At 72.8% G+C, this 50696-nt stretch carries 52 protein-coding genes and 1 pseudogene; 22 read left to right on the top strand and 31 right to left on the bottom strand.

Annotated elements, in window-relative coordinates; all coding sequences use genetic code 11:
- Nucleotides 1-226 (top strand): annotated as a pseudogene (locus tag BI06_RS22305) (TetR/AcrR family transcriptional regulator); the annotation flags it as partial.
- A gap of 251 nt (nt 227-477) precedes the next feature.
- On the opposite strand, the gene BI06_RS22310 reads toward BI06_RS22305, so the two are convergent.
- The 6 genes from BI06_RS22310 to BI06_RS22335 form a co-directional block, all read right to left on the bottom strand.
- Nucleotides 478-1422: a beta-ketoacyl-ACP synthase III gene (locus tag BI06_RS22310; protein WP_030393841.1), complete on the bottom strand. Its 945-nt coding sequence runs from the start codon at nt 1420-1422 to the stop codon at nt 478-480.
- Nucleotides 1423-1584: 162 nt separating this feature from the next.
- Entirely contained in the window at nt 1585-2820 is a 1236-nt protein-coding gene (locus tag BI06_RS22315) for a L,D-transpeptidase family protein (protein ID WP_369826190.1), read from the bottom strand.
- A gap of 154 nt (nt 2821-2974) precedes the next feature.
- Complete coding sequence (mqnE, locus tag BI06_RS22320) at nt 2975-4138, bottom strand: aminofutalosine synthase MqnE (protein ID WP_030393839.1); 1164 nt, start codon at nt 4136-4138, stop codon at nt 2975-2977.
- Nucleotides 4139-4229: 91 nt separating this feature from the next.
- Complete coding sequence (locus BI06_RS22325; RefSeq protein ID WP_043471393.1) at nt 4230-5192, bottom strand: threonine/serine dehydratase; 963 nt, start codon at nt 5190-5192, stop codon at nt 4230-4232.
- Between the two features lie 98 nt (nt 5193-5290).
- A complete protein-coding gene (locus tag BI06_RS22330) occupies nt 5291-5752 on the bottom strand; it encodes an Lrp/AsnC family transcriptional regulator (protein WP_030393837.1) in 462 nt (153 codons plus the stop codon).
- Nucleotides 5753-5881: 129 nt separating this feature from the next.
- Nucleotides 5882-6547, bottom strand: a complete 666-nt coding sequence (locus BI06_RS22335) for a UbiX family flavin prenyltransferase (protein ID WP_030393836.1) — start codon at nt 6545-6547, stop codon at nt 5882-5884.
- A gap of 54 nt (nt 6548-6601) precedes the next feature.
- Between BI06_RS22335 and BI06_RS22340 the strand changes: the two genes are divergently transcribed.
- The 5 genes from BI06_RS22340 (at nt 6602) to BI06_RS22360 (ending at nt 10537) form a co-directional block, all read left to right on the top strand.
- Nucleotides 6602-7345: a cyclase family protein gene (locus BI06_RS22340; protein ID WP_030393835.1), complete on the top strand. Its 744-nt coding sequence runs from the start codon at nt 6602-6604 to the stop codon at nt 7343-7345.
- Between the two features lie 66 nt (nt 7346-7411).
- The gene (locus tag BI06_RS22345) at nt 7412-8128 is read left to right on the top strand and encodes an MOSC domain-containing protein (protein WP_030393834.1); all 717 of its coding nucleotides are present in this window, start codon (nt 7412-7414) and stop codon (nt 8126-8128) included.
- Nucleotides 8129-8232: 104 nt separating this feature from the next.
- Nucleotides 8233-8643 (top strand): GntR family transcriptional regulator, encoded by a 411-nt coding sequence (locus tag BI06_RS22350; RefSeq protein WP_030393833.1) that lies wholly within the window; start codon nt 8233-8235, stop codon nt 8641-8643.
- A gap of 23 nt (nt 8644-8666) precedes the next feature.
- Nucleotides 8667-9557, top strand: coding sequence for an ABC transporter ATP-binding protein (locus BI06_RS22355; protein WP_043470846.1), 891 nt, complete (start codon nt 8667-8669; stop codon nt 9555-9557).
- The gene (locus BI06_RS22360) at nt 9554-10537 is read left to right on the top strand and encodes an ABC transporter permease (RefSeq protein ID WP_030393831.1); all 984 of its coding nucleotides are present in this window, start codon (nt 9554-9556) and stop codon (nt 10535-10537) included. Before BI06_RS22355 ends, BI06_RS22360 begins: the two co-directional genes overlap by 4 nt.
- A gap of 75 nt (nt 10538-10612) precedes the next feature.
- Here the strand turns inward: BI06_RS22360 and BI06_RS22365 are convergent, their stop codons facing one another.
- Nucleotides 10613-10987, bottom strand: a complete 375-nt coding sequence (locus BI06_RS22365; protein WP_030393830.1) for a VOC family protein — start codon at nt 10985-10987, stop codon at nt 10613-10615.
- Between the two features lie 90 nt (nt 10988-11077).
- On the opposite strand from BI06_RS22365, the gene BI06_RS55550 reads away from it, so the two are divergent.
- Complete coding sequence (locus tag BI06_RS55550) at nt 11078-12205, top strand: GNAT family N-acetyltransferase (protein WP_369826191.1); 1128 nt, start codon at nt 11078-11080, stop codon at nt 12203-12205.
- Between the two features lie 41 nt (nt 12206-12246).
- Nucleotides 12247-13002: an alpha/beta fold hydrolase gene (locus BI06_RS22375; protein ID WP_043470850.1), complete on the top strand. Its 756-nt coding sequence runs from the start codon at nt 12247-12249 to the stop codon at nt 13000-13002.
- 19 nt (nt 13003-13021) lie between these two features.
- Here BI06_RS22375 and BI06_RS22380 read toward each other — a convergent pair whose 3' ends face one another.
- The 3 genes from BI06_RS22380 to BI06_RS22390 all read right to left on the bottom strand — a co-directional run bounded on the left by BI06_RS22380 (nt 13022) and on the right by BI06_RS22390 (nt 16847).
- Nucleotides 13022-13645 carry a DJ-1/PfpI family protein gene (locus tag BI06_RS22380; RefSeq protein WP_043470853.1) on the bottom strand — a complete coding sequence of 208 codons (624 nt, stop codon included), beginning with the start codon at nt 13643-13645 and terminating at the stop codon, nt 13022-13024.
- 85 nt (nt 13646-13730) lie between these two features.
- Complete coding sequence (locus BI06_RS22385) at nt 13731-14210, bottom strand: HIT family protein (RefSeq protein WP_043470855.1); 480 nt, start codon at nt 14208-14210, stop codon at nt 13731-13733.
- 102 nt (nt 14211-14312) lie between these two features.
- Complete coding sequence (locus tag BI06_RS22390) at nt 14313-16847, bottom strand: collagenase (RefSeq protein ID WP_043470858.1); 2535 nt, start codon at nt 16845-16847, stop codon at nt 14313-14315.
- 369 nt (nt 16848-17216) lie between these two features.
- Between BI06_RS22390 and BI06_RS22395 the strand changes: the two genes are divergently transcribed.
- Together BI06_RS22395 and BI06_RS22400 are read left to right on the top strand one after the other, a co-directional pair.
- Nucleotides 17217-17837, top strand: a complete 621-nt coding sequence (locus tag BI06_RS22395; protein WP_043470860.1) for a DUF998 domain-containing protein — start codon at nt 17217-17219, stop codon at nt 17835-17837.
- 46 nt (nt 17838-17883) lie between these two features.
- On the top strand, nt 17884-18090 hold the full coding sequence (locus BI06_RS22400; protein WP_030393824.1) for a DUF4287 domain-containing protein: 207 nt from the start codon (nt 17884-17886) through the stop codon (nt 18088-18090).
- A gap of 16 nt (nt 18091-18106) precedes the next feature.
- Here BI06_RS22400 and mqnP read toward each other — a convergent pair whose 3' ends face one another.
- The gene (mqnP, locus tag BI06_RS22405; protein WP_030393823.1) at nt 18107-19012 is read right to left on the bottom strand and encodes a menaquinone biosynthesis prenyltransferase MqnP; all 906 of its coding nucleotides are present in this window, start codon (nt 19010-19012) and stop codon (nt 18107-18109) included.
- Nucleotides 19009-20466, bottom strand: a complete 1458-nt coding sequence (locus tag BI06_RS22410; protein ID WP_043470862.1) for a menaquinone biosynthesis decarboxylase — start codon at nt 20464-20466, stop codon at nt 19009-19011. The genes mqnP and BI06_RS22410 overlap by 4 nt, the downstream gene beginning before the upstream one ends.
- A 131-nt stretch (nt 20467-20597) precedes the next feature.
- Between BI06_RS22410 and BI06_RS22415 the strand changes: the two genes are divergently transcribed.
- The 4 genes from BI06_RS22415 (at nt 20598) to BI06_RS22430 (ending at nt 24234) form a co-directional block, all read left to right on the top strand.
- Nucleotides 20598-21002 (top strand): PLD nuclease N-terminal domain-containing protein, encoded by a 405-nt coding sequence (locus BI06_RS22415; protein WP_030393821.1) that lies wholly within the window; start codon nt 20598-20600, stop codon nt 21000-21002.
- A gap of 440 nt (nt 21003-21442) precedes the next feature.
- A complete protein-coding gene (locus tag BI06_RS22420; RefSeq protein ID WP_030393820.1) occupies nt 21443-23044 on the top strand; it encodes an acyl-CoA carboxylase subunit beta in 1602 nt (533 codons plus the stop codon).
- 76 nt (nt 23045-23120) lie between these two features.
- Nucleotides 23121-23330: an acyl-CoA carboxylase subunit epsilon gene (locus BI06_RS22425; RefSeq protein ID WP_030393819.1), complete on the top strand. Its 210-nt coding sequence runs from the start codon at nt 23121-23123 to the stop codon at nt 23328-23330.
- 271 nt (nt 23331-23601) lie between these two features.
- Nucleotides 23602-24234, top strand: a complete 633-nt coding sequence (locus tag BI06_RS22430) for a ScbR family autoregulator-binding transcription factor (protein ID WP_037779812.1) — start codon at nt 23602-23604, stop codon at nt 24232-24234.
- Here BI06_RS22430 and BI06_RS22435 read toward each other — a convergent pair.
- Entirely contained in the window at nt 24222-24872 is a 651-nt protein-coding gene (locus tag BI06_RS22435) for a ScbR family autoregulator-binding transcription factor (RefSeq protein ID WP_051741588.1), read from the bottom strand. The genes BI06_RS22430 and BI06_RS22435 overlap by 13 nt on opposite strands.
- A 362-nt stretch (nt 24873-25234) precedes the next feature.
- Here BI06_RS22435 and BI06_RS22440 point away from each other — a divergent pair, with 362 nt between their 5' ends.
- The gene (locus BI06_RS22440; RefSeq protein ID WP_078879961.1) at nt 25235-26314 is read left to right on the top strand and encodes a ScbA/BarX family gamma-butyrolactone biosynthesis protein; all 1080 of its coding nucleotides are present in this window, start codon (nt 25235-25237) and stop codon (nt 26312-26314) included.
- 71 nt (nt 26315-26385) lie between these two features.
- On the opposite strand, the gene BI06_RS22445 is transcribed toward BI06_RS22440, so the two are convergent.
- The 7 genes from BI06_RS22445 to hemL form a co-directional block, all read right to left on the bottom strand.
- Nucleotides 26386-26793 carry a hypothetical protein gene (locus BI06_RS22445; RefSeq protein WP_030393815.1) on the bottom strand — a complete coding sequence of 136 codons (408 nt, stop codon included), beginning with the start codon at nt 26791-26793 and terminating at the stop codon, nt 26386-26388.
- A 125-nt stretch (nt 26794-26918) separates the two neighbouring features.
- Nucleotides 26919-28052: a c-type cytochrome biogenesis protein CcsB gene (ccsB, locus tag BI06_RS22450; RefSeq protein WP_030393814.1), complete on the bottom strand. Its 1134-nt coding sequence runs from the start codon at nt 28050-28052 to the stop codon at nt 26919-26921.
- Between the two features lie 3 nt (nt 28053-28055).
- Nucleotides 28056-29822, bottom strand: a complete 1767-nt coding sequence (locus BI06_RS22455; RefSeq protein WP_043470864.1) for a cytochrome c biogenesis protein ResB — start codon at nt 29820-29822, stop codon at nt 28056-28058.
- Nucleotides 29823-29825: 3 nt separating this feature from the next.
- Nucleotides 29826-30599, bottom strand: a complete 774-nt coding sequence (locus tag BI06_RS22460; RefSeq protein WP_043470867.1) for a cytochrome c biogenesis CcdA family protein — start codon at nt 30597-30599, stop codon at nt 29826-29828.
- Entirely contained in the window at nt 30596-31201 is a 606-nt protein-coding gene (locus BI06_RS22465; RefSeq protein WP_341845487.1) for a TlpA disulfide reductase family protein, read from the bottom strand. The genes BI06_RS22460 and BI06_RS22465 overlap by 4 nt, the downstream gene beginning before the upstream one ends.
- 250 nt (nt 31202-31451) lie before the next feature.
- Nucleotides 31452-32099 (bottom strand): histidine phosphatase family protein, encoded by a 648-nt coding sequence (locus tag BI06_RS22470; protein WP_051741728.1) that lies wholly within the window; start codon nt 32097-32099, stop codon nt 31452-31454.
- A gap of 95 nt (nt 32100-32194) precedes the next feature.
- Nucleotides 32195-33523 (bottom strand): glutamate-1-semialdehyde 2,1-aminomutase, encoded by a 1329-nt coding sequence (gene hemL, locus BI06_RS22475; protein ID WP_030393809.1) that lies wholly within the window; start codon nt 33521-33523, stop codon nt 32195-32197.
- Nucleotides 33524-33990: 467 nt separating this feature from the next.
- Here hemL and BI06_RS22480 point away from each other — a divergent pair, with 467 nt between their 5' ends.
- The gene (locus BI06_RS22480; protein ID WP_078879960.1) at nt 33991-34473 is read left to right on the top strand and encodes a hypothetical protein; all 483 of its coding nucleotides are present in this window, start codon (nt 33991-33993) and stop codon (nt 34471-34473) included.
- Nucleotides 34474-34564: 91 nt separating this feature from the next.
- On the opposite strand, the gene BI06_RS22485 is transcribed toward BI06_RS22480, so the two are convergent.
- The 5 genes from BI06_RS22485 to BI06_RS22505 form a co-directional block, all read right to left on the bottom strand.
- Nucleotides 34565-36349 (bottom strand): LCP family protein, encoded by a 1785-nt coding sequence (locus tag BI06_RS22485; RefSeq protein ID WP_233290257.1) that lies wholly within the window; start codon nt 36347-36349, stop codon nt 34565-34567.
- A 175-nt stretch (nt 36350-36524) separates the two neighbouring features.
- Nucleotides 36525-37973, bottom strand: a complete 1449-nt coding sequence (locus BI06_RS22490; RefSeq protein ID WP_043470870.1) for an MFS transporter — start codon at nt 37971-37973, stop codon at nt 36525-36527.
- Nucleotides 37974-38080: 107 nt separating this feature from the next.
- The gene (locus BI06_RS22495) at nt 38081-38569 is read right to left on the bottom strand and encodes a MarR family winged helix-turn-helix transcriptional regulator (RefSeq protein ID WP_030393805.1); all 489 of its coding nucleotides are present in this window, start codon (nt 38567-38569) and stop codon (nt 38081-38083) included.
- 81 nt (nt 38570-38650) lie between these two features.
- Nucleotides 38651-39976: a hypothetical protein gene (locus tag BI06_RS22500; RefSeq protein WP_107113381.1), complete on the bottom strand. Its 1326-nt coding sequence runs from the start codon at nt 39974-39976 to the stop codon at nt 38651-38653.
- 301 nt (nt 39977-40277) lie between these two features.
- Nucleotides 40278-40517, bottom strand: a complete 240-nt coding sequence (locus BI06_RS22505; RefSeq protein ID WP_030393803.1) for a chaplin — start codon at nt 40515-40517, stop codon at nt 40278-40280.
- 476 nt (nt 40518-40993) lie between these two features.
- Between BI06_RS22505 and BI06_RS22510 the strand changes: the two genes are divergently transcribed.
- From BI06_RS22510 to BI06_RS22520, 3 genes are all read left to right on the top strand, one after another.
- Nucleotides 40994-41236 (top strand): chaplin, encoded by a 243-nt coding sequence (locus BI06_RS22510; RefSeq protein ID WP_030393802.1) that lies wholly within the window; start codon nt 40994-40996, stop codon nt 41234-41236.
- A gap of 109 nt (nt 41237-41345) precedes the next feature.
- Nucleotides 41346-41618 carry a chaplin gene (locus tag BI06_RS22515; RefSeq protein ID WP_030393801.1) on the top strand — a complete coding sequence of 91 codons (273 nt, stop codon included), beginning with the start codon at nt 41346-41348 and terminating at the stop codon, nt 41616-41618.
- A gap of 119 nt (nt 41619-41737) precedes the next feature.
- Nucleotides 41738-42112 (top strand): hypothetical protein, encoded by a 375-nt coding sequence (locus BI06_RS22520; protein WP_043470875.1) that lies wholly within the window; start codon nt 41738-41740, stop codon nt 42110-42112.
- Between the two features lie 78 nt (nt 42113-42190).
- Here BI06_RS22520 and BI06_RS22525 read toward each other — a convergent pair whose 3' ends face one another.
- Nucleotides 42191-42847, bottom strand: coding sequence for a hypothetical protein (locus tag BI06_RS22525; RefSeq protein ID WP_043470878.1), 657 nt, complete (start codon nt 42845-42847; stop codon nt 42191-42193).
- A gap of 300 nt (nt 42848-43147) precedes the next feature.
- On the opposite strand from BI06_RS22525, the gene BI06_RS22530 reads away from it, so the two are divergent.
- The 3 genes from BI06_RS22530 (at nt 43148) to BI06_RS22540 (ending at nt 44436) form a co-directional block, all read left to right on the top strand.
- Nucleotides 43148-43492: a hypothetical protein gene (locus tag BI06_RS22530; RefSeq protein WP_030304790.1), complete on the top strand. Its 345-nt coding sequence runs from the start codon at nt 43148-43150 to the stop codon at nt 43490-43492.
- 80 nt (nt 43493-43572) lie between these two features.
- Complete coding sequence (locus BI06_RS22535) at nt 43573-43917, top strand: hypothetical protein (RefSeq protein ID WP_037779809.1); 345 nt, start codon at nt 43573-43575, stop codon at nt 43915-43917.
- Between the two features lie 252 nt (nt 43918-44169).
- Nucleotides 44170-44436: a hypothetical protein gene (locus tag BI06_RS22540; RefSeq protein WP_030393798.1), complete on the top strand. Its 267-nt coding sequence runs from the start codon at nt 44170-44172 to the stop codon at nt 44434-44436.
- A 107-nt stretch (nt 44437-44543) separates the two neighbouring features.
- Here BI06_RS22540 and hemB read toward each other — a convergent pair whose 3' ends face one another.
- From hemB to BI06_RS22565, 5 genes are all read right to left on the bottom strand, one after another.
- The gene (gene hemB, locus BI06_RS22545; protein ID WP_030393797.1) at nt 44544-45524 is read right to left on the bottom strand and encodes a porphobilinogen synthase; all 981 of its coding nucleotides are present in this window, start codon (nt 45522-45524) and stop codon (nt 44544-44546) included.
- Nucleotides 45525-45589: 65 nt separating this feature from the next.
- On the bottom strand, nt 45590-47260 hold the full coding sequence (locus BI06_RS22550; RefSeq protein ID WP_030393796.1) for a uroporphyrinogen-III synthase: 1671 nt from the start codon (nt 47258-47260) through the stop codon (nt 45590-45592).
- Nucleotides 47257-48285 (bottom strand): hydroxymethylbilane synthase, encoded by a 1029-nt coding sequence (gene hemC, locus BI06_RS22555; protein WP_030393795.1) that lies wholly within the window; start codon nt 48283-48285, stop codon nt 47257-47259. The genes BI06_RS22550 and hemC overlap by 4 nt, the downstream gene beginning before the upstream one ends.
- A gap of 41 nt (nt 48286-48326) precedes the next feature.
- The gene (locus tag BI06_RS22560; RefSeq protein ID WP_043470884.1) at nt 48327-49661 is read right to left on the bottom strand and encodes a glutamyl-tRNA reductase; all 1335 of its coding nucleotides are present in this window, start codon (nt 49659-49661) and stop codon (nt 48327-48329) included.
- Between the two features lie 34 nt (nt 49662-49695).
- Nucleotides 49696-50601, bottom strand: coding sequence for a redox-sensing transcriptional repressor Rex (locus tag BI06_RS22565; protein ID WP_199523336.1), 906 nt, complete (start codon nt 50599-50601; stop codon nt 49696-49698).
- Nucleotides 50602-50696 lie beyond the last annotated feature (95 nt).

Raw genomic sequence — 50696 nt, forward strand, 5'->3', positions numbered from 1 at the left:
GGTCGCCAAGCCACTCGCGGAAGCCGTCAAGGAACTCCAGGCGAAGGGACAGGCCGACAAGTCACTGGATCCGGCCGCCGTGGCCGGGTCACTGGTCTCGCTGCTCGCCTCCGCGGCCGAGCACCAGAAGGCCTTCACCTCCTGGGGCGTCAAGGTCAAGGACCTCAAGCCCAACCTCGCTCCCCTGGTGTACCTGGGCGTCACCGGCAAGAAGGCGCCCAAGTAGACCGATCCGCATCGACCCACCCTTCCGCTTCGCACGCGCCCCGGCCTCCTGTCCGGGGTACGACGGACGGCGGCCGTGTCCTCGGGGGAGGTCCGCCGGCGGTCCGCTGCGTGCCACGACATGCCTGTGGGCGGTCACCCCGTGCAAGGGGGTGACCGCCCACAGGCATGTCGTGCCGTTCCGGGGCCCCGGCGGGGCCTACAGCGGCCTACGGGGCCTCCGAGGGCCCCGGGCAGGGACGGGCGGGGGTGTCACGGGCAGCGGACGACCTGGCCCGCGTAGGCGAGGCCGCCGCCGAAGCCGAACAGGAGCACCGGGTCGCCGGGCGACAGCTCGCCCCGCTCGACCAGCTTGGAGAAGGCCAGCGGCACCGAGGCCGCCGAGGTGTTGCCGGAGTCCACGACGTCCCGGGCGACCACCGCGTCGGTGATCCCCAGCCGGGACGCGATCGCGTCGATGATCCGCAGATTGGCCTGGTGCGGCACGAAGCCCTTGAGCTCGGACGGGTCGATCCCGGCCCGCTCGCAGGCCTGCCGGGCCAGCGGGGCGATCTGCGTGGTCGCCCAGCGGAACACCGACTGGCCCTGCTGGCTGATCACCGGGTCCCAGCCGGTGATCACCACGGCGTCGCCCCGCTCGGGCTCCGAGCCCCAGACCACCGGGCCGATGCCGGGCTCGGCGCCGTCCTCCTGGGCCTCGACCAGCGCCGCGCCGGCGCCGTCGCCGAAGATCACACAGGTGGACCGGTCGGTCCAGTCGAGGGTGTCCGACATCCGCTCCGCGCCGATCACCAGGGCCCTGCCGGCCGCCCCGGCCCGGATCGCGTGGTCCGCGGTGGCCAGCGCGTAGGAGAAGCCCGAGCAGACCGTGTTGATGTCGTAGGCGGCCGGGGCGCGGATCCCGAGCCGGGCGGCGACGGCGGCGGCCGTGTTGGGGCTGCGCTCCACCGCGGTGCAGGTGGCCACCACGACCAGGTCCACCTCGGCGGCCGAGCGGCCGCTGTTCGCCAGCGCCTTCTGGGCCGCCTCCGTGGCGAGGTCGACGACGGTCTCGTCCTCCGCGATGTGCCGCGTCCGGATGCCGACGCGGCTGCGGATCCACTCGTCGTCGGTGTCGACCAGCTTCGACAGGTCGTCGTTGGTGAGGACCTTGGGGGGCTGGTAGTGGCCGAGTGCCACGATGCGCGAACCGGTCATACTGCCCACTCAACCCGGTTACCCGCTGGTCAGTCGGGCGCGACCGGCTACAGGATCCGCGCCGGGATGCTGTAGGAGGCCGACAAGGACCGTTGCGGCAGGCGGGTCCCGATCGGACGCGCAAAGACAGTCGTGGACGAACGACCGCCCGCTCCGGGCCGCTCAGGCCGCCAGCGAGCCGGCGTCCCCCATCACGATCACCGGGTGGGCCGCCGGGTCGAGAGTGCGGATCAACTCCGCCATTTTGTCCTCCGGCACCGAGACGCAGCCGTGGGTCGGCCCGCCGTGGTCGACGTGGATCCAGATCCCGCCGCCCTTGGTCGAGCCGTTGGGGCGGCGCGGGTCCAGCGGGGAGTTGCCGGGCACCCGGTTGTAGTCGATCGCGACCACGTAGTCGAAGGATCCGGCCAGCTGCTCGCCGGCGAAGCCCCGGCCGGAGACCACGAAGTTCGAGTCCCGGTCGTACGGGAGCTTGCTGCCCGGGTCGGCCTTGCGGCCGCCGGCGTCGGTGAGCGAGAAGACGCCGATCGGGCTGCGCAGGTCGCCCTCGTTGTGGTCGGTGGTCCAGCCCTTGAAGGCGTTGTGGCCCTGCCAGGTCTCGCCGGCCAGCCAGCGGCCCTCACCGGTGCGGGTCCACAGTGTGACGGCGCTCCGGTTGGTGTCCTTGCCCTCGCCGGAGGCCAGCACCACCTGGGTGGTGTCGGCGGGTATCCGGCCGGCGAAGGAGGCACCGAGGCCCGGGATGGCGGCCACCGAGCCGTCGCTGCGCTCGCTGCGGTCGGCGGCGGGGGTCTCGGTCTGCCGGGCGTCGGCGGCCCGGGCGGCCGGGGCGGCGGTCGGCGAGGGCCGGTCCGCCGTCGGCTGTCCGGCGACACCCTCGGCGCCGGGACCGTCGGCGCTGGTCACACCGGGCTTCGCGGCGTCCTCGCCGACGGTGTACCAGCCGGCGGCGGCCGCCAGCAGCAGGGCGGTGCCGGCGGTGACGGCGCGGCCGGTGCGCTTCTTCCGGGGCTTGCGGCGGTGGCCCCGGGCGGCCGCCCGCGGTCCGGGGACGGCGGCGGCGCTCCGCTGCTGCGGCAGCGGCACCGCCGGCGGAACCGCCGGGTCCTGCGGCTCGGGCCGGTACACGTCCGCGTAGCCGTCCTGGTAGGTGTCCTGGTGGACGCCCTGGTGGATGTCCTGGTAGCCGTACCCGTCCTGCGGGGCGGTCCGGTACACCGGCTGCTGGTCGGCCGGGAAGTCGTGGAGGGCCGGCTCGGCGGCGTACGCCTGGAAGGGCCGGTCGTAGACATCGTGGTCGGCGAGGCTCCGGTAGCCGTACCCGGGGTCCTGGGCCTCGTGGACGGTGCCGTATTCCTGCGGGTGCTCACCGTACGACGGCTGCGGCGCCTCGTGCACCGGCTCGTACGACGGCTACGGGGAGGTGCGACGGTGACCGGACATGTGGCCGATCCTGCCAAAAGGAGGCCGCGTTGGGAAACCCGGGGGCTGTGCGGGCCCGGTGAAGAAGGCACGCCGCCCGGGCCGCGGGGCCCGGGCGGCGGAGCGTGCGTCAGAGGCGCATCGCCTGCGGGGTCTCCCGGCGGCCCAGGTCGGGGCCGTCGTACTCGCGGATGATCTCGTAGCGGGTGTTGCGCTCGACCGGGCGGAAGCCGGCGTCCCGGATCAGGCCGAGCAGGTCGTCGCGGCCCAGCTTGTTCGGGGTGCCGAAGTTGTCCGCGTCGTGGGTGATCTTGTACTCGACCACCGAGCCGTCCATGTCGTCCGCGCCGTGGCTGAGCGCCAGCTGGGCGGTGGTGACGCCGTGCATCACCCAGAAGACCTTGACGTGCGGCACGTTGTCGAAGAGCAGCCGGGAGACCGCGAAGGTCTTCAGCGCCTCGGCGCCGGTGGCCATCTCGGTGCGCGCCATCAGCTTGTTGCGCACGACGCCGTCCTTGGAGTCGTGGAAGTCGTGCTGGTAGCGCAGCGGGATGAAGACCTGGAAGCCGCCGGTCTCGTCCTGGAGCTCGCGCAGCCGCAGCACGTGGTCCACCCGGTGGCGGGGCTCCTCGATGTGGCCGTACAGCATGGTGGCCGGGGTCTTGAGGCCCTTGCTGTGGGCGAGCCGGTGGATCCGCGACCAGTCCTCCCAGTGGGTGTCGTGGTCGACGATGTGCTGGCGGACCTCCCAGTCGAAGATCTCCGCGCCGCCGCCGGTCAGCGACTCCAGGCCGGCGTCGATCAGCTCGTCCAGGATCTCGTCGGCGGGCAGGCCGCTGATCCGCTCGAACCAGTGGATCTCGGTGGCGGTGAAGGCCTTGAGCGACACGTTCGGCAGCGCGGCCTTGAGCTCCCGCAGCGAGCGCGGGTAGTAGCGCCACGGCAGGGTGGGGTGGAGGCCGTTGACGATGTGCAGCTCGGTGAGGGAGTCGACCTCCATCGCCTTGGCGAGGCGGACGGCCTCCTCGATGCGCATCGTGTACGCGTCCTTCTCGCCCGGCTTGCGCTGGAACGAGCAGTACGCGCAGGAGGCGCTGCACACATTGGTCATGTTGAGGTGGCGGTTGACGTTGAAGTGGACGACGTCGCCGTTCTTCACCGTCCGCACGTGGTGGGCGAGCCCGCCCAGCCAGGCCAGGTCGTCGCTCTCGTAGAGCGCGATCCCGTCCTCCCGGGTCAGCCGCTCCCCCGCGTAGACCTTCGCCTCCAGCTCGCGCTTGAGCCCTGCGTCCATGCGGTGCCCCGCCTCCTCCGACTTCGAATCGTTGCCGGAACGAGCGTACGCCCCCACCCGCGTCGACTCGCGGGCAGCCGCCCCGCGCGGGTCAGCCGGCCAGGAGTTCCGCGAGCAGCGCGGGCTCGATGTTGCCGCCGCTCACGACCGCCGCGACGACCCGCCCGCCGGTCTCGGCGGCCCGGTGGAAGTACGCGGCCGGGGCGACCGCGCCGGACGGCTCGGCGACGATCCGCCCGCGCCGGGCCAGCAGCGCCACGGTGGCGCGGATCTCGTCCTCGGTGACGGTGACGATGTCGTCCACGTAGGCGGTGATGTGCTCGTACGGCAGTACGCCCACCGAGGGGGTGCGCAGACCGTCGGCGATGGTCCGGTAGGTGTCGGCGACCGGCCAGGTGATCCGCTCACCGGCCCGCAGGCTGGCCTGGGCGTCGGCGGCCAGCTCGGGCTCGACACCGATCACCCGCACCCCGGGGCGGGTCAGCTTGAGCGCGGCGGCCGTGCCGCCGATCAGCCCGCCGCCGCTGACCGGGACGAGCACGGTGTCCAGCTCCGCCGGGGCGTCGTCGGCGATCTCCAGGCCGACCGTGCCCTGACCGGCGATGATGAACGGATCGTCGTACGGGGGCACCCAGACGTAGCCGTGCCGCTCGGCCAGTTCGCCGGGCACCACGTCGCGCTGCTCCGGCGACACCAGCAGCACCTCGGCGCCGAAGGACCGGGTGGCCTCGACCTTGACCGCCGGCGAGGTGTCCGGCATCACGATCACGGCCTTGATCCCGAGCAGCTGGGCGGCGTACGCCACCGCCTGCGCGTGGTTGCCGCTGGACTGGGCGACCACGCCGCGGGCGCGCTCGTCCTCGCTCAGCGCGGCGAGCCGGTTGTACGCGCCCCGGGTCTTGAACGCCCCGGTCGGCTGGAGGTTCTCCGGCTTCAGCCAGAGCCGGCGCTCCCCGTCCGCCGCCCAGGGCTCGGGGACCAGCGGGGTGCGCACCGCGACCCCCTCGATCCGCCGCCGGGCCGCGCGCAGCTCCTCCAGACCGACCAGTGCCATGTCCGCCACTCCCCCGTGTGCTCTCGTTCGTCCGGGCCGCCCCGCGGCGGTCACTCGCCGCGACGGTTGTCCGTCGCGGCGGTCGCTCCCCGCGGCGGTTACTCGCCGTCGGCGAAGGGCAGCTCGCTGACCCGGCTCTCCCACTTGGTGGAGAGTACGACGGTGGTCCGGGTCCGGGCCACACCCTTCGTACCCGAAATCCGCTTCACCACCGACTCCAGGCCCTCGACGTCCGGCACCCGGACCTTGAGCATGTACGAGTCGTCACCGGCGATGAACCAGCAGTCCTCCACCTCGCCCAGGTCCTTCAGCCGGAACGCGACGTCCTCGTGGTCCGCCGCGTCGGTCAGCTGGAGGCCGATCAGGGCCGTCACGCCGAAGCCGAGCGAGGCCGGGTTGACCGTCGCCCGGTAGCCGGTGATCACACCGGCCTGCTCCAGCCGGTTGATCCGGTCCGTGACGCTCGGGCCGGAGAGGCCGACCAGCCGGCCCAGCTCGGCGTAGGACGCGCGGCCGTTCTCCCGGAGCGCCTGGATGAGCTGTCTGTCCACCGTGTCCATATACCGTCCGCGTCCTTCCGAACCTCACCAGACCCACAGATCATTATCCGGATTCAAAGGCGCCATGCTCGCACCAACCCGGATATCGCAGAGAACATACTCTCCCGTCCTGCGGCTCCTCACTCCCCCTCAGGCCGGGCGCTCCGCCGCGCGCGCCGCGCCGCCCAACTCACCCTCCCAGCGCCGGTACAGCGTGTGGGGCACGCCGACGGCGTCCAGGACCCGTCCGGCGACGAAGTCGACCAGCTCGCGGACTGTGGAGCCGCCGGCGTAGAACCCGGGCGAGGCGGGCAGCACCACCGCGCCCTGCGCGTCCAGCTCCACCAAGTGCTTCAACGTCACCCCGTTGAGTGGTGCCTCCCGGACGCAGACGACCAGCGGACGCCGCTCCTTGAGGGTGACGCTGGCCACGCGCTGGAGCAGGTCCTTGCTGAGGCCCAGCGCGATCCCGGCCACCGCGCCGGTGGTCGCGGGCACCACCAGCATCCCCTTCGCCGGGTACGAGCCGCTGGACGGTCCGGCCGCGAAGTCCCCGGCCGGCCAGTACCGGACGTCCTCCAGGTCGTCCTCCGCCGTCCCCAGCCACAACGCCAGGTCCGCGCGCCAGTGCGCGTCCCGGAAGGCGATACCGGTCTCGTCGAGGATGGTCAGCCGGGCCGCGCGGCTGACCACCAGGTCGACGGACTCGCCGGCGGCGAGGAGGGCGCGGATCACGGACGCGGCGTACGGGGTGCCGGACGCGCCGGAGACCCCGACGATCCAGGGGCGGCGCACGGGCTGCTCAGGCTTTTCCATAGTGCTTCCTTTCTATCCCCACCCCGCCCCGGCCCGCCCTGGGAGGATGGCCGCATGGCCCCGACCCTCGTCGACCTGACCCACCAGGTGACCACCGCGATGCCGGTCTACCCCGGCGATCCGGCCGTCCTCCTGGAGCCCGCCCTCACCACCGCCACCGCCGGGGTGAACGTGCTCGCCGTGCACCTCGGCTCGCAGTCCGGCACGCACGTCGACGCGCCGTACCACGTCGACGTCACCTGGCCGACGCTGGACGGCCTGCCGCTGGAGCGGTTCACCGGCCCGGCCGTGGTGGCCGACCTGCGCGGCCTGGAGCCGCGCGCCGAGGTCACCGCCGAGCAGCTGGCGCCCGCCCTGGAGCTGGCCGGCGAGGGCACCGTCCTGCTGCTCGCCACCGGCTGGGCGCGGCACTGGGGCACCGACACCTATCTGGCCCACCCGTCCCTGACCGCCCGGGCCGCCGAGGCGATCGTGGCGGCCGGGGTCCGCACGGTCGGGGTGGACGCGCTGAGCGTCGACCCCACCCCCGATCCCGGCCCGGGCGACCCGGCGGTGGCGGCGCTGCTCGCCGACCTCACCGACGAGCACGACCAACCGGCCGCCGAGGAACCGACCCTGGCGGCCCACCGGGTGCTGCTCGGCGCGCCGGGCGGCGGGGTGATCGCGGAGAACCTGACCGATCTGCGGCCGCTGCTGGCGGCGCAGGAGGCCGGGCGGGCGGTCGAGGTGTCGCTCTTCCCGCTCCGGCTGGTCGCGGCGGACGGGGCTCCGGTCCGGGCGGTGGCCCGCCTGGGGTGAACCCCTGGCCGCACTCGGGCACTTGGTCTAGACCATCATCGGCGGGCGGCGGTACGCTGTCCGGCCATGGCAGAGATCATCGGAGTCGTCGAGCAGCTCTGGCGCTACCCCGTGAAATCCACCGGCGGCGAGCGGCTCGACGCCGTCGAGGTGGACGACCGCGGGCTCGCGGGCGACCGGCTCTACGCCGTGCGCGACAGCCAGGGCAAGCTCGGCTCCGGCAAGAACACCCGCCGCTTCCGGCGGATGGACGGTCTGCTGCGCCTCTCCTCGCGGCTCGGCCACCGGCTCGACGGCCCCGAGCTGTTCGACCCGCTCGGGCAGCCGGTCGCCGACCCCACCGCCTTCCTGCGCGCCTACCTCCAGCGCGAGGACGTCGAACTCGCCCGCGAGGACGCCGTCTCGCACTTCGACCAGCTCCCGGTCAGCGTGCTCACCACCGCCACCCTGGACTGGGTCGCCCGGGCCGTGCCGACCGCCGCGGTCGACGTCCGCCGCTTCCGCCCGAACATCCTGCTGCGCACCCCGCCCGGCACCCCGCCGTTCAGCGAGGACACCTGGTTCGGCCGGGAGGCCCGGGGCAGCGCCCGCTCCGGCGCCCGGCTCGCCTTCGTCCGCGCCAGCGAACGGTGCGCGATGGTCACCGTCGCGCAGCCCGGCCTGCCGCACGCCCCCGAGATCCTCAGGGCCATCGCCCAGGCGCACGACACCCGGCTCGACGCCCTCGCCGAGGTCGCCGCCCCGGGGCGCCTCGGCGTCGGGGACACGCTGACGATCGGCTGACCGCCCGGCCGTCACCCCACCGTCCGTCAATTCACTCCTCCGCTCCACCACTTGACTGACGTACGCCTATCCTGTCTTACTGTCGTAGGACAGGAGAACAACTGGTGATCGAGTTCGTGCTCGACGGCCGCTCACGGGTGGCCACGTACATGCAGCTGGTGCTGCAGGTGAAGCAGGCGCTGCGGGTCGGACTCGCGCAACCGGGGGACCGGCTCCCCAAGGTGCGCGACGTCGCCCAGGCCCTGGCGATCAACCCCAACACCGTGCTCAAGGCCTACCGGGAGCTGGAGTTGGAAGGGCTCGCCGAGGGCCGGCCCGGCGTCGGGACGTTCCTGGTCCGCACCCTGGCCGGACCCGCCCTGGCCCACCAGGCCGAACTGCGGGCGGAGTTGACGGCCTGGCTGCACCGCGCCCAGGCCGCCGGACTCACCCGCGAGGACATCACCGCACTCGTCGACACCACCCTGCGAGCCACCCCGGAACGGCCGCCCACCGACGGCGCCGCACCGGCCTGAACGTCATCATGGGGGAGAACAACATGACGGAATCAGCTCTGCGCACCGAGGCGTTGGGCAAGCGCTACGGGCAGACCTGGGCACTCCGGGACTGCTCGCTGGAGCTCCCGGCCGGGCGGATCGCCGCCCTGGTCGGGCCCAACGGCGCCGGCAAGTCCACCCTGCTCCACCTCGCCGTCGGCCTGCTCCGGCCCGACACCGGGCAGGTCCGGGTCTTCGGACGCGACCCGCGCGAGGACCCCGACGCCCGGGCCGACCTCGGCTTCGTCGCCCAGGACACCCCGCTCTACCCGGACTTCACCGCCGCCGAGCTGATCACCATGGGCCGGCGGCTCAACCCCCGCGGCTGGGACGACTCGATCGCCCGCGACCGGCTCGCCCGGCTCGGCCTCCCGCTGGACAAGCGCGTCGGCCGGCTCTCCGGCGGCCAGCGCGCCCAGGTCGCGCTGGCGCTGGCCCTGGCCAAACGGCCCCGACTGCTCCTGCTCGACGAGCCGGTGGCGGCGCTGGACCCGCTCGCCCGGCACGAGTTCATGCAGGCCCTGATGGGCGCCGTGGGCGAGTACGGCACCACCGTCCTGCTCTCCTCCCATCTGCTGAACGACCTGGAACGGGTCTGCGACCACCTGGTGCTGCTGCACACCTCGCAGGTCCGGCTCTCCGCCCCGGTGGACGATCTGCTCGCCTCGCACTGCCGGCTGGTCGGCCCCAGGACCCCGGACGGCGCCGCCGTCCCCGGGGTGGCCGAGGTGGTCCGGGCCAGTCACACCGAACGGCAGTCCACCCTGCTCGTCCGCACCGACGGCCCGGTCGACGAGAGCCGCTGGACCGTGCACCAGGTCACCCTGGAGGACCTCGTCCTCGCCCACCTCGGCACCTCCACCCGCCCGACCGCCTCGGAGGTGGCCGCATGATCTGGCTGACCTGGCGCCAGCACCGCAAGCAGGCCCTGTGGACGGCCGCGGCGCTCCTCGCGCTCGCCGCCGTCCTGGTCCCCACCGGCCTGGCCATGCGCTCCACCTTCCAGGACTCCGGCCTCGGCGCCTGCCTGCGCGCACTGGGCCACGCCGAACTCGTCGACAACGGCGGCTGCGAGGCGCTGAGCCAGCGATTCGGGAACAAGTACGACTCGACCGCCTTCCTGGCCGTACTCCTGGTCCTGCTGCCGGTCCTCGCCGGCGTCTTCCTCGGTGCCCCGCTGGTCGCCCGGGAGGTCGAGAACGGCACCCACCGGCTGGTCTGGACCCAGGGCATCAGCCGCCGGCGCTGGATCCTCACCAAGTTCGGCCTGGTCGGCGCGGTCACCCTGGTCCTGTCCGTCGGCTACGCGCTCGGCGCCGCCTGGTGGCTGGAGCCGCTCGCCGACAACGGCCTCGGCCGTCTCCGCTACCTGGTCTTCGACGTCCAGGGCATCGCGCCGATCGGGTACACGCTGTTCGCGGTCGCGCTCGGCATCCTCGCCGGCACGGTCGCCCGCCGGGTGCTGCCCGCGATGGGCATCTCGCTGACCGCGTTCATCGCCGTCCGCGCCCTGGTCGAACTGTTCGCCCGCCCGTACTTCCTGCCGGCGAAGACGCTCACCTACGCGATCGACAGCCCGCTGATGGCCAACCGCTTCGCCGGCTCCTGGATCTACCAGGAGGGCGTCCGCAACGGCACCGGCGCCCTCGTCCTCCCGGACGGCCGGATCGGCTGCGGCCCCGAGGGCGGCGACAGCGCCGGGTGCCTGGCCCGCATCGCCCAGGACTACGGCCCCGCTCCGCTCACCAACTGGCAGGAGTACCAGCCGGCCGACCGCTTCTGGACCTTCCAGGCGATCGAGACCGGGATCTTCCTCGCCCTGACCGTCCTGCTGGTCACCGTCGCCGTCCGCCGGGTCCGCCGGATCTCCTGAGACCGGGGCGGGCCGGGCACGGGGCCGGCCCGCCCCTTCCCACTGCCCTCTTCCCGACCCGCCGCACCAGTGGGATCAGCGGCGCGCCGGCAGCAGGCACACCGGGTGGCCGGCCGGGTCGGCGTAGACCAGCCAGCCACCGGCGTCCTGGAGCAGGGTCGCCCCGAGGGCCCGGACGGCGGGGTCGGCGGTGGCGAGGTCGGGCACGTCGACGTCCAGATGGACCTGCTGCGGGTGCTCCGGGTCCGGCCAGCGGGGCGGGCGGTACCCGGCGACCCGCTGGAAGCAGAGCACCCGGCCGTCGGGGGTGTGCAGGGTCGACCAGTCCTCTCCCAGCGACCAGCGCGGATCCGGGCGGTCCACCTCGCCGCCGAGCAGCCCGGCGTAGAACCGGGCCAGCGCGGCCGGGTCCGGACAGTCGAGCACGACGCACTGCAACCGGCCGATCATCGGGGCTCCTTGGGGAGGGTCCGGGGTCGGCGGCCGCAGGCTCCGGTGGCCGTGCTGGACAAGCCGACCGAAGATCGTAAACATGCTCGGATGACCACTCCGGACGAATCCGTGCACGCGCGCCTCGACCGACTGCGCCGCGACCGCGGGCTGCTCACCCCCGCCGAACTGCTCGACCTCGCCGAGCACGGGGTCGCGGTGCTCGACCCGTTCTCGGTGATCGTCTCCCGGCGGGTGGAGATCGGACCGGACAACGTGCTCCACCCGGGCGTGGTGATCGAGTGCGACAAGCGGAGCCACTGCTCGATCGGCCCCGGCAACGTCCTGTACGGCGGCACCAGGATCGCCGCCACCGACGGCGGCCGGGTCACCGTCGGCGCCCGCTCCCTGATCGGCGACGGCGGCACCCGGATCCTCGCCGGGGCCCACGAGAGCATCACCATCGGCGACGGGGTCCGGCTGATGGACGGCGCCGAGGTGCTCGGCGACAGCCTGCTCGGCCACGGCGCCCAGATCCTCGGCCGGATCTCGGCCCGCTCGGTCGAACTCGGCGCCGGCCTGCCGTACACCCACCCGGACCCGGACGGCCGCGGCGGCGTCCTCAAGGGACTCGGCCGGGCCTCGGGCGTCCTGGTCGGCACCGGGGAGGTGCTGGGCGAGAGCGACGACCTGAGCCACTACGAACCCGGACGCCAGCGGCTGTACCACCCGGAGGCCCCGCGGCTCGGCCCCGGCCCCAGCCTGGAGCGGCTGACGGCCGAACACGCGGGCCGCGTCCTCGCGTTCGAGCAGGACAACCGGGGCTTCTTCGCCGACTCGGTGCCCGACCGGGGGGACGAGTACTTCACCCCCGACGGCTTCGCCGACCGGCACCGCGCGCTGCTCGCCGAACAGGCCGAGGGCCGCTGCCACTTCCACGTCGTCCTGAACAGCTACGGCCAGATCGTCGGCCGGGTCAACCTGGTGGACGTGGCCGACGGCAGTGCCGAACTCGGTTACCGGGTGGCGGAGGCCGACACCGGCCAGGGCGTGGGCCGGGCCGCCGTCGAGCAGGTCCTCCGACTGGCCGCCGGGGACTACGGGTTGAGCTCGCTCACCGCCGTGAGCTCGCCGGACAACCAGGCCTCCCGCGCCCTGCTCGCCCGGACCGGGTTCACCGAGGCGGGCGAGCGAAGCGTCGACGGCAAGAAGGTCATCGCCTACCACCGGGCCCTCTGAACGGCGGTTCGGCCGCCCGGCCGGTGGGCAGCAATCCGGGCATGACGATCCCTCACCGCCTGGTCGGCTCCGGCGCCCACAAGGTCCTGGTCCTGCACGACTGGTTCGGTACCAGCGCCGGCTGGGGCCCGTTCCCCGACTACCTGGACGGCTCCGCCTTCAGCTACGCCTTCCTCGACTACCGGGGCTACGGCGACCGCAAGGACGTGACCGGCGCCTACACCCTGGCCGAGATCGCGGACGACGCGCTCGCGCTGGCCGACCAGCTCGGCTGGCCGGAGTTCTCGCTGGTCGGGCACTCGATGGGCGGCAAGGCCGTCCAGCAGGTGCTCGCCCAGGCGCCCGGCCGGGTGAAGAAGTTGGCCGGGCTGGCGCCCGTTCCGGCCGGCCCGTACCCGATGGACGCGGACGGCGAGGCGCTGTTCTACGGCGCCGCCGAGGACCGCGCCAAGCGGTACCGGATCCTGGACCTGGTGACCGGGCGGCGGGCCGGCCGGGTCTGGCTCGACCTGATGGTGGACCGCTCGCTGGAGCTGTCCACCCGGGAGGCCTTCGGCGGCTACGTCCGCGACTGGACCACCGCCGACCTGGTGGACCGGGTCGCCGGGAACCCGGTGCCGGTACGGGTGTTCGTGGGCGAGCACGACCTGCTGCTGACCGCCGAGGCGATGCGCGGCACCTTCCTCGCCCACTACCCCAACGCGGAGGTGGCGGAGCTGCCCGGCAGCGGCCACTACCCGATGCACGAGACCCCGGTCGCCCTGGCGTCCGCCCTGGAGGACTTCCTCCGCGACTGAGCCACGATGGGTCCGACGGCTATCCGAGCTGCCGGATCCGCTCCCGCACGGCGGGCGAGGCCTTGGCCCAGGAGCCGCTGTCGAAGGGCGGCATCGGGTCGTACTCGGCGTGCAGCTGGATCGCCCGGGCGGTGGTTTCGTCGGTGAGCAGCGCGGCGAGGTGCAGCGCCATGTCGATACCGGCGGAGATCCCGGCGGCGGTGAGGATCCGCCCCTGCCGCACCACCCGCTCGGGCAGGTAGGTGGCGCCGTGGGGGGCGAGTTCACCGGCGGCCGCCCAGTGGGTGGTGGCGTCCAGGCCGTCGAGCAGGCCGGCGGCGCCGAGCAGCAGCGCGCCGGTGCACACCGAGGCGGTGAACCGGGTGGTCGCGTGCGTCCGGCGCAGCCAGTCGAGGAGCGCGGCGTCCGTCATCAGCGGCCGGGTGCCGTGCCCGCCGGGGACGAGCAGGACGTCACAGGACTCGACGTCCGCCCGGCCGGTGGGCACCTCCAGCCGCATCCCACCGATGCTGTCGGCCACGACCCCCTTCTCCCCCGCCGAGACGAACCGCACGGTGGCGCCCGGGAGATGGCCGAGCACCTGGTACGGGCCGATCGCGTCCAGCGGCTCGAAGTCGTCGAAGAGCAGGATGACGATGTCCATGTGCCGCAGCGTAGACGCGAGTCGGCTCCGCGTACCGCCCCTGGGCAGCGGATTCACGAGAACGAGTGGTCTGCACCACTGGCCTTTACCGGAGCGCATCCAACTCCGCGCCGAGGGCCGCGCGGATCGGGTCGTGGGCGGGGGTGAGGGCGTGCGCCGGGTCGGTCCAGCGGTCGCGCGGGTAGAGCCAGACCGGCAGCCGGACGAGGTCGGCGGGCTCCCAGTCGTAGCGGGGCCAGACATGGGCGTGCAGCATCGGGTCGGTGTTGCCGAGGATCTCCAGGTTGACCCGCCGGAACGCGGGATCGGCCGCGCGGCAGGCCCGTTCGACGGCCTCGCCGAGGCGGTCGAGGTCCTCCAGGTAGGCGAGGCGGCGCGGCCGGGGCAGGTCGGAGAGCCGCTGCACGCCCGGCTGGTCGGTCAGCAGGATCGCGTAGCCGGGCAGGAACTGCACGTCCCCGATCACCGCGAACCCGGACTCCAGCCGCCGGACGACGGTGGGGTTCTCCCCGCGCAGCGCGCTGCCGACACGGTCGGACTTCCAGTCGTTCTCGTTGTCGATCATGGATCGATGCTAACGACCCCCGGCGGCGGGCGATCGGGGTCATGGGGACGCGGAAACGCCCGGCCGGGAGGTCCCGGCCGGGCGCGCGGTTCCGAGGAAGTGTCAGAACTGGGTGCTGACGGTGACGCCGCTGAAGTCGGTGACGGCGTACAGGCTGAGGTAGCGGTATCCGGCCGTCGGGTTGGTGACGGTGACGGACTGGGTGGTGCCGGTCGCCGTCGAGGAGGCGGTGAAGGCGGTCGGCGAGGCCCAGGTGTCGGCGTTGTAGTACAGGTGCGCGGTGCCGGTGCCGCTGGTGGCGGTGATCTTCAGCGTGGTGGTGCCGGCCGGCAGGTAGATGTACATGTAGTCGGAGTTGCCGGCGGTCGCGGCCCGGCCGGCCCGGGAGCAGTTCTGGCCCATCGCGTCGTTCCGCGCGTCGGTGCAGGCCGGCAGCGCGACCGGCGGCGCGCTCACGGTGACGGTGGTCGGCGTGGTACCGCTCCGGCCGTTGCTGTCGGTGGTGGTCAGAGCGACGGTGTAGGAGCCGGCCGCCGCGTAGGTGTGGCTGGGGTTGCGCTCGTCCGAGGAGCTGCCGTCACCGAAGTTCCAGTGCCAGGCGGTGATCCGGCCGGGGCCGGTCTGCACGGACCGCTCGCTCACGCTGACGGTGGCGCCGTTCACCGCGGTGTCGAACAGCGCGGTCGGGCCGGCCGCGTAGCAGGCGCCGCCGGCGCAGGCGTCGAGCCAGGCGTCGAAGTCGGCGTCGTACGAGGTGCCGACACCGTTGTAGACCGCGTAGCCGCCCGGGTAGTCACCGACCCGGAAACGCTCCAGCATGGCCTGGACGTCGGCCGGGTGCTTCTCCACCATGTACCGGACGGCCAGGTAGCCCCACGGGTAGGTGCGGGTCGAGTCCGAGTTGCCGTAGGTGCTCTGGAAGAGGGTGCTGAGCGGGTAGGTGTGCTTGGCCGCCTGGGCCATCGCGTCGGTGTCGGTGGCACCGCGGTAGGTGTACGAGACGTACTCGGCGAGGCCCTCGATCCACCAGAGGTCCGGGACGGACGTCTGGGTCGCGAACTTGCCCTTCATGTCGTAGATGCCGTCGAGGTAGTGGGTGTACTCGTGGTTGAGGTTCCACACCCGGGCGGGGTCGCTGACGTTCCAGGCCTTCTGGTACATCACGGTCACGGCCTGCTTGTTCGGGTCGGTCGTGTCCATGACGGTCTGGCCGCCGTTGTCGGTGCTGTTGCCGAAGATCGCCCACGAGTAGGTGGTGTAGTCGGTCTTGTTGGCGAAGATCCCGAAGGTGACGGTCTTGGCGTACTGGCCCGGGATCGGCCCGTTGTCCTTGGCCACGCCGTGGAAGAACGCGTCCTCCTTGCGCAGGCTCTCGCAGACGGTGGCCAGTTCGGCGGCCGAGAGGGCCTGGGACTGGAGGGTGCGGTTGTCGCAGACCAGCTGCTTCGGCAGCACCACCGAGGTGAGCTTGGCGGGCAGGTTGCAGATGCCGTAGTACGAGCACTGGCCGTTGTTGTAGTACACGGCCTGGACGGCCGTGTACACGTACAGCGACCCGTACGGCGTGAGCAGCGGCGCGGAGTCCAGCACCTTCTTGACCAGTGGCTTGGCCACGGCCTCGCCTGCGGCACTGGTGCCGGCGAACCGGGCCAGGTCGTTGCCCGCGTTGGTGTCCAGGACGGCATTGGGCCCGCCGAGCAGGTCCCGGTGGTTGACCGCGAAGTCGGCGAGCGAGTTGACGAGGCTCGGGTCGGCCGCGAGCGCCCGGGTGAAGTCGGCGTTCCGGTAGCCCGACCAGAGCGGGTAGAACAGCACGGAGTTGACGGCGCTGATCATCTGCGGGGACGCGCTGTAGCTGTTGTCGAAGCCGTCCAGGATCCGCTTGTAGACGCCCGCGTAGCGCGCCTGGAGGTTGGCGCTGTCGGTGAGCCACACCACCTCCTTGAGGATGCGGCCGTTGTCCTCGGTGACGTCGCGCCAGTGGGTGCCGGCGAAGAACGTGTCCAGGGCGGACGAGACGGCGGTGGCGAGCTCACCGGTGTACGGGCCCGCCCCGGCCGGGTAGTTGAACTGGATGTAGTAGCCGACCTGGAGGTACTTCACCAGTTGCGCGATGCCGGTCGAGTTGTCACCGGCGTAGTTCGCCGCCAGGTCCTTGAGGGCGGCCGCGACGGACAGCATCCGGGCCTGGTTGAAGCTGCTGGGGTCGGCACCGCCGCTGCTGTACAGCGACTTGATGCAGTCCGTGGTCGAGTTCTTGACGAACGCGACCAGGTCGGCCCCGGTGCGGGCGGCGAAGTCGGCCGAGGTGCAGCTCTGCGCGACGAGGGACTTGAACTCGGCGGGGGCGCTCGCGGCGGCGTCGGCCGGCTCGACCAGGCGCGTGGCACCGATCAGCGCCGGGGGCAGCGGGGCGGCGGGCTCGGCGAGGTCCTCGGACCCCGTCGTCAGGGTCGGGGAGGTGAGGCCGACCGGGCCGGCCGAGGTCGGGGCCGGAGCCGGGACGGCGGTGGCGGCGGTGGCGGTGGCGGTGGCGGGGGGTGCCGCGAAGGCCTGGGTCGGCAGCACGGCGGTCGCCGTGGCGCAACAGGCGACGACGCCGGCTGCGAGCATGGAGAGTCTGGTGCGCAGGAGCACGCCTGAATCCTTCGTGAGTGGGGGCAGCCCAAGTTGGGGTCGGGCTGAAGGAAGGAGATCGGCGTGGATCCTGTCATCCACGGATGATCAGAACAATGTCACAGGTTATATTGCATGAGATTTTCAGCCACCCGCCCATTCGCACGGGCCTCCGCGCGGCCGACCTGCGACGGTTCCGGCCGGAACGAACCGGCAGGCAGGTGACGACGGGGCGTCGGACCACGAGCCGGGCGGCCGCACCGGCCGACGGGCCGTCCGGTCTGGCCGATCTGCGCCCCTGAACACCCGGCGGACCCGCCCCGCCACCCGGTGACGCAGATCACATCCGGTGCTCCGATGAGTTTCCGCTCCGGCACCGGTCCTACGAGCATGACGAACACGATGACCGCGCAGGCCGCCACCGCTACGGCCGCCGCCCGCCCGCTGCTGACCGCCGGCGCGGTCGCCGGTCCCCTCTTCCTCGCCGTCGGCCTGGTCGGCGGGCTGACCCGGGAGGGCTTCGACTTCACCCGCAACGCGCTCAGCCAGTTGAGCCTCGGCGACCTCGGCCGGGTCCAGCAGACCGCGTTCCTGCTCACCGGCGCGCTGCTGCTCGCGGGCGCCGTCGGACTGCGCCGGGCCCTGCCGGGGAGCACCTGGGCACCCCGGCTGGTCGGGGTGTTCGGGGCGAGCTTCGTCCTCGACGGCTTCTTCGCCGCCGACCCCGGGGCCGGGTTCCCGGTCGGGGCGCCCGAGGGCCGGGTGACCGAACTGAGCGGGCACGGCCTGGTGCACCTGGCCGGCGGGACGATCGGCTTCCTCGCCCTGTGCGCGGCCTTCCTCGTCCTCGCCCGGCACCTGGGCGGGCGCTGGGCCCTCGCCTCGCGCGTGGTCGCGGCCGCCGTCCTGGTCGGCTTCGCCGCCTCGGGCGCCACCGTGCTGGCGTTCACCCTCGCCGCCGCACTCGGACTGGCCTGGCTGACCGCTGTCGCGATCAGGCTCCATGCGTAATGATCATCAATCAGTGGACGACCGGACGGACTTCGAGGAGCACCGCATGACCACCCCCAACGGCCCCGCCAGCTACTTCCCCGCCATCGAGAAGAAGTACGGGCAGCCGATCGCCCACTGGCAGGAGCTGATCCGCTCCTCCCCGCTGACCAAGCACATGGAGCTGGTCGCCTGGCTGAAGCAGGACCACGGCCTCGGCCACGGGCACGCGAACGCCCTCGTCAAGCACACGCTCGACGAGGGCGGGAAGTAGGCCGCGGGGCGCGGCCTCAGATGCCGAGGCCGCGCACCACCAGGTCAACCAGTGCGAAGAAGAACAGCGAGATGCCGACGAAGCCGTTGGTCTGGAAGAACGCCCGGTTCAACCGGGACAGGTCGTTCGGCTTCACGATGGTGTGCTCGTAGACGAAGGCGCCGGCCACCACCAGCAGGCCGATCCAGAACGCGACCCCCGCGTCGGTGAGCACCGCGTACCAGCCGAGCAGCAGCGTGGTGAGCACATGGCAGCCGCGCGCGCCGCGGATCGCGGCCGGGATGCCGAACCGGGCCGGCACCGAGCGCACCCCGCCCGCCCGGTCGGAGGCGACGTCCTGGCAGGCGTAGATCAGGTCGAAGCCGCCGATCCAGATGCCGACGGCCGCGCCGAGCACGACCGCGTCCCAGGACCAGGTGCCGGTGACGGCCAGCCAGGCGCCCACCGGGCCCATCGCCTGGGCCAGGCCCAGGATCGCCTGCGGGAAGTCGGTGAACCGCTTGCCGTACGGGTAGACCACCATCGGCACCACGGCGACCGGGGCCAGCGCGAGGCAGAGCGGGTTCAGCAGCGCGGCCGCGCCCAGGAAGACCACCAGGGCGACCGCCGAGCCGACGTACGCGGTCTTCAGGGACACCGCGCCGGTGACGAGCTCGCGCCCGGCCGTGCGCGGGTTGCGGGCGTCGATCTCCCGGTCGATGATCCGGTTCGCGGCCATGGCGAAGGTCCGGAGCCCGACCATGCAGACCGTGACGACGAACAGCTCGCCCCAGTGCACCCGGCCGTCGGCCCGGAACATCGCCGTCAGCGCCGCGATGTAGGCGAACGGCAGGGCGAAGACCGAGTGCTCGATCATCACCAGCCGCAGGAAGGACTTGACCTTGCCGGGCGGGACCTCGGGGAGTGCGGCGGCGGTGCTCACAGGCCGTACTCCTTCCAGCGACGGCTCACCAGGGCGGCGGTCTCCGGGTCGGAGGAGACCATCTCGGGCCAGCCGCCGTCGCGGGTGTAGCCCTCCTCGGGCAGCTTGCGGGTCGCGTCGATACCCGCCTTGCCGCCCCAGAACTGCTGGTAGGAGGCGTGGTCGAGGTGGTCGACCGGGCCTTCCACCACGGTGAGGTCGCGGCTGTAGTCGACGTTGCCGAAGGCCCGCCAGGCGACCTCCTGGTAGTCGTGGACGTCGCAGTCGGAGTCCACCACGATGATCAGCTTGGTCAGCGACATCATGTGCGCGCCCCAGATGGCGTGCATGGTCTTCTGGGCGTGCTTCGGGTACTTCTTGTCGATCGAGACGATCACGCAGTTGTGGAAGCCGCCGGCCTCGGGCAGGTCGTAGTCGACGATGTCCGGGATGATGATCTTCAGCAGCGGCAGGAAGAAGCGCTCGGTGAACTTGCCCAGCGGGCCGTCCTCCGTCGGCGGCCGGCCGACCACGATGGACTGCAGGATCGGGCGGCGGCGCATCGTCACGCAGTCGATCGTCAGCGCCGGGAACGGCTCCTGCGGCGTGTAGAAGCCGGTGTGGTCGCCGAACGGCCCCTCGGGCAGCATCTCGCCCGGCTCCAGCCAGCCCTCCAGGACCACCTCGGCGTCCGCGGGGACCTGCAGCGGGACGGTCTTGCAGTCCACCATCCGCACCCGCTCGCCCGCGACGAAGCCGGCGAACAGGTACTCGTCGATGTCGCCCGGCAGCGGCGCCGTGGCCGCGTAGGTGACGGCCGGCGGGCAGCCGAAGGCGATCGCGACCGGCAGCCGCTCGCCGCGCCTGGCGGCCACCGCGGCGTGGTTGCGGCTGTCCTTGTGGATCTGCCAGTGCATGCCGATGGTGCGGCGGTCGTGCCGCTGGAGCCGGTACAGGCCGAGGTTGCGGATGCCGCTGTCCGGGTCCTTGGTGTGGGTCAGGCCCAGATTGAAGAAGGAACCGCCGTCCAGCGGCCAGGTGAACAGCGCCGGCAGCTCGTCCAGGTCGACGTCCTCGCCGGTCAGCACCACCTCCTGCACGGGCGCGTCGCCGGACTTCACGTTCTTCGGCGGCACGTGGGCCATCGAGGCCAGCTTGCCGAAGGCGTCCCGGAACCCGGTGAAGCCCTGCGGCAGCTCCGGCTTCAGCAGGCCGGCGATCCGGTCGGCGATCTCCTCGGGGCCCTTGAGGCCGAGCGCCTTGGAGAGCCGGCGCTCGGTGCCGAAGACGTTCATCGCCAGCGGCATCGACGAGCCCTTGACGTTCTCGAACAGCAGGGCCGGGCCCTTGGCCTTCTGCACCCGGTCGACGATCTCGCCGATCTCCAGATAGGGGTCCACCTCCGCCTTGATCCGCTTGAGGTCGCCTTCGCGGTCGAGGGCCCGCAGGAACGAGCGGAGATCGTCGTATGCCATGCCTGCCAGTATCCGCCACCCGCTAGCCTGGCCTGTGTCAAGGGCCCCCTCGAAGCGGCACCGGTCGACGGGCCGGCCCGCCGCCACGAGAACGCGCCCGTCACCGACGTCACCCGGGGGAGACCGCCGCCGTGCTGAGGATCCTGACCTTCGTACTCCCGCTCGCCCTGTGGGTGTGGGCCTTCATCGACTGCCTGACCACCCCCGAGGACGAGGTGAAGCACCTGCCCAAGGTGGTCTGGGTGATCATCGTGCTGCTCTTCCCGCTCGTCGGCTCGATCGCCTGGCTGGTGGCCGGCAAGCAGCGCGGCGCGCTGCGGACCGCGCCGGCGGGCGGCGGTGCCGACGGACCGGCCCACGCCCCCCGGCGCGACGGCCGGCCGTTGGCACCGGACGACAACCCGGAGTTCCTCGCCTCGTTGAAGAAGCACAACAACGAGCACGAGGACATGCTCAAGCAGTGGGAGGCGGATTTGCGCCGCCGCGAGAACGAGCTGCGCGGCAAGGACGACCCGGACGAAGGCCGTCGCGGCTGAGCCCGCGTCGCTCGGACAGCCCACCCGGCATCCACCGGGTGGGCTGCGGTCTTTTTGGTGCATCCCTACGACTGGTCGGACACCACCGGCCCGCCGGCACGGCCTTCACCGCCGCACCAGGCGTCCCGCGGACACCCCCTGGGGAGACCCGGCCCTCCTTGACAGGTACAGCTGTGACCTGCATGTTTCCTCAGGTTGCGCTCACCCGACCGCCATCTGGACGACAGCTCGGGGTAATCGAACAGCTACCGGCCGGACGGGCTGAAACGCTTCGCTTTCTGTGCAGCCCTGACATCTAAACGGACGCGACCTTGTACGGAATCGACGCCGAAACCAGCGCGCGGCCCCTCGTACAGTCATAAGTGAAGAAGTGATTCGCAGCCGGGGGCATCGCAGACGTTGGCTGTCGGACAGTTCCCTCACCTTTGGAGTGGTTCGAGATGACGGTTGTGCACCAGGCACCGGTCGACGACGACGTCCCGGAGATCCCCACGGACGTCCGGGGAAGAGTCGCGGAACTGCACGAACTCCGCGAGCAGGTCCGCCGGGGCCCCAGTGAGAAGGCCACCGAGGCCCAGCACGCCAAGGGCAAGCTGACCGCCCGCGAGCGGATCGACCTCCTGCTCGACGAGGGCTCGTTCCGCGAGGTCGAGCCGCTGCGCCGGCACCGCGCCACCGGCTTCGGCCTGGAGGCGAAGAAGCCGCACACCGACGGCGTGATCGTCGGCTGGGGCACCGTGCACGGCCGGACGGTCTTCACCTACGCCCACGACTTCCGGATCTTCGGCGGCGCGCTCGGCGAGGCCCATGCGCAGAAGATCCACAAGATCATGGACATGGCCATCGCGGCCGGTGCCCCGCTGGTCTCGCTCAACGACGGCGCCGGCGCCCGCATCCAGGAGGGCGTCACCGCGCTCGCCGGCTACGGCGGCATCTTCCAGCGCAACACCAAGGCCTCCGGCGTCATCCCGCAGATCTCGGTGATGCTCGGCCCGTGCGCCGGCGGCGCGGCCTACTCCCCGGCCCTGACCGACTTCGTCTTCATGGTCCGCGAGACCTCGCAGATGTTCATCACCGGCCCGGACGTCGTCCAGGCCGTCACCGGCGAGAAGATCAGCCAGAACGGCCTCGGCGGCGCCGACGTCCACGCCGGCGTCTCCGGCGTCTCGCACTTCGCCTACGACGACGAGCAGTCCTGCATCGAGGAGGTCCGCTACCTCCTCTCGCTGCTGCCGCAGAACAACCGCGAGATGCCCCCGCCCGTCGTCAACGACGACCCGGTGGACCGCCGCAACGAGACCCTGCTCGACCTGGTGCCGGCCGACGGCAACCGGCCGTACGACATGCGCAAGGTCATCGAGGAGATCGTCGACCACGGCGAGTACCTGGAGGTCCACGAGCGCTGGGCCACCAACGTGCTCTGCGTGCTCGCCCGGATCGACGGCCACGTCACCGGCATCATCGCCAACCAGCCGCAGTCGCTGGCCGGCGTCCTGGACATCAACGCCAGCGAGAAGGCCGCGCGCTTCGTCCAGATGTGCGACGCCTTCAACATCCCCCTGGTCACCATGCTCGACGTCCCCGGCTTCCTGCCCGGCGTCGACCAGGAGCACGACGGGATCATCCGGCACGGCGCGAAGCTCCTCTACGCCTACTGCAACGCGACCGTGCCGCGGATCCAGCTGATCCTGCGCAAGGCCTACGGCGGTGCCTACATCGTCATGGACTCCCGCTCGATCGGCGCCGACCTCTCCTTCGCGTGGCCGACCAACGAGATCGCCGTCATGGGTGCCGAGGGCGCCGCGAACGTCATCTTCCGCCGGGACATCAACGCCGCCGACGACCCGGACGCGATGCGCACCCAGAAGATCAAGGAATACAAGAGCGAGCTGATGCACCCGTACTACGCGGCCGAGCGCGGCCTCGTGGACGACGTCATCGACCCCGCCGAGACCCGCCAGGTCCTGGCGTCCTCGCTGGCGATGCTGCGCACCAAGCACGCGGACCTGCCGAGCCGCAAGCACGGCAACCCCCCGATGTAGCAGCGCCGCCCGGCCGAGCAGTACGGCCGGCCCCGCCGACGCCCACTCACCACTGACGCCGGGAGAAATCCGGACCATGACCGCTTCCGCCGAACCACTCGTCCGAATCGTCCGCGGCTCGCTCTCCGACGAGGAGCTCGCCGCCCTGACCGCCGTGCTGATGGCCCGCGCCGCGGCCGCCCAGCAGGCGGCCGCCTCCTCGCCGGTCGAGCCGATCGCCAACTGGCAGCGCCTGGAGCGCCGTCCGGCGTACTTCTCGCCGGTCAGCTGGCAGTGGGCCGCCTGACGCCTCGCCCGAGGGCCCGCACGGAGACCGCTCGGCCGTCGGCCGGCCACCCGCAGTACCGGGGTGGCCGGCCGACGGCGTTCCCCGGGACGGGGGCCGGGGAACGCGGACCAGGGACCGGGGCGGCCAGCGGGGGCCGGCGGGGGCCGGAACTCAGCACTGCCGCCCGAAACGGCTCGAAAGGGTCCCTACCGGACGGTATGCGGGCCGCCGCCCGGCCCGCCGCCGTAGGATCCAGCAGCTGACGACCGGAACCACCAGGGAGACTGCGATGGCCAGGCAGGCCCGCGCGCTGGCGACCCGCCAGACGGTGCTGCGCGCCGCGGCCGAGGTGTTCGACGAGCGCGGCTACGCGGGCGCCACCATGGCCGAGATCCTGGACCGGGCCGGGGTCACCAAGGGCGCGCTCTACTTCCACTTCCCGTCCAAGGAGGAGCTGGCGCTCGCCGTGATCGAGGGCCAGGGCGCCTGGCTGGCCACCTGGCAGCCGGCTTCCGACAGCCCGATGCAGACCGTGATCGACCTCGGGCACGCCTTCGCCCACTCGCTGCTGGACGACCCGCTGCTGCGCGGCTCGATCCGGCTGACCATCGAGCACGGCACCTTCACCCAGCCGCAGATCGGCGCCTACCAGGGCTGGACGGACGCGGCGCGGGAGCTGCTGGAGCGGGCCCGGGACGCCGGCGAGCTCCGGCCGGGGGTGCGGCCCGCGGCCGCCGCGGGCGTGATCACCGGCGCGGTGACCGGCATCCAGCTCAGCTCGCAGGTCCTGACCGACCGCAAGGACCTGCTGCAGCGGATGGCCGATCTCTGGGCGCTGCTGCTGCCCGGACTCGTCGAGCCGCGGACCCTCGCCCGGCTGAACACCTCCGACCGGGGCCGGGTCACGGCTCAGATCCGGTAGTCCGCCACCCGGTCGGCCGGGACGAGCGACGGCAGGGCCACCGTCCAGAGGCCGCCGACCGCCTCGGCGGCCAGCCGGCCGGTGGACTCGGCGGCGAACAGCACCAGCCCGGCCGCCAGGGTGGTCAGCAGCCCGGCCGCCTGCTCCCGGTCCAGCCCGGGCCGCAGCTCGCCGGCCGCGGCGGCACGGTCGAGCAGGGCGCGGAAGACGGCGGTCAGGCTCCACCACGCGTCCGCCGAGGGCTCCGGCGGCGAACCGGCCGGCGACACCACCGCCCCCACCCCGCAGCCGGCCGGACGGCCGCCGAGGCCGAGCAGCACACCGGCCCGGACGACCACGTCCTCGCGCAGCAGCCGGGCCAGTTCGTGGGTGAGGTCGAGGAGTTCCTGGACGGCCGGCCCCCGGCCGCGCAGCGCGCGCAGCACGGCCAGGCCGATGCTGTCGGCCGCCGCGGTCCGGACCCCGTCCGCGAGCGCCTGCTTGGAGACGAAGTGGAAGTAGAGCGCGCCCTTGCTGACGCCCGCCCGGCGGCTGATGTCGACCAGGCTCGCCGACTCGAAGCCCGCGTCGGCGAAGGTGTCCGCCGCCGCCAGCAGCACGGCCTGCCTGGTCCGTCCCGCCCGTTCCTGCTTGGCCACTCGGTCCCTCCGGCCCCCGGCCGTGGCGAGCTCCGGCTCGCCCGGTTGCTGTCACGGCGCCGTCGTCGATGGTGCGGCGCCTCTGCGGACCGCCGGTGGCGCGCCGCGCCCACCCGAAACCGCATGGTTGGTATCTAATCTAGCCCCTGCCCGGCCCCCGCCGTCCAGAGGGGACCGACCCCCGCCCAAGGTCCGGGGCGGGCCGCCCAGGCCGTTACCGCAGGCCGGAACGCGGGTACGGTGAACCCGCCGGGTGCGCGCCGGCGACTACCCCGCGGGGGGAGCAGAAACCGGGTGGCCTGTATGTTTTGCGCAGGCCGCCAGTACGGCCGGCCGACCGACACCCGGGAGTGGGGCCAGTCATGCCAGTGTTCACCGCGATGGACGGCGACGCTCCGTATCCCCACCCCGGCCCCGGCCAACCGGGCCCGCGCCGCTACGACTTCCACGAACGGACCGTCTCCCGCCAGCTGGTCCACCGCTCCTCCGTCGCCGAAGTACTCATCACCGGCTGGCAGTCCACCGGTCCGTACGACTTCCTGCTGGGCGCCCAGTGGCCCCGGCTGCACGGCTTCTACCGGCTGCCCGGCGACCGGCACCACGACCCGGTGCTGATGGCCGAAACCGTCAGGCAGGCCGCCCTGTTGGTCGGGCACGCCGGTTTCGGTGTGCCCCACGACCACCACGCCGTACTCGACGAACTCGGCTACACCCTCGGCCCGGCCGGCCTCGACGGCCTCGCGGTCGGCGCCGCCCCCACCGAGCTGATGCTCAGGATCAGCTGCCACGACGTCCGGATGCGGCACGGGCGGCTGGTCGCGCTGCGGGTGCACGCGGAGATCGAACGGGACGGCCGTCCGGTCGGCCGCGGTGTCGGGGGCCTGCGGATCCTCTCCCCGGCCGCCTACGACCGGCTGCGCGGCCCCCGCCGCCCGGCCGCCCCGCCGCGGATCCCGGAACAGGTCGTCGCGCCGGAACTGGTGGGCCGCCAGCAGGCCGCCGACGTGGTGCTCGGCCCCGCGCTGCTGCCCGGCAGCTGGCTGCTGCGCGCCGACGCCGCCCACCCGGTGCTGTTCGACCCGATGGACCCGGCCCCCGGGCACCTGCCCGGGATGCTGGTCCTGGAGGCCGCCCGGCAGGCCGCGCAGCGTCTGCACCACCCGGACCGGGTGGTGCCGGTGGACCTGGTGACGGCCTTCCACGACCCGATCGCGCCGGACCGCCCCTGTGTGGTGCGGGCCGTCCAGGAGGTCGGACCGGAGTCCGCCCAGGACGGCTGCGGCGGGCGCCGGGCGCCCGTCCGGGTCGTCCTGGTCCAGGACGGCCGCACGGTGGCCGAGGTCCGGCTGACCGGCGCCCCGGCCGACGGCACCCCCGCCGGTGGCGGCAAGTCCGCGGCGGCCCCGGCCCCCGCCCGCCGCGGCCTGCCGCTCGCCAGCTGAAGCGGCACCCTCCGGCTCCCCGCTCCCCCGTACCTCCCGCGCCCCGCCCCGCGTCCGCTACTGCCGCCGGGTCAGGCCGCCACCAGCGCCGACGACGGCCGCCCCGCGTGCATCACGCTGAGGTTCTCCGCCAGCCGCCCCGGGTCCTGCGCCAGCCAGAGCCGCAGCGCGGCACCCAGCATCGCGCTGGCCGAACCGATCCGGACCTGCGTCACCTGGGCGATCCGGGCCGCGCCCGGCACCAGCAGATCGGCCAGCGGCGTCGGCAGCCAGACGGTCAGCGCGCACGGCGCGGGGGCCGCGAGGGCACCCAGCAGCCGGTGGGCGTCGGCCGGCGAGACGAACGTCGGGATGATGTCCAGCAGCCCGTCCGCCACCACCTCGGACACGTCGCTGCGGTGCCCCTGGGCGAGCCGACGGAGCAGCAGCTGCTCGGCGGCGGTGATTCGGACGGTCAGCATGACCTCGTCGCACTCCATTGCGCGATTTCCTCCTCAGTTCCTCCCCGTGCCGGACCGGGTGGCCCGGCACGCACTACCCCCGTCGCACCTCGGCCCGGCTTCCTGGTCTGGAGCGCCGGGCCGGTGTGTGGTTCCCGTTCCGGTCAGAGCCCCGCGTAGGAGTGCTTGCCGGTCACGAAGATGTTCACGCCGTAGTAGTTGAACAGCCAGCAGGCGAAGGCGCCGAGGGCCAGGTAGGCGGCCTTGCGTCCCTTCCAGCCGGCCGTGGCGCGGGCGTGCAGGTAGCACGCGTAGGCGACCCAGGTGATGAACGACCAGGTCTCCTTCGGGTCCCACTCCCAGTACTTGCCCCAGGCGGCCTCGGCCCAGATCGCGCCCGCGATGATGGTGAAGGTCCAGAGCGGGAAGACCAGCGCGTTGATCCGGTAGGACAGCTTGTCCAGGGTCGAGGCGGCGGGCAGCCGGCGCCAGATCGACGGCGAGGTGCCGAGCGGGCCCTTGGCCAGGCCGGCCGCCATCCGCTTGTCGAAGGAGTCCTTGCCCAGGTAGAGCAGGGTCGTGATGAACGCCGCGTAGAAGGCGCCGCCGCAGATGATCGCGGTGGAGACGTGGATCGCCAGCCAGTAGGAGTGCAGGGCCGGCACGAGCTGCTCGGACTCGGTGTAGAGCACGGAGACGGCGACGCCCAGGGTGAGCAGCACCGCCAGGGTGACCGGCAGACCGAGCCAGCGGACCGGCTTCTTCGCGATCATCAGGCCGAGGAAGGCCAGCGTCATGGCGAGCGCGAAGGCGCAGGAGAACTCGTACATGTTGCCCCACGGCCAGCGGGACACCGAGAGGCCGCGGGTGAGCACGCCGCCCGCGTGCAGCAGGGCGGCGAGCACGGTGAGCGAGACCGCGATCCGGCCGGACAGGTCGGCCTTCTCGCTGCTGCCGGCCGCGCCGGGGCCGTCGAGGTCCTCGTCGCCGCGCCCGCTGGTCACCACCGTCGCGCCCTCGCCGGCCAGCGCCGTGCGGGTGAGCGTGGTGGTGCCGCCGCCCGCCGAGGCGACGGTGACGGTGACCTTCTTGGCGCCCTTGGCCCTGGCCTCCGCCGCGGCGACGGCCCCGGCCAGGCCCGCCTGCTCGGTGGAGCGGACGGCGACGGCGCCCTTGGCACCGAAGGTCCACTCGAACATGTAGGCGAACATGGCGATCAGGTAGACCGCCATCGCCGAATAGATCAGCTTGTTGGACAGGTCGGCCAGCTGCGGGTCGACCGACGAGGCGAGGTGCACCGTCTACTCCTTGGAGTTCTGATCGGCGGGAACTGCGGATTCTGCGGGTGCCGAGGCCTCGTCGGCCTCCGCGGAGCCGTCCTCGGACTCGTCGTCGGACTCGTCGTCGGACTCGTCGTCGAGCGCCGGGGCGTCGTCCTGGAGGTCCACCGCGAGCGCGGCCAGCTCCTCGGCGATCTTCGCCGACTCGCTCCGGCCCAGCCCGGCCAGTTCGACCTGAGTCCCGCCGCCCGGCAGGGCCACCGCCCGCACCCAGATCCGGCGCCGCTGGATGAACAGCGAGCCGATCAGGCCGGCGATCGCCAGCACCGCGCCGGTCAGCGCGATCGCGTTCCCCGGACGGTGCGAGACGTTGAAGCTGGCCCACTGCTTGTAGCCCTCGAAGGTGACCGAGCCGTAGCCGTCCGGCAGGGCCCAGGCCTCGCCCGGCTTCAGCCGGACCTTGGCCGGCTGGCCGTCCTGCTGGAGCTGGGTCAGGTTCTTCGTGTTGAGCTGGTAGATGTTCTGCGGCAGGCCGGAGTCGGTGCCCAGGTCGCCCGCGTAGGCGTTGAGCACGAGCACCGGGTCCGCGTCACCGGGGAACAGCGAGCGCGGGCCGGTGTTCCGGTCGAAGGCCACCGGGGCGGTCGGCAGGAAGAAGCCGGACAGGCCCAGCTGGGTCCGCTTCCCGTCCTTGTCGCCGTAGTCGGACACCTTGATGACGCCGGTGGAGGTCAGGTTGCCGTCCTGCGGCAGGAACGGGGTGGCGCCGGTGTAGACGACGTCGCCGGCGGCGTTGCGCACGGTGATCTTCGGCGCGTAGCCGTGCCCGATCAGGAAGAACTTGCTGCCGCCGATCTCCAGCGGGTGGTTGACCTCGATCTTCCCCTGCTTGAGCTTCGCCGGGTCGCTGCCCTCGTAGTAGTCGACGTTCGCGGTGAACTCCCGCGCGCTGCCGATCTGCGAGCCGTTGTTCTGGAACTTCGAGGTGAACCTGTTCAGCTTCACGTAGAACGGGTCGAGGTCCTCGGTCCCGTAGAACCGGGTGCCGGTGAAGTCGTCGAGCTGGGTGATCGTGTTGGAGTAGCCCTCGCCCTCGACCAGCAGCTTGCCGCCGGTGCCGCTGGCCAGGCTCGCCCAGGCGAAGCCGCCGAGCAGCGCGAACAGCGACAGGTGGAAGACCAGGTTGCCGACCTCGCGCAGGTAGCCCTTCTCGGCCGCCACCGCGCCGCCGTCCAGGTGCGCCCGGAAGCGCCGCGCCCGCAGCAGCCGGTGGGCGGCGGCGTTGACGGTCGCGGCGTCCGCGTCCGTCCGCCAGGCCGCGTACACCGGCATCCGGGTCAGGTTGCGCGGCGCCGCCGGCGGCCGGGAGCGCAGCACCCCGACGAACTGCCAGGTGCGCGGCACGATGCAGCCGGCCAGCGAGACGAACAGCAGGATGTAGATCGCGGAGAACCAGACCGAGCTGTAGACGTCGAACAGCTGGAGCTTCTCGTAGATCGGCGCGACCGTGGTGTGCTGCGCCTTCCAGGTCTCGACCTTGAACTGGTTCTGGCCGTTCTGCGGGATCAGCGAGCCCGGGATGGCCGCCAGCGAGAGCAGGAAGAGCAGGATCAGCGCGACCCGCATCGAGGTCAGCTGGCGCCACATCCAGCGCAGCCAGCCGACCACGCCGATGCCGGTCGGACCGTCGGACTCGGCCGGGGCGGTGGTGAGCCGCTCGGCCGCTTCCTCGGTGGCGCCCTGCGCCGTGTCACCGACCCGATCACGGTCGGTCGTCGTGTTGGTCACGGGTCAGATTCCGATCTGGAAGCCGGCGAACCGGTTCTGCAGGTCACTCACCATGGCGTCCCAGACTCCGGTGACCAGCAGCAGACCGACCACGACGAGCATGCCGCCGCCGATCCGCATGACGAGCGGGTAGTGCCGCTTCACCCAGCCGAAGGCGCCCAGCGCCCGGCGGAAGGCCAGCGCGGCCACGATGAACGGTACGCCGAGACCGAGGCAGTAGAAGACCATCAGCAGCGCACCGCGCTGGGCGTCGGCCTGGTTGAGCGCGAGGTTGGTGACGGTGGCCAGGGTCGGCCCCATGCACGGGGTCCAGCCGACCCCGAAGACCACCCCGAGCAGCGGCGCGCCGAGCAGCCCGGCCACCGGGCGGCGGTGGGTGCGCACCTCGCGCATGCTCAGACCGGGCACCAGCCCCATGAAGGCCAGGCCCATCACGATGGTGAGCGCCCCGAGCACCTTGCTGATGACCGCCTGGTGCTCCTTGAGCGTGTCGCCGAACTGGCCGAACAGCGCGCCGCTGGAGACGAAGACGGCGGTGAAGCCGAGGATGAACAGCCCCGCGCCGGCCAGCATCCGGCCGCGCCGGGCCCCGCGCGCGTCGGCGAGGTCGGCGGCCGAGAAGCCGGTCACGTAGGAGAGGTAGCCGGGGACGAGCGGCAGCACGCAGGGCGAGAAGAACGACACCAGGCCCGCCGCCAGCGCGATCGGCGCCGCGACCAGCAGCGCCCCGCTCTGGATGGTCCCGATGTTGTCGGCGAGCTGCAGCGTCCCGCTCACCGCTGCTGCTCCGCCAGCACCGGCTGGAGCATCGTCTCGAGGGCGTCGTCGGTCTGGCCGCCGACGGCGCGGGCGGCGAGCCGGCCGTCCCGGTCGACCACCAGGGTGGTCGGGATGGACTGCGGGTTGAGGCTGCCCTTGGGGAACTTGAGCAGCTGGGCGCCGGCCGGGTCGTAGATGCTGGGGAAGGTGACGCCCTTCTCCTGCTCGAAGCGGACGGCGTTCTTGATCTCGGTGTCCCGGGTGTTGATCCCGAGGAACTGCACGCCCTGGTCCTTGTACTTGTCCCAGATCCGCTGGAGGTCGTCGGCCTCCGAGCGGCACGGGCCGCACCAGGAGCCCCAGACGTTCAGCACGACGACCTTGCCCCGGTAGTCCGAGAGCTTGGCCGGGGCGCCCTCCAGGGTGTCGCCGCCGATGTCCGGCGCTTCCTGGCGGTGGCCGACGGCGGCGGTGGAGATGTTGCTGCCCTTGGCGGTGACGAATCCGATCTGCCCGTCACCACTGGCCGAGGAGCCGGAGGAGCTGCAGGCGGTGAGGACCAGCGCGGCAGCGGCGGCGGTGACCGCGGCGGCGGCGAGGCGGGGACGGGGGCGCGTCATGCCAGACATGTGAAAAGTTTCGCATGGAGTCACGGGCAGGTACCGGGGGGTCCGGCATTGTCTGCCGGACCCCCTCTGACCTGCGGCGGGATCGATCCACGGGGTGTCGCGGGAGTGTGACCCAGGTCTTACTCACACGGCCCTTACACCGAATCGGGAACCATGAACACCGTTCCGCTCGTCCGGTCCTCCTCGGCGTACCCGGAACCGGACGCCCCGGATCGGCCGCCGTCCGGCCCCGGAGCCGGCGTCAGGCGCCGAAGCTCTTGCCCACCGGCTTGCTCTTGCCGCCCTTGCCGACCAGATGGGCCGGCAGCAGGTCGCGGGCCGGCTCGCGGTAGCCCACCGAGACGATCCGGTCGCCCTCGTAGGTGAAGCTGGTCAGCGAGGCCAGTGAGCACTGCCGGTTGCGCGGGTCGTGCCAGAGCCGGCGGCGCTCCACGAAGGAGCGGACGATCCAGATCGGCAGCTGGTGGCTCACGCAGACCGCCTCGTGCCCCCGCGCGGCGTCCCGGGCAGCGGCCAGCGCGCCCATCATCCGCACCGCCTGCTCCAGGTACGGCTCGCCCCAGGAGGGCTTGAACGGGTTGGTGAGGTACTTCCAGTAGGACGGGTTGCGCAGCGAGCCGTCGCCCACTCCGAAGGTCTTGCCCTCGAAGATGTTCTCCGCCTCGATCAGCCGCCCGTCCGACGCGAGGTCCAGCCCGTGGGACCGGGCGATCGGCGCGGCGGTCTCCTGGGCGCGCTCCAGCGGGGACGCCACCACGTGGGTGATGTCCCGCCCGGCCAGGTCCTCGGCGACCCGCTCGGCCATCTCCCGGCCCAGTTCGGACAGCCGGTAGCCCGGGAGGCGGCCGTAGAGGACGCCCTCCGGGTTGTGCACCTCACCGTGCCGCATCAGATGGACGACGGTGATGTCCTTGGCGCTCACTTCTCAGTACTCCTGGGACTCGTAAGGGCTGGGCGCCGGGGCCTGGTGGCCCGGGCGGTGGCTCAGGCGGTCGCTTCGGCGGCGGCCCGGGCGGCGGCGGGCAGGGCGGCGGCGATGCGCTCGATCGCCCGCTCGTCGTGCGCCGAGGAGACGAACCAGGACTCGAAGGCGGACGGCGGCAGGTAGACGCCCTGGGAGAGCATGGAGTGGAAGAACGCGGTGAAGCGGAAGGACTCCTGGGTCTTCGCCTCGTCGTAGTTCGTCACGGCGTCCTCGGTGAAGAACACCGAGAACATGTTCCCGGCGGTCTGCAGCCGGTGCGTCACGCCCTCCTTGGCGAGCGCGGCGGAGACCAGGCCGGAGACCTCGGCGGCGACCCGGTCGACGGCCGTGTAGACCTCGTCGGTGCAGCCCCGCAGCTGGGCCAGGCCGGCCGCGGTGGCGATCGGGTTCCCGGAGAGCGTGCCGGCCTGGTAGACCGGGCCGGCCGGGGCGAGGTGGGCCATCACGTCGGCGCGGCCGCCGAAGGCCGCCGCCGGGAAGCCGCCGCCCATGACCTTGCCGAAGGTCAGCAGGTCGGGCGCCCAGCCCTCGTGCGCGGCCTCCAGGCCGTACCAGCCCGCCTTCGACACGCGGAAGCCGGTCATCACCTCGTCGGAGACGAACAGCGCGCCGTTCTCCCGGCAGAGCCGGGCCAGGCCGCCGTTGAAGCCGGGCAGCGGCGGGACGACGCCCATGTTGCCGGGCGAGGCCTCGGTGATCACGCAGGCGATCTCGCCGGGGTGGGCCCGGAAGGCCGCCTCGACGGCGGCGAGGTCGTTGTACGGCAGCACGATGGTGTCGCCGGCCTGGGCGCCGGTGACGCCCGGGGTGTCCGGCAGGCCGAAGGTGGCGAGGCCGGAACCGGCGGCGGCCAGCAGCGCGTCCACGTGGCCGTGGTAGCAGCCGGCGAACTTCACGATCTTGGCCCGGCCGGTGAAGCCCCGGGCCAGCCGGATCGCCGACATGGTGGCCTCGGTGCCGGAGGAGACCAGGCGGACCTGCTCGACCGGGGCGACCCGGGCGACGATCTCCTCGGCCAGCTCGACCTCGCCCTGCCCGGGCGTGCCGAAGGAGGTGCCGCGGGAGACCGCTTCCCGTACCGCGTCCAGGACGGCGGGGTGCGCGTGGCCGAGGATCATCGGACCCCACGAGCAGACCAGGTCGACGTACTCGCGGCCGTCGGCGTCGGTCAGGTAGGGGCCGGTTCCGGACACCATGAAGCGCGGCGTACCGCCGACGGCGCGGAAGGCGCGCACCGGGGAGTTCACGCCGCCGGGCGTGACGACCGAGGCACGATCGAAGAGCGACTGGGACTGGGGTGCTTCGTAGGGGTAGCTCACGGGAGACATGGTCTCAAATCGTGTCCTTCACCTCTGCATGTCGGACCTCATCATCTGGAACGATGATCCGGGCGCCCGAGTCTGTACGGTTATCCGTACAACAGGACCCCTGGCTGCGCCGGGCACCCGGACCAGTCAGACTATGTACCCGGAGTGTCTCCGGGGTTCGGCCGGCCGCGAGGCTGGGCAGGAACTCCGGGTCGATGCAGGGGTGTGAAGAGGACTGCCGCGTACCTCGACTGGGTACGGCGGCGCATGACGGGTAAGGAGCACGTCCGGAGGACACCGGACGTGCGGGGGTCTGTCGATTCCGGCGAATTCCGGTGAGGATGGTCCGAGTGTCCGAGGCGCAGGACGGCTACGACGAGGCCGCGGGTGGCCCCCGCCGGCCCGCCGAGACCGCACGCGGGGGTACGGGAGCGGGAACGGGGCGTGGCGGCCGTGGCCGTGAGAGGCGGGGTGAGGGACGCGTGGGGGTGACGTACAAGTACTTCGGCGCACCCGACCGGGCGACCGCGGCCCGGGTCCCGACCGCGCTGGGCCCCGGCGGGCTCGGCCTGGACGCGGGCGAACTCGGTTCGCTCGGCCGGCTCGGCGATCTGATGGAGACCAGCGGCTCGCCCAACGGCCACCTCTCCACCAAGATCAAGCCGGAGACCATGAGCGCGATGGTCCTCACCGGCATCCAGGGCGTACCGCTGCACCAGGTGCCCCCGCTGGAACTGGTGGTGCTGCACCCGGACTACGCCGTCGTCCAGCTCCCCCACAACGTCGTCGAACCGCTGCGGAAGGCCGACGAGACCGAACTCGGCGCCGCCGCCTTCATCTGGTCCACCGTCCCCGACCGCCGGGGCCCGCGCGACGCCTTCGTGATCTACAGCATGCTGCACGAGTGGCAGGACTTCGCGAACCGCCTCCACGACGCGGGGCACCAGCTGTACTGCCTGGTCTGGCCCTGACCGACCGGCTCCGCGGGACGTTCGACGGGCGGGGCCCCCGGCGTGATGCCGGGGGCCCCGCCCGTCGGTGTCGGGAGGAGGCTTCGGGGGGTCAGCCGCCGGAGCCGTAGCTGGTGTTGGCGCAGATGTCGTCGTCCGCCGAACGGGCTTCCTCGGTGACCGAGCTGGGCAGCGGGGCGGGGGCGACCGGGGTGCCCGGAGCGGTCGTGGCGGCGCCGCCGTTGGCGTCGGCGTAGTCCTTGCCGAGGACGACGCTGATGCCGGCCGCCGTGGTGGAGGTGAGGGTGGCCCCGGGGAACAGCGCGGCGACCTTCTCGGCGTTGGCCTTCTGCCCGGCGCCGTACTCGATCGTCGTGGTGAGCTTGTTGGTGGACTTCGCCTGGTTGACGCCGGTGACGGTGAACTGGGCCGCCTTCAGCGCCTCACCCGCCTTGGCACCGAGCCCGTTGACGGTCGTTCCGTTGAAGACCGCGACCTTGACCGGGGCCGCGGCGGCGCGCGCGGGCGGCGCGGTGGTGGTCGGCGGGGCCTCCGGGGTGGCCGGCGCCGGCGCCGGGGCCTCCGGGGCGGCGGGCTGCTCGCCGGTGGCGTCCTTGCCGTCCAGGGTGCGGTCGGCCTTGATGGCCTCCCACAGCCTGTCCACGTCGGGCTTCACCAGGTCGAGGTTGGCATCGCTGTAACGCCACGGCGGGGTCACGAACTTGAGGTCGTGCAGGTCGATGTTCTTCAGCGAGAGGGCGAAGGACATCAGCTTGTCGACCGAGTTGAGCCCCTCGTCCACCCGCAGCGACTTGGTGGCGGCGTCGGCCAGCGGCAGCAGGGTGGTGGGCTCCAGGCCCTTCTTCTTCACCGTGCTGATCATCGAACTCATGAAGGCCTGCTGACGCTTCATCCGGCCGATGTCCGAGCCGTCGCCGATGCCGTGCCGCAGCCGGACGTAGTCGAGCGCCTGCTGGCCCTCCACCTTCTGCCGTCCGGCCGGGAGGACCTGGGCGCCCCGCTTGTTGAGGTTCGGGTTGATGTCGCCCTCGTAGATGACCTTGGGCAGGCAGACCTCGACGCCGCCGACGGCCTTGGTCATCGCCGCGAAGCCCGAGAAGTCGACCACCAGGGTGTGGTCGACCCGGATCCCGGTGAGCTTCTCCACCGTGTTCTGGGTGCAGGCGGCGTTGCCCTCGTTCGAGTCGCCCTGCGAGAAGGCGGCGTTGAAGAGGATGTCCTTGCCCTTCTGCTCCTTGGTCCACTTGCCGTTGGGGAGCTTGCAGGGCGGGATGGTCACCAGGGTGTTGCGCGGGATCGAGACGCCGATGGCGTTCTTGTGGTCGGCGTAGACGTGCAGCAGGATCGTGGTGTCCGAGCGGGCCCCCTCGGCGTCGCCGCCGCCGAGGTCGGAGTTGCCGGCGCCCCGGCTGTCGGAGCCGATCAGCAGGATGTTCACCGGCTTGTTGCCGTTGGCGTCCGCCGCGGACTCCGGCGGGCGGTCCTTGCTGAGCCCGTCCGAGTCGATGGTCTTGATGTTGCCGCTGAGCTTGAGGTAGATCGCCCCGCCGGTCCCGGCTATGAGCACCAGGGCGCCGACGGCCGTCCAGCCGACGATCTTCTTGATCTTGCGCTCGGGTTTCTTGCCGCGCCCGCCGGCCTTGCGGTGGCCCGAGCCGTTCGACCCGCCGTCGCCGCCCGGGGCACCGCGGCCGCCCTTGCCCTGGGCCGCGCGCCTGGCCTCGGCCCGGCCGCCCGCCCGGGGCGCCGGGATCGAGCCACCGGCGCCGGCCGTGCCGGTACCGGAACCGCCGGCGGCGGCGCCGTCCGCGGAGCCGCCCCCGGACGCACCCGGACCCGCCGAGCCGGTCGGGTCCTCCGAACGCGGCCTGGCCACGCTGGACCGACTCCTGTCTCGGCGACCCGACATCCCCGCACCTCTCACGGCTGTGTCCTCGAACGATCGGCGGCCGGAACGTCCGCCCCGGCGCCAGGTGGAGCATACAAGCCGACCGGAAACGACCTGTCGCCGCTCCGGGGCCGCCAGGTCCCGGGCGGCCCCGGAGGGGTCCTCACTTCTTCGGACGGGGCAGCATCGCGGTGACGGCGAAGGCCAGGGCGAGCAGACCGGCGGCGACCGTGAAGGCGAGCCGGAAACCTCCGGTGAGCGCCTCCGCCTCGGGCCGGCCGGCGGCGGCCAGGGCGTCGCCGCGGGAGGTGGCCAGGGTGGAGAGCACGGCCACCCCGAGCGCGGCACCGACCTGCTGGGTGGTGTTGAACAGCCCGGAGGCGGTCCCGGCGTCCGCCTCGCCGGCGCCGGACATGCCCAGCGCGGCCAGTCCGGAGAGCACCAGCCCGCCACCGCCGACGAGCAGCATGGTCGGCAGCAGGTCGACCACGTAGCCCGCGTCGGCCGGCAGCCGGGACAGCAGACCGAGCGCCGCGACCAGCAGCCCGAGGCCGGCCAGCAGGACGGCGCGCTCGCCGAACCGGGCGCTCAGCCGGGCGGAGAGCAGCAGGGAGACGGCACCGATGGCGACGGCGGCCGGGAGCATGGCGAGACCGGTGGCGGCGGCCCCGTAGCCGCGCACGTTCTGCAGGTAGAGCGCCACCAGGACCTGGAAGCCGAACATTCCGGAGATGACCAGCACCTGCACCGCGTTGGCGGTGGAGACGGCCCGCGAGCGGAACATCCGCAGCGGCAGCAGCGGCGTCGCGGCCAGGGCCTGCCGGACCAGGAAGCCGACCAGCAGGACCAGCGCGAGCGCGCCGAGGCCGAGGGTCCGCGCGGAGGTCCAGCCGTGCTCGGCGGTGCCGACGACGGCGTAGATGCCGAGCATCAGCGCGGCCGTGATCAGCACCGCGCCCAGGGCGTCGGCGCCGGCCCGCAGGCCGGGGCCGCGGTCGGGGGCCAGGACGCGCAGCGCCAGCAGGGCGGCGGTCAGGCCGAGCGGCAGGTTGATCAGGAAGATCCAGTGCCAGTCCAGCGCCTCGGTGAGGACTCCGCCGAGGACCTGGCCGATCGACGCGCCGGCCGCGCCGACGAAGCTGAAGGCGCCGATGGCACGGCCGCGCTCGCCCGGCTCGGGGAAGAGCGTGACGAGCATGCCGAGGCTGACCGAGGAGGCCAGGGCGCCGCCGACGCCCTGGAGGAAGCGGGCGGCGATCAGCAGCTCCGGGCCGGTGGCGAGCGCGCACAGCAGCGAGGCCGCGGTGAACAGCGCCAGGCCGGCTACGAACACCTTCCGGCGGCCGACGAGGTCCCCGAGCCGGCCGGCCAGCAGGAGCAGCCCGGCGAAGGCGATCAGATAGGCGTTGACGGTCCAGGTCAGGCCGGCGGGGGTGAAGCCGAGGTCCTGCTGGATGGCCGGCAGGGCGACGGTGACGATCGAGCCGTCCAGGACGATCATCAGCATCCCCGCGCAGAGCACGGCCAGGGCGAGGGCGCGTGAGCGGGTCGGGGCGGGCGCGCTCGGAGCGGCCGCCTTCGACGCTCGAGTGGTCGGGGCGTGCGTGGTCATAACGGATCTCCCGGTGGGTCGGCTACCGGGTAGAACGTTAGCAGATGGTTTTGTTGTGGACTATCTCTTCCGAGAGAATCTTCCTGGGGATGATCCTCTTCCTTGCTTCAGCCTCGGGAACGACGGGCCCGGCGGACCGTCCGCTCGCTCTCCACCGGCTCCGCCAGCGGCCCGCCCACCAACCGGGTCAGCGCCGCGACGAAGGCGGTGCGCTCGTCCTCCGGCAGCGCCTCCAGCACGTCCCGGTGCACCCGGTCGGCGATCGCGGTGCCCTGCTCGACGGCCCGCTCCCCCGCCTCGGTCACCGAGATGATCCGGGCCCGGCGGTCGACGGCGGACGGCCGGCGCTCGGCCAGCCCGGCCTTCTCCAGCTCGTCGACGGTCACCACCATGGTGGTCTTGTCCAGGTCGGCCAGCTCGGCCAGCTGGATCTGGGTACGCTCGTCCTCCATCGCGTGGAAGAGCACGCAGTACGCGCGCGGGGTGATGCCGAGCTCGGTGAACGCGGCCGACATCCGGGTCGCGAGCACATGGCTGGCATGGTCCAGCAGGCCGGAGAGGTCACGGATCTGCCGCACGGGCGGGCTGGTCGTCATGCCTTCGAGGTTAGCAACGACCGTCCGCCGACGGACGATCCCGTGCGGGACTGTTTTTCCACAGACCCCGGTGCCGCCGGGTTACGGGATGCCGAGCTCGAACAGCGCGTACCCCGCGTACCAGCCCGCTGCCACCGCCGGCATCGCGAACAGCCCGGCCACCGTGCTCGGCCGCAACCGGCGCAGCGCCACCGCCAGGCCGACGCACAGCGGGAAGGCCGGCAGCAGGTAGCGCGAGATGTTGCCGTAGATCTGGTTGCTGCTCAGCGCCATGAAGACGGTCAGCAGCGTGTAGATCACCAGGACCAGTGGCGGCCGCAGCCGCAGCAGCAGCACCAGCAGTCCGGGCAGGGCGATCAGCAGGCAGACCGCGATGAGGTCCGGCGCCGGATTGGACTGCCAGAACGTCCAGTGCCCGGTGATCGTGTCCAGGGTGCTGCTCAGGGTGGACGCGCCCCAGTCGAAGTAGCGGTTCCAGGCGCCGCGCTGGAGCTTGAAGTAACCGGTCCAGTCGCCCATCCGCCAGCCGACCCAGGCGATGTAGCCGAGCATGCCCCACGGGGTGATCAGCATCGCGGTCAGCGGCCGGGCCACCCCGTCGGTGCGCCGCACCAGCGCCACCAGCGCCGAGATCGAGACGGCGGCGATCACCGTGGCCGCCGTCGGCCGGTTGAGTCCGGCCACCAGGGCGAGCGTGCCGGCGGCCGGCCAGCGGCGGGTCATCACGCAGTAGCAGGCCCAGGCCGAGAGGGCGACGAACAGGGAGTCGGAGTAGACCGCCCACTCCACGCCCGAACCCGGGAACAGGCCCCAGATCACCGCCGCAGTCACACCGGCCCGGAAGCCGCCCAGCCGCTCGGCGATCGCGAAGATCCCGGCGGCGGCGACGAAGGAGGCCAGCACCGAGACGACGATCCCCGAGCCGTACGGTCCGAGCCCGGTCACCGCCCCCACCAGCCGCATCAGCCAGGGGTAGAGCGGGAAGAACGCCGCCGAGTTCTCGTAGTAGGTGGCCAGCGGGTAGCCGTGCAGCGGGATCAGCTGCGGGTCGTAGCCGTTCTCCGCGATCCGCTGGTACCAGATGCCGTCCCAGGTGCCGAGCACGTCCCAGGGGTGGGCACCGCCGCCGCGCCCCGGGTCCTTCTTCAGGAAGTCCTCGGTGTGCGAGAGCAGCAGCAGGAAGACGGTCAGCCCGGTCGCCTTGACCACCGCGTACGCGCCGAGCGCCGGCGCGAAGCGGTCGACCAGGGCACCGATCCGGCCCGGGCCCGGGGCCGGGGTGTCCGGCCGAGCGGTCTCCTCCGGGTCCACCGACCCGGACGGCGACGACGGGGAGGACGAAGGGGAGGACGACGAGGACACGCCCGCGCCCCCGCCCGACGACTCGGTGCTCGATGCCGTGCTCATCAGCTCTGGTACTCCCCGCCCCACTCGCGTCCGGCGCGCCGACCGACACCGCGACGCCGGGCGAGCCTACGACACCCCGCCCGCCGCACGGGCGGGCAGCCCGTCCAGTGGCCGGACGGGCGGGTCGTGGACGGATCGGCCGCGGGCCGGAGCGGGCCGGGCCCCGGCCCGCCGCCGGAAGCACGTGGTGCCGACGGCGACCGCCGTCGGCACCGGGGGCGGCAACGCCGCGAGCCGCCACTCCGCACCCCAGGAGGGAAGCGCGGGAGCGGCGGCTCGCACCGGCCGGACCGAGGAACGGTCAGCCGTTGTTGACGCAGGTGTTGCCGAAGGACGGGTTCAGCAGACCGATGATGTCGATCGTGTTGCCGCACAGGTTGACCGGCACGTGCACCGGAATCTGGAGCTGGTTGCCGGAGATGACACCCGGGGAACCGGCGGCGACGCCCTCGGCGCCGGAGCTGGCCATCGCGGAACCGGCACCGGCGGCCACGATGCCGACAACAGCGGCGCCGACGGCGGCCGTCTTCTTGATGCTCATAAGGAGCCTCCTGACTGTTCGACAGAGATGCACGGGGAGTGCGACATCTCCAACGAGACCCGGTCGAGCCGGTTGCGAGGGCATGCCCACTGTCACCCGTCCGGAGGAACGGACCCCCGGCCGGGCATTCGGGTGACTGCCGCATCCGACCGTTTCCCCCGGCGCACTGCCTCGTTCTCACAGTCGGAACACGCTCCACCTGCCCGCTACGACGAGGAGATCCGCCGCCGGTCCAAGCCCGTCCGGAATTCCTCCCGGTCGCGCGTCGATGCGAATTCTTCCCGGCCGTGCGGGAAACGTTCGCGGCGCACGGTACCGCGGCGGCCGCTCATCGCCCGCGCCACGGGCGACACGCGCCATCTGGGCCGCTCGAGTGACAATCACGGCATTCCCAGAAGCCACCGGGCCAGGATTTCACCTCGCCCGGATCCCGACTATTCCACAGACGGTCGGGCAGAAATCGGAGGAAGAACCACATGCGTAACCTCAAGAAGGCTGCCGCCCTGTCCCTCGCCGCCGCCGGCCTGGTGGTCGGTGCGGCCGGTGGCGCGTTCGCCAGCTCCGGTGCCCAGGGCGTCGCCGCCGGCTCCCCGGGTGTGCTCTCCGGCAACCAGATCCAGATCCCGGTGCACATCCCGGTCAACGTCTGCGGCAACTCCATCGGGCTTGTCAGCATCCTGAACCCGGCGTTCGGCAACACCTGCGTCAACCACGGCTGACCCGGCCGTCGCCGCACCGGCGACAGTCGATCGGCCGTGCCCGGGCCGCACCCGCCACGAGCGCGGTGCGGCCCGCTCAACCCGTGTGTGATCTAGGAGATCAACCCCCATGCAGAACGTGAAGAAGGCCGCCGTCCTCTCCGCCGCCGCCGCCGGCCTGGTGCTCGGCGCCGCGGGCGGTGCCGCCGCCAGCTCCGGCGCGGAGGGCGTCGCCGCCGGCTCGCCCGGTGTCGCCTCCGGCAACCAGCTCCAGGTTCCGGTGCACATCCCGGTCAACCTGTGCGGCAACTCCATCAACGTGATCGGTCTGCTGAACCCCGCGTTCGGCAACACCTGCATCAACGCGGAGGCCGAGCACCACCACGACATGGACGACTGCTGATCCCCATCGGCACGCGTTCCGCCCGCACTGCCCCCCGGCCCGCCGGCCGGGGGGCGGTTCGGCGTACCCGGGCGCGGTCCGGCCGCCCGGGGCACCCCTCCCCCCGAAGGTGATTGCGCATGGTTTCGAAGAAGAGCGGGGCCGGCCTCGCCGCCGCCCTGGGTGCCGCGATGCTGCTCGGCGGCGCCGGCGCGGGCGCGGCGCACGCGGCCCCCGCCGAGGGCGGTGCCGCCCTGGCCAAGACCGACGTCAACCAGGCGCTCGGCGGCACCACGACCGGGCTCGGCTACGCCGTGGCCCCGGTCAAGGACCTCCGCCTGGACCCGTGGGCGAACTCCTCGGCCGACGTGCTGAACAACGGCGCGACCGTGCAGCCGGAGAACTCCGGCCTGGCGCCGATCGGCACCGACCTGCTGACCGGGCCGCTCAGCGCCGGCGGCGGTCCGCGCGACCTGCCGCTGGTCGGCGGGGTGCTCGGCACGCTGCCCGGCTGAGCCGCCGCACCGGCACCGCGCACACCGGAGCCCGGCACCCCGTCCTGCGACACGGGGTGCCGGGCTCCGGGCTGTCCGCTACAGCTGGGCCAGGCCCGCCAGACCGGTCTCCTGGACCACGCCGGTGGTGGTCGCGGTGGTGGTGGTCGCCAGGTTGTCCACCGAGTCGGTCACCGAGATCCGCTCGTCCTCGTTGCCCAGCGTGGCGCTGGCTCCGGGCACCGCCTGCACCGCGCCGGTCACCAGCCGCGGGTCGATCTCGTCCACCTTGACCCGGCCGTCGGCGAGCTGGCCGGTGCCGTCCTTGGCCAGCGACAGCGGCTTGCCGAGACCGATCCCGGGGGTGTCGGCGTGCAGCGGCGCCGCCGGGGCGTCCAGCAGCAGCTCGCCGAGGTCGGCGCCCTGGTCCAGCAGCGGCAGCGGCAGCTCGGCCTTGGCGGTCGGACCGACCCGGCCGGTGCCCAGCGGCGGCACGATGCGCTCCGGGATCAGCGCGTCCCCGGTGGTGTGGGCGGGCACCGGGGGCATCACCAGCGAGGTCGGGATGCCGCCGGAGATCCGGCTGTCCAGCGGCGCCAGCGGGATGTCCACCGGCACCTGCTGGGTGGCCAGCTGCTCCTCCAGGGCCCCCACCTGCTCGGGGCCGACCGGGGCGGCGGAGGCCGCCCCCTGGGAGGCGAGCATGCCCGCACCGACCGCCAGCAGCATCGCGCCGGCCCGCTTGGAGAACCTCATGCTTTTCACCGTTCTGCCTGTCCGTAGTGGAGATCTCTACAGGGAAGGCTGCGCGGGCGCAGCCGAAAGCAATGTGCTCAACGAGCCACCCGGATCCCGGATTGCGGCCGTTAGCCGGTTCGGGCTAATAATCCGACAAGAAACACCCGGCCGTCGCGCCTCCCGGACTCTTTTCAGAAATCCCCGTAACCTTCCGTGCCGTCATTCTTTGATCTGAGCGTCAGTGACCGCAGACCGGGTCTGAGCGTTGTACGCGTTGTACGCACGGAAACCAAGAGCTTTTCAGAGAGGGATCTCCCCATGATCCAGAAGTCCTTCGCGGCCGCCGGCCTGGCCGCCGCCGCGCTGGCCGTCGCCGCGGCGCCGGCCTCGGCCATCGGTGACTCGGACGGCTCCGCCGGGTCGTTCCAGGGCAACGGCGGCACCAACTTCACCGGCACCGTCGGTGACCACAGCCCGAACTTCCACTTCCTGGACAACGCGAACGTCTGCCTGCCCGAGATCCACAACATCGCGGTCGGCGTCCTCGGCGTGGCCGTCCCGGTCGAGGTCCCGATCGCCAACAGCGGTGGCAAGCAGTACTGCACCCAGGGCCAGGGCACCCAGACCAAGGGCGACTCGGGCGTTTCCCACCTGATCGGCTGACCTGCTCGTCCCAAGCTGCGTCACCCTCCTGATCCACCCTTCGAATCGCTCCCCGATTCACCCCTGAGAGGAACACCGAAATGATCAAGAAGTCTCTCGCCGCCGCCGGTCTGGCCGCCGCCGCCATCGCGATGTCCGCCGGTTCCGCCTCCGCCATCGCCGACTCGGACGGTGCCGCCGTCTCCGCCCAGGGCAACGGCGGCACCAACCAGACCGGCACCCACGGCGACCACAGCCCGAACTTCCACACCCTCGACAACGCGAACATCTGCCTGCCGGAGGTCCACAACATCGCGGTCGCCGTCCTCGGCGTGGCCGTCCCGGTCGAGGTGCCGATCCTCAACAGCACCCCGAAGCAGATCTGCAACGTCGGCCAGAACACCCAGTCCTCGGGCGACGCGGGTGTCTCGCACCTGATCGGCTGATTCGGCCGCACGGCGCGACGGAGGGCCCGGGGACGTCTGGTCCCCGGGCCCTCCGGGCATATCGGGCCGGACGTCCGGCCGGGCCGCACCCGCGGCGTCCGGCCGGGTGACAGGCCGTCGGCGGGGCGCGTGGGGCGCCGCGGCGGACGGCAGCGTGTGGTCCCGTGTCAGGGCCGGCCCCCGGCAACGGACCGGAGCACACGTCAGAGGCAGAGCGCCCGCACGGGGCGCTCCGGAAGAGAGGGCAGATCCATGAAGAGCAAGCTGGTCAAGGTCACTCTGACCGCCGTCGGCGCGCTGGCGCTGGCCGGCCTGGCCGCCCCGGCGGCGTCCGCGCACGTCGGCCTGGCCGGCGGCGCCGAGTTCGCCGCCTCGGCCCACCCGGTGTTCGCGGCCGGCGAGTGGGGCGGCATCGCCCACACCTCGCACATCCACACCGGTGCGCACGGTTGGGGCGCCGCCACCTCCACCGACGCGGTCGGCGGCGAGGAGGGCTTCGCCCACATCGCCGACTGGTAGGCAGCACGCACGGAGGCCGGGCCCCCTCCCGAGGGGGCCCGGCCTCCGCCGTGTCCGGGACCGCGGTCCCGGTCCTCGTCCTCGTCCTGGTCCTGGTCCTGGTCCTGCTACTTCACCATCGCGGCGGCCTCGAGGGCCCAGTAGGTGAGGATCTGCTCGGCGCCGGCCCGGCGCAGCGAGGTCAGCGTCTCCAGGATCATCCGCTCCCGGTCGATCCAGCCGTTGGCCGCGGCCGCCTCGACCATCGCGTACTCGCCGGACACCTGGTACGCGGAGACCGGCACCGGCGAGGCGTCGGCGACCTGGCGCAGGATGTCGAGGTAGGCCATGCCGGGCTTGACCATCACCAGGTCGGCACCCTCGGCGACGTCCAGCTCCAGCTCCCGCAGCGCCTCCCGGGCGTTGGCCGGGTCCTGCTGGTAGCTCTTGCGGTCGCCCTTCAGCGAGGAGCCGACCGCCTCCCGGAACGGGCCGTAGAACGCCGAGGCGTACTTGGCGGTGTAGGCGAGGATGCCGACGTCCTGGTGGCCGGCCTCGTCCAGGGCCCGGCGGACCACGCCGATCTGGCCGTCCATCATCCCGGACGGGCCGACCAGGTGGACGCCCGCGTCCGCCTGCACCCGGGCCATCTCGGCGTAGCGCTCCAGGGTGGCGTCGTTGTCCACCGAGCCGTCCGCGGCCAGCACACCGCAGTGGCCGTGGTCGGTGTACTCGTCCAGGCAGAGGTCCGACATGACCACCAGGGCGTCGCCGACCTCGGCGACCACGTCCCGGATCGCCTGCTGGAGGATGCCGTCCGGGTTGGTGCCCTCGCTGCCGGTCGCGTCCTGCGTCTCGGGGACGCCGAACAGCATGACGCCGCCCAGGCCCGCCGCGGCCGCCTCGGTGACGGTCTTGCGCAGGGTCTCCCGGGTGTGCTGGACCACGCCCGGCATCGACGAGACCGGGACCGGCTCGCGCACGCCCTCGCGGACGAACAGCGGCAGGATCAGCTCCGCCGGGTGCAGCCGGGTCTCCGCGACCAGCCGGCGCATCGCCGGGGTCGAGCGCAGCCGGCGCGGGCGGACGTACGGGAATTCAGCGGACACGGCTTCTCTCTCCGAACGGTGGTGCTGGTGCCGGGGGCGGCGGATGGTCCGCCCCCGGCCTCGTTTCAGCGCGCGGCCTTGCGGCGCGAGCCGGGGCGGCGCTCACTGGGCCGGTAGACCGGCTCGCCGGCGGCGGTCGCGGTGTCCCGGCGCTTGGCCCCGAAGTCTGCCAGGGCCTGGGCGAGCGCCGCGGCCGACGGGGCCGGGGCCATCACGTCGACCCGCAGGCCGTGCTCCTCGGCGGTCTTCGCGGTGGCCGGGCCGATGCAGGCGATGACCGTCACGTTGTGTGGCTTGCCCGCGATGCCGACCAGGTTCCGCACGGTCGAGGACGAGGTGAACAGCACCGCGTCGAAGCCGCCGCCCTTGATCGCCTCCCGGGTCTCGGCCGGCGGCGGCGAGGCGCGCACGGTCCGGTACGCCGTCACGTCGTCGACCTCCCAGCCCAGCTCGACCAGGCCGGCCACCAGGGTCTCGGTGGCGATGTCGGCGCGCGGCAGCAGCACCCGGTCGATCGGGTCGAACACCGGGTCGTAGGGCGGCCAGTCCTCCAGCAGACCGGCGGCGGACTGCTCGCCGGACGGCACCAGGTCGGGCTTCACACCGAAGTCGACCAGCGCCTGCGCGGTGGTCTCGCCGACCGCCGCGACCTTGATCCCGGCGAACGCCCGGGCGTCCAGGCCGTACTCCTCGAACTTCTCGCGCACCGCGCGCACCGCGTTCACCGAGGTGAAGGCGATCCACTCGTACCGGCCGGTGACCAGGCCCTTGATCGCCCGCTCCATCTGCTGCGGCGTCCGCGGCGGCTCGACCGCGATGGTCGGCACCTCCTGCGGCACCGCGCCGTACGAGCGCAGTTGCTCGGACAGGCCGTGCGCCTGCTCCTTGGTGCGCGGCACCAGGACGTTCCAGCCGAACAGCGGCTTGGTCTCGAACCAGGAGTGCGAGGAGCGGTGGGCGACCTGCTCACCGACCACGGCTATCACCGGGGTGGCGGGGTCCACCGGGGCGGACACCGGCGCGGGCAGCACCCGGGCGGCCTTGAGGTCCGCCGCGATGGTGGCCAGGGTCGCGGTGAAGGTGCGCTGGCGGGTGGTGGTGCCGGAGAGCGTCGCGCTGAGCGCCGACTCCGGCTTGCGGCCGTTGGAGACCAGCGCGTTGGCGGTGGCCGGCAGCTGGCCCAGGGTGGTGCGCACGACCAGGGTGGTCTCCGGCGCGCCCAGGTCCACCGGGGAGCCGGCCAGCAGTGCGGCGGCCTCCACGAAGCGGACGTCCGTCCCGGCGGCGCCGCGCAGCGGCACCCCCGCGTAGGCGGGCACGCCGACCGACTGGGCGACGCCCGGGATCACCTCGAAGGCGATCCCGGCCCCGGCGCAGCCGAGCATCTCCTCGGCGGCGCCGCCGTCCAGGCCCGGGTCGCCGTCGACGGTCCGCACCACGTGCTTGCCGGAGCGCACGGCCTCGGCGACCAGGCGGGCCAGGTCGAAGTCCGGCCCCTCGGTGCCGGGGGCGTGCACCTGCACGCCCGAGGGACAGTGGCTGCGCACGGCGGCCGCGGTCAGCGGGTCGGCGACCAGGACGTCGGCCGAGGCCAGGACCTCGACCGCGCGCAGGGTCAGCAGGCCCGGGTCGCCGGGGCCCGCGCCCAGGAAGGTGCACCGGCCGGTGGCGGGCACCGTACCCCCGAACGGGCTGTCGGCCGGGAACGGGCTGTCGGTGGCGGCGGTGGGGCTCATCGGGCTCGCTCCCCCATCAGGGCGGCCGCGCCCGCGTCGAGCAGCCGGGCGGCCAGCGTGCGGCCGAGGGCCACCGCCTGCTGCTCGGCGGTCTCGTCGAGGACGATCGGACCGTGGGCGGACATCTTCAGCAGGGTGGCGCCGTCGACGGTGCCGACCACGCCCTCCAGCCGCAGTTCGGATCGGTGGTCCCAGCCGGCCAGCGCGGCGACCGGTGCGGAGCAGCCGGCCTCCAGGGTGGCGAGCAGGGCCCGCTCGGCGGCCACCGCGACCCGGGTGGGGGCGTGGTCGAGGGCGGCCAGCGCGGCGGCCAGGCCGCCCCCTTCCGGGAGCGCGGCGGCGGCGGTGCACTCGATGGCGAGCGCGCCCTGGCCGGGGGCCGGGACCATCAGCTCGGGGTCGAGGTGCTCGGTGATCTCCGCGGACCGGCCGAGCCGGTTCAGACCCGCGGTGGCCAGCACCACGGCGTCCAGCTCGCCGGAGGCCACGAAGCCGATCCGGGTGTCCACGTTGCCGCGGATCGCGACGGTCTCCAGCCGGTCGCCGCGTTCGCGGGCCCAGGCGTTGAGCTGCGCCATGCGGCGCGGCGAACCGGTGCCGATCCGGGCCGGGCGGCCGGCGCCGGCCAGCTTCTCCACCAGCTCGCCGAGCGCCAGGCCGTCGCGCGCCACCAGGGCGTCGCGGCTGTCCTCGCGCTCGGGGACGGCGGCCAGCAGCAGGCCCTCGGGGGCCGCGGTCGGCAGGTCCTTGAGCGAGTGCACGGCGAAGTCGATCCGGCCCTCGAGCAGCGCGTCGCGCAGCGCGGAGACGAACACACCGGTGCCGCCGATCTGGGCCAGCGCCTCGCGGGAGGTGTCGCCGTAGGTGGTGATCTCCACCAGCTCGACGGGGCGCCCGGTGACGCGGGTCACCTCGCGGGCGACCATGCCCGACTGCGCCATGGCGAGCGCGCTGCGCCGGGTGCCGAGCCGCAGGGGTGCCGCGGTGGTGTCCGGTGCCTGGCCGGTGAGAGGTTGACCATTCATGGGGTGATCGTCCCGGTGGTACTCGTGGGATGGCTGACGGTTCATCCGGCGCCCCCGCCCGCGGGCTGGGTGCCGATCGGGGTGCCCGAGACCGCGTGGACGGCGGCCGGGTCGAGGTCGAACAGTTCACGCAGTGCCTCCGCGTAGGAGGCGCCGCCGGGTTCGGCGGCCAGCTGCTTCACCCGCACGGTGGGGGCGTGCAGCAGCTTGTCGACGACCCGGCGGACGGTCTGGCCGATCTCGGCGCGCGAGCGCTCGTCCAGACCGGGCAGCCGGGAGTCCAGGCGGGCCAGCTCGGTGGCGACCACCCCGGAGGCCATCGCGCGCAGCGCCACCACGGTGGGGGCGATCCGCGCGGCCCGCTGGGCGGCGCCGAAGGCGCTGACCTCCTCGGCGACGATGCCGGTGACGGCGTCGACGTCCCCGGCGCCGGGGGTGGCGGCGTGGGCGTGCGAGAGGCTCTCCAGGTCGACCAGGAGCGCGCCGGGCAGCTCGTGCACGGCGTGGTCGACGTCGCGCGGCATGGCGAGGTCGAGGAAGGCGAGGGGGGTGGCGGTGGCGCGCGCGGCGACCGCGGCGGCGACGTCCTGCGCCCCGATCACCGTGCCGGCCGCGCCGGTGCAGGAGATCACCAGGTCGACGTCGGCCAGCGCCTCGGGCACCTTGGCCAGGTCCAGGGTGCGGGCGACGTCCCCGCCGAGGATCTCGACCAGCCGCTCGGCGCGCTCCGGCGTCCGGTTGGCGATCAGCAGGTCGGTCACGCCCGAGCGGACCAGGGTGGCGGCGGCCAGCGAGCTCATCGAGCCCGCGCCGACCACCAGCGCCCGCTTGCCCGCGATCGCGCCCGCGCCGACCGCGACCTGCTCCAGGCCGAAGGTCACCAGGGACTGGCCGGCCTTGTCGATGCCGGTCTCGCTGTGCGCCCGCTTGCCGACCCGCAGGGCCTGCTGGAAGAGCTCGTTGAGGCCGCGCGCGGCGGTGTGCTCCTCCTGCGCCTTGGCCAGGGCGTCGCGCAGCTGGCCGAGGATCTGGCCCTCGCCGACCACCATCGAGTCCAGGCCGCAGGCCACCGAGAAGAGGTGGTGGACCGCGCGGTCCTCGTAGTGGACGTAGAGGTGGGAGGTCAGCTCCTCCAGGTCGACCCCGCTGTGGTGGGCGAGCAGCAGCGACAGCTCGGCCACGCCGGCGTGGAACTTGTCCACGTCCGCGTACAGCTCGATCCGGTTGCAGGTGTTGACCAGCGCCGCCTCGGCGACGGTCGCGGACGCGGCCGCGTCGTGCAGCAGCCGGGTCGGCACCTCACCGGTCAGCGCGGCCCGCTCCAGCACGCCGACCGGGGCTGTGCGATGGCTCAGCCCTACGACGAGAAGACTCACGCCCGCCCCCTGGTCCCACGATTCTCGGTCCCGCTCATGCCGGCATCACCGCGGACAGCTCGCCCTCGCCGGGCTTGCCGGGCTTGCCGGGCTTGCCCTGCGCCGTCGGCTCCGCGTCCTTGGCCGACTCGGCGGCGGTGCGGGGCTTGGTGCTGCCGGCGGCCGCGCGGCGCAGCTTGGCCGCGGCGGCGCGGACCGGGCCCGGGGCGCGGTCGAGCACGGACTCCGTGCGGTCCGGCTCGTCGCCGGCCTTGCGCTGCTCGTGGAAGGCGAGGATCTGCAGCTCGATGGAGAGGTCCACCTTGCGCACGTCCACGCCGTCCGGGACGGTCAACACGGTCGGGGCGAAGTTCAGGATGCTGGTGACACCGGCCTCGACCAGCCGGTCGCAGACCTGCTGGGCGGCGCCGGGCGGCGTGGTGATGACACCGATCGAGACGTGCTGGCTCTCCACGATGGACTCCAGTTCGTCCATGTGGCGCACCGGCAGGCCGGCCGCGCTGCTGCCGACCACGCTCGGGTCGGCGTCCAGCAGGGCCGCGACCCGGAAACCGCGGGAGGCGAAGCCGCCGTAGTTGGCGAGCGCGTGGCCGAGGTTCCCGATGCCGACGATGACGACCGGCCAGTCCTGGGTCAGGCCCAGCTCGCGGGAGATCTGGTAGACGAGGTACTCGACGTCGTAGCCGACCCCGCGGGTGCCGTAGGAGCCCAGGTAGGAGAAGTCCTTGCGCAGCTTGGCGGAGTTCACCCCGGCCGCGGCCGCCAGCTCCTCGGAGGAGACGGTCGGCACCGAGCGCTCGGAGAGCGCGGTGAGCGCGCGCAGGTACAGCGGAAGCCGGGCGACCGTCGCCTCCGGGATGCCCCGGGCGCGCGAAGGTCGACGCGCGGCGCCCTGGTCGGGCGTCTGCGAACTGCTCTGTGGTGATCGGCCGATTGCCACGGTGCTCCTGTGGGTGAAGCTGGGCTTTGGCAGCCAGGCTATGCGTTTGTGAACGTGTGCACAAAGATGGTGTCCGATTTGTCCCCGCACAGTGA

It is taken from the genome of Kitasatospora sp. MBT66 (genome assembly GCF_000710405.2).
Lineage (GTDB): Bacteria > Actinomycetota > Actinomycetes > Streptomycetales > Streptomycetaceae > Kitasatospora > Kitasatospora purpeofusca.

Coding starts and splice junctions, on each gene's coding strand:
- BI06_RS22310 (WP_030393841.1), bottom strand. CDS start 1,422: ATGACCGGTTCGCGCATCGTGGCACTCGGCCACTACCAGCCCCCCAAG.
- mqnE (WP_030393839.1), bottom strand. CDS start 4,138: ATGGACGCAGGGCTCAAGCGCGAGCTGGAGGCGAAGGTCTACGCGGGG.
- BI06_RS22325 (WP_043471393.1), bottom strand. CDS start 5,192: ATGGCACTGGTCGGTCTGGAGGAGCTGCGCGCGGCCCGGCGGCGGATC.
- BI06_RS22330 (WP_030393837.1), bottom strand. CDS start 5,752: ATGGACACGGTGGACAGACAGCTCATCCAGGCGCTCCGGGAGAACGGC.
- BI06_RS22335 (WP_030393836.1), bottom strand. CDS start 6,547: ATGGAAAAGCCTGAGCAGCCCGTGCGCCGCCCCTGGATCGTCGGGGTC.
- BI06_RS22340 (WP_030393835.1), top strand. CDS start 6,602: ATGGCCCCGACCCTCGTCGACCTGACCCACCAGGTGACCACCGCGATG.
- BI06_RS22345 (WP_030393834.1), top strand. CDS start 7,412: ATGGCAGAGATCATCGGAGTCGTCGAGCAGCTCTGGCGCTACCCCGTG.
- BI06_RS22355 (WP_043470846.1), top strand. CDS start 8,667: ATGACGGAATCAGCTCTGCGCACCGAGGCGTTGGGCAAGCGCTACGGG.
- BI06_RS22360 (WP_030393831.1), top strand. CDS start 9,554: ATGATCTGGCTGACCTGGCGCCAGCACCGCAAGCAGGCCCTGTGGACG.
- BI06_RS22365 (WP_030393830.1), bottom strand. CDS start 10,987: ATGATCGGCCGGTTGCAGTGCGTCGTGCTCGACTGTCCGGACCCGGCC.
- BI06_RS55550 (WP_369826191.1), top strand. CDS start 11,078: ATGACCACTCCGGACGAATCCGTGCACGCGCGCCTCGACCGACTGCGC.
- BI06_RS22375 (WP_043470850.1), top strand. CDS start 12,247: ATGACGATCCCTCACCGCCTGGTCGGCTCCGGCGCCCACAAGGTCCTG.
- BI06_RS22380 (WP_043470853.1), bottom strand. CDS start 13,645: ATGGACATCGTCATCCTGCTCTTCGACGACTTCGAGCCGCTGGACGCG.
- BI06_RS22385 (WP_043470855.1), bottom strand. CDS start 14,210: ATGATCGACAACGAGAACGACTGGAAGTCCGACCGTGTCGGCAGCGCG.
- BI06_RS22395 (WP_043470860.1), top strand. CDS start 17,217: ATGACGAACACGATGACCGCGCAGGCCGCCACCGCTACGGCCGCCGCC.
- BI06_RS22400 (WP_030393824.1), top strand. CDS start 17,884: ATGACCACCCCCAACGGCCCCGCCAGCTACTTCCCCGCCATCGAGAAG.
- BI06_RS22410 (WP_043470862.1), bottom strand. CDS start 20,466: ATGGCATACGACGATCTCCGCTCGTTCCTGCGGGCCCTCGACCGCGAA.
- BI06_RS22420 (WP_030393820.1), top strand. CDS start 21,443: ATGACGGTTGTGCACCAGGCACCGGTCGACGACGACGTCCCGGAGATC.
- BI06_RS22425 (WP_030393819.1), top strand. CDS start 23,121: ATGACCGCTTCCGCCGAACCACTCGTCCGAATCGTCCGCGGCTCGCTC.
- BI06_RS22430 (WP_037779812.1), top strand. CDS start 23,602: ATGGCCAGGCAGGCCCGCGCGCTGGCGACCCGCCAGACGGTGCTGCGC.
- BI06_RS22440 (WP_078879961.1), top strand. CDS start 25,235: ATGCCAGTGTTCACCGCGATGGACGGCGACGCTCCGTATCCCCACCCC.
- BI06_RS22445 (WP_030393815.1), bottom strand. CDS start 26,793: ATGGAGTGCGACGAGGTCATGCTGACCGTCCGAATCACCGCCGCCGAG.
- BI06_RS22465 (WP_341845487.1), bottom strand. CDS start 31,201: ATGACGCGCCCCCGTCCCCGCCTCGCCGCCGCCGCGGTCACCGCCGCC.
- BI06_RS22470 (WP_051741728.1), bottom strand. CDS start 32,099: ATGCGGCACGGTGAGGTGCACAACCCGGAGGGCGTCCTCTACGGCCGC.
- hemL (WP_030393809.1), bottom strand. CDS start 33,523: ATGTCTCCCGTGAGCTACCCCTACGAAGCACCCCAGTCCCAGTCGCTC.
- BI06_RS22490 (WP_043470870.1), bottom strand. CDS start 37,973: ATGACCACGCACGCCCCGACCACTCGAGCGTCGAAGGCGGCCGCTCCG.
- BI06_RS22495 (WP_030393805.1), bottom strand. CDS start 38,569: ATGACGACCAGCCCGCCCGTGCGGCAGATCCGTGACCTCTCCGGCCTG.
- BI06_RS22500 (WP_107113381.1), bottom strand. CDS start 39,976: ATGAGCACGGCATCGAGCACCGAGTCGTCGGGCGGGGGCGCGGGCGTG.
- BI06_RS22505 (WP_030393803.1), bottom strand. CDS start 40,517: ATGAGCATCAAGAAGACGGCCGCCGTCGGCGCCGCTGTTGTCGGCATC.
- BI06_RS22510 (WP_030393802.1), top strand. CDS start 40,994: ATGCGTAACCTCAAGAAGGCTGCCGCCCTGTCCCTCGCCGCCGCCGGC.
- BI06_RS22515 (WP_030393801.1), top strand. CDS start 41,346: ATGCAGAACGTGAAGAAGGCCGCCGTCCTCTCCGCCGCCGCCGCCGGC.
- BI06_RS22520 (WP_043470875.1), top strand. CDS start 41,738: ATGGTTTCGAAGAAGAGCGGGGCCGGCCTCGCCGCCGCCCTGGGTGCC.
- BI06_RS22525 (WP_043470878.1), bottom strand. CDS start 42,847: ATGAGGTTCTCCAAGCGGGCCGGCGCGATGCTGCTGGCGGTCGGTGCG.
- BI06_RS22530 (WP_030304790.1), top strand. CDS start 43,148: ATGATCCAGAAGTCCTTCGCGGCCGCCGGCCTGGCCGCCGCCGCGCTG.
- BI06_RS22535 (WP_037779809.1), top strand. CDS start 43,573: ATGATCAAGAAGTCTCTCGCCGCCGCCGGTCTGGCCGCCGCCGCCATC.
- BI06_RS22540 (WP_030393798.1), top strand. CDS start 44,170: ATGAAGAGCAAGCTGGTCAAGGTCACTCTGACCGCCGTCGGCGCGCTG.
- BI06_RS22550 (WP_030393796.1), bottom strand. CDS start 47,260: ATGAGCCCCACCGCCGCCACCGACAGCCCGTTCCCGGCCGACAGCCCG.
- hemC (WP_030393795.1), bottom strand. CDS start 48,285: ATGAATGGTCAACCTCTCACCGGCCAGGCACCGGACACCACCGCGGCA.